Annotated in this window: 56 protein-coding genes and 2 tRNA genes (1 of these 58 only partly in view); 14 read left to right on the top strand and 44 right to left on the bottom strand. The window is 65.2% G+C overall.

The features are described from left to right. Window positions 1-285: 285 nt before the first annotated feature. A complete protein-coding gene (locus tag L0976_RS18315) occupies window positions 286-1,230 on the top strand; it encodes a phosphoribosylaminoimidazolesuccinocarboxamide synthase (protein WP_234188871.1) in 945 nt (314 codons plus the stop codon). Here L0976_RS18315 and L0976_RS18320 read toward each other — a convergent pair. The 8 genes from L0976_RS18320 to L0976_RS18355 form a co-directional block, all read right to left on the bottom strand. Further along, window positions 1,218-2,045 (bottom strand): MBL fold metallo-hydrolase, encoded by an 828-nt coding sequence (locus L0976_RS18320; protein WP_234188708.1) that lies wholly within the window; start codon window positions 2,043-2,045, stop codon window positions 1,218-1,220. The genes L0976_RS18315 and L0976_RS18320 overlap by 13 nt on opposite strands. 2 nt (window positions 2,046-2,047) lie before the next feature. Next, window positions 2,048-2,827 carry a TatD family hydrolase gene (locus L0976_RS18325; RefSeq protein WP_234188710.1) on the bottom strand — a complete coding sequence of 260 codons (780 nt, stop codon included), beginning with the start codon at window positions 2,825-2,827 and terminating at the stop codon, window positions 2,048-2,050. A 7-nt stretch (window positions 2,828-2,834) separates the two neighbouring features. After that, window positions 2,835-4,385: a methionine--tRNA ligase gene (gene metG / locus L0976_RS18330; RefSeq protein WP_234188711.1), complete on the bottom strand. Its 1,551-nt coding sequence runs from the start codon at window positions 4,383-4,385 to the stop codon at window positions 2,835-2,837. Between the two features lie 88 nt (window positions 4,386-4,473). After that, a complete protein-coding gene (locus L0976_RS18335; RefSeq protein WP_234188713.1) occupies window positions 4,474-5,505 on the bottom strand; it encodes a DNA polymerase III subunit delta' in 1,032 nt (343 codons plus the stop codon). After that, window positions 5,502-6,185 carry a dTMP kinase gene (gene tmk / locus L0976_RS18340; protein ID WP_234188714.1) on the bottom strand — a complete coding sequence of 228 codons (684 nt, stop codon included), beginning with the start codon at window positions 6,183-6,185 and terminating at the stop codon, window positions 5,502-5,504. The genes L0976_RS18335 and tmk overlap by 4 nt, the downstream gene beginning before the upstream one ends. Before the next feature lie 125 nt (window positions 6,186-6,310). Then, on the bottom strand, window positions 6,311-7,474 hold the full coding sequence (locus tag L0976_RS18345) for a D-alanyl-D-alanine carboxypeptidase family protein (protein WP_234188715.1): 1,164 nt from the start codon (window positions 7,472-7,474) through the stop codon (window positions 6,311-6,313). An 82-nt stretch (window positions 7,475-7,556) separates the two neighbouring features. Beyond that, window positions 7,557-8,549, bottom strand: coding sequence for a septal ring lytic transglycosylase RlpA family protein (locus tag L0976_RS28705; RefSeq protein ID WP_304945037.1), 993 nt, complete (start codon window positions 8,547-8,549; stop codon window positions 7,557-7,559). Window positions 8,550-8,785: 236 nt separating this feature from the next. Next, complete coding sequence (locus L0976_RS18355) at window positions 8,786-9,001, bottom strand: hypothetical protein (RefSeq protein WP_234188716.1); 216 nt, start codon at window positions 8,999-9,001, stop codon at window positions 8,786-8,788. A gap of 292 nt (window positions 9,002-9,293) precedes the next feature. Here L0976_RS18355 and L0976_RS18360 point away from each other — a divergent pair, with 292 nt between their 5' ends. From L0976_RS18360 to L0976_RS18370, 3 genes are all read left to right on the top strand, one after another. After that, window positions 9,294-9,581 carry a hypothetical protein gene (locus L0976_RS18360; RefSeq protein ID WP_203318868.1) on the top strand — a complete coding sequence of 96 codons (288 nt, stop codon included), beginning with the start codon at window positions 9,294-9,296 and terminating at the stop codon, window positions 9,579-9,581. A 129-nt stretch (window positions 9,582-9,710) separates the two neighbouring features. Beyond that, window positions 9,711-9,860 carry a hypothetical protein gene (locus tag L0976_RS18365; protein WP_203318867.1) on the top strand — a complete coding sequence of 50 codons (150 nt, stop codon included), beginning with the start codon at window positions 9,711-9,713 and terminating at the stop codon, window positions 9,858-9,860. A gap of 37 nt (window positions 9,861-9,897) precedes the next feature. After that, on the top strand, window positions 9,898-10,428 hold the full coding sequence (locus tag L0976_RS18370; protein ID WP_234188717.1) for a dihydrofolate reductase family protein: 531 nt from the start codon (window positions 9,898-9,900) through the stop codon (window positions 10,426-10,428). Between the two features lie 405 nt (window positions 10,429-10,833). Here the strand turns inward: L0976_RS18370 and L0976_RS18375 are convergent, their stop codons facing one another. The 4 genes from L0976_RS18375 to L0976_RS18390 all read right to left on the bottom strand — a co-directional run bounded on the left by L0976_RS18375 (window position 10,834) and on the right by L0976_RS18390 (window position 13,425). Beyond that, a complete protein-coding gene (locus L0976_RS18375) occupies window positions 10,834-11,316 on the bottom strand; it encodes a PIN domain-containing protein (protein ID WP_234188718.1) in 483 nt (160 codons plus the stop codon). Then, window positions 11,313-12,677 (bottom strand): DUF3696 domain-containing protein, encoded by a 1,365-nt coding sequence (locus L0976_RS18380; protein WP_234188719.1) that lies wholly within the window; start codon window positions 12,675-12,677, stop codon window positions 11,313-11,315. Before L0976_RS18380 ends, L0976_RS18375 begins: the two co-directional genes overlap by 4 nt. A 290-nt stretch (window positions 12,678-12,967) precedes the next feature. Continuing rightward, a tRNA-Ser gene (locus L0976_RS18385) sits at window positions 12,968-13,057 on the bottom strand. An 80-nt stretch (window positions 13,058-13,137) separates the two neighbouring features. Continuing rightward, window positions 13,138-13,425: a hypothetical protein gene (locus L0976_RS18390; protein ID WP_234188720.1), complete on the bottom strand. Its 288-nt coding sequence runs from the start codon at window positions 13,423-13,425 to the stop codon at window positions 13,138-13,140. On the opposite strand from L0976_RS18390, the gene L0976_RS18395 reads away from it, so the two are divergent. From L0976_RS18395 to ybaL, 5 genes are all read left to right on the top strand, one after another. Further along, window positions 13,424-13,636 (top strand): hypothetical protein, encoded by a 213-nt coding sequence (locus L0976_RS18395; RefSeq protein ID WP_203318860.1) that lies wholly within the window; start codon window positions 13,424-13,426, stop codon window positions 13,634-13,636. The two genes, L0976_RS18390 and L0976_RS18395, sit on opposite strands and share 2 nt — an antisense overlap. 146 nt (window positions 13,637-13,782) lie before the next feature. Then, window positions 13,783-14,307, top strand: a complete 525-nt coding sequence (locus tag L0976_RS18400; protein WP_203318859.1) for a DUF992 domain-containing protein — start codon at window positions 13,783-13,785, stop codon at window positions 14,305-14,307. A 56-nt stretch (window positions 14,308-14,363) separates the two neighbouring features. Further along, entirely contained in the window at window positions 14,364-14,645 is a 282-nt protein-coding gene (locus L0976_RS18405; RefSeq protein WP_370577045.1) for a hypothetical protein, read from the top strand. A gap of 29 nt (window positions 14,646-14,674) precedes the next feature. After that, window positions 14,675-15,022 carry a hypothetical protein gene (locus L0976_RS18410; protein ID WP_234188721.1) on the top strand — a complete coding sequence of 116 codons (348 nt, stop codon included), beginning with the start codon at window positions 14,675-14,677 and terminating at the stop codon, window positions 15,020-15,022. Window positions 15,023-15,100: 78 nt separating this feature from the next. Then, window positions 15,101-16,879, top strand: coding sequence for a YbaL family putative K(+) efflux transporter (ybaL, locus tag L0976_RS18415; protein ID WP_234188722.1), 1,779 nt, complete (start codon window positions 15,101-15,103; stop codon window positions 16,877-16,879). On the opposite strand, the gene L0976_RS18420 is transcribed toward ybaL, so the two are convergent. The 7 genes from L0976_RS18420 to pcsA form a co-directional block, all read right to left on the bottom strand. Continuing rightward, complete coding sequence (locus L0976_RS18420) at window positions 16,868-17,587, bottom strand: FadR/GntR family transcriptional regulator (RefSeq protein ID WP_203319726.1); 720 nt, start codon at window positions 17,585-17,587, stop codon at window positions 16,868-16,870. The two genes, ybaL and L0976_RS18420, sit on opposite strands and share 12 nt — an antisense overlap. A 225-nt stretch (window positions 17,588-17,812) precedes the next feature. Further along, on the bottom strand, window positions 17,813-18,883 hold the full coding sequence (locus tag L0976_RS18425; RefSeq protein ID WP_203318855.1) for a BMP family ABC transporter substrate-binding protein: 1,071 nt from the start codon (window positions 18,881-18,883) through the stop codon (window positions 17,813-17,815). A 47-nt stretch (window positions 18,884-18,930) separates the two neighbouring features. Continuing rightward, window positions 18,931-19,851, bottom strand: a complete 921-nt coding sequence (locus tag L0976_RS18430; RefSeq protein WP_234188725.1) for an ABC transporter permease — start codon at window positions 19,849-19,851, stop codon at window positions 18,931-18,933. Further along, window positions 19,851-20,942 (bottom strand): ABC transporter permease, encoded by a 1,092-nt coding sequence (locus L0976_RS18435; RefSeq protein WP_234188726.1) that lies wholly within the window; start codon window positions 20,940-20,942, stop codon window positions 19,851-19,853. The genes L0976_RS18430 and L0976_RS18435 overlap by 1 nt, the downstream gene beginning before the upstream one ends. Then, entirely contained in the window at window positions 20,932-22,506 is a 1,575-nt protein-coding gene (locus L0976_RS18440) for an ABC transporter ATP-binding protein (protein WP_234188728.1), read from the bottom strand. Before L0976_RS18440 ends, L0976_RS18435 begins: the two co-directional genes overlap by 11 nt. Window positions 22,507-22,556: 50 nt before the next feature. Beyond that, window positions 22,557-23,528: a quinone oxidoreductase gene (locus L0976_RS18445; RefSeq protein WP_203318851.1), complete on the bottom strand. Its 972-nt coding sequence runs from the start codon at window positions 23,526-23,528 to the stop codon at window positions 22,557-22,559. A gap of 9 nt (window positions 23,529-23,537) precedes the next feature. Next, on the bottom strand, window positions 23,538-24,272 hold the full coding sequence (gene pcsA, locus L0976_RS18450; protein WP_203318850.1) for a phosphatidylcholine synthase: 735 nt from the start codon (window positions 24,270-24,272) through the stop codon (window positions 23,538-23,540). Window positions 24,273-24,514: 242 nt separating this feature from the next. Here pcsA and L0976_RS18455 point away from each other — a divergent pair, with 242 nt between their 5' ends. Further along, the gene (locus L0976_RS18455) at window positions 24,515-25,723 is read left to right on the top strand and encodes a UbiH/UbiF family hydroxylase (RefSeq protein ID WP_234188730.1); all 1,209 of its coding nucleotides are present in this window, start codon (window positions 24,515-24,517) and stop codon (window positions 25,721-25,723) included. Window positions 25,724-25,765: 42 nt separating this feature from the next. Here the strand turns inward: L0976_RS18455 and L0976_RS18460 are convergent, their stop codons facing one another. Further along, the gene (locus L0976_RS18460) at window positions 25,766-26,515 is read right to left on the bottom strand and encodes a cytochrome c biogenesis CcdA family protein (protein ID WP_234188732.1); all 750 of its coding nucleotides are present in this window, start codon (window positions 26,513-26,515) and stop codon (window positions 25,766-25,768) included. Between the two features lie 154 nt (window positions 26,516-26,669). After that, window positions 26,670-26,745: transfer RNA gene (locus L0976_RS18465), tRNA-Lys, on the bottom strand. A 475-nt stretch (window positions 26,746-27,220) separates the two neighbouring features. Here L0976_RS18465 and L0976_RS18470 point away from each other — a divergent pair. After that, the gene (locus L0976_RS18470; protein WP_234188734.1) at window positions 27,221-27,841 is read left to right on the top strand and encodes a GntR family transcriptional regulator; all 621 of its coding nucleotides are present in this window, start codon (window positions 27,221-27,223) and stop codon (window positions 27,839-27,841) included. 58 nt (window positions 27,842-27,899) lie between these two features. Here the strand turns inward: L0976_RS18470 and L0976_RS18475 are convergent, their stop codons facing one another. The 5 genes from L0976_RS18475 to cysG all read right to left on the bottom strand — a co-directional run bounded on the left by L0976_RS18475 (window position 27,900) and on the right by cysG (window position 32,888). Beyond that, complete coding sequence (locus L0976_RS18475) at window positions 27,900-28,712, bottom strand: ferredoxin--NADP reductase (RefSeq protein ID WP_234188736.1); 813 nt, start codon at window positions 28,710-28,712, stop codon at window positions 27,900-27,902. Window positions 28,713-28,934: 222 nt separating this feature from the next. Beyond that, window positions 28,935-29,435, bottom strand: coding sequence for a DUF934 domain-containing protein (locus L0976_RS18480; protein WP_234188737.1), 501 nt, complete (start codon window positions 29,433-29,435; stop codon window positions 28,935-28,937). A gap of 11 nt (window positions 29,436-29,446) precedes the next feature. Next, complete coding sequence (locus L0976_RS18485; protein WP_234188739.1) at window positions 29,447-31,120, bottom strand: nitrite/sulfite reductase; 1,674 nt, start codon at window positions 31,118-31,120, stop codon at window positions 29,447-29,449. A gap of 9 nt (window positions 31,121-31,129) precedes the next feature. After that, complete coding sequence (locus L0976_RS18490) at window positions 31,130-31,447, bottom strand: DUF2849 domain-containing protein (RefSeq protein WP_234188741.1); 318 nt, start codon at window positions 31,445-31,447, stop codon at window positions 31,130-31,132. Between the two features lies 1 nt (window position 31,448). Continuing rightward, complete coding sequence (gene cysG, locus L0976_RS18495) at window positions 31,449-32,888, bottom strand: siroheme synthase CysG (RefSeq protein WP_234188742.1); 1,440 nt, start codon at window positions 32,886-32,888, stop codon at window positions 31,449-31,451. 218 nt (window positions 32,889-33,106) lie between these two features. Between cysG and mazG the strand changes: the two genes are divergently transcribed. Then, the gene (gene mazG, locus L0976_RS18500; protein WP_234188743.1) at window positions 33,107-33,943 is read left to right on the top strand and encodes a nucleoside triphosphate pyrophosphohydrolase; all 837 of its coding nucleotides are present in this window, start codon (window positions 33,107-33,109) and stop codon (window positions 33,941-33,943) included. 174 nt (window positions 33,944-34,117) lie between these two features. On the opposite strand, the gene hflX is transcribed toward mazG, so the two are convergent. The 9 genes from hflX to dusB all read right to left on the bottom strand — a co-directional run bounded on the left by hflX (window position 34,118) and on the right by dusB (window position 45,591). Beyond that, window positions 34,118-35,443, bottom strand: coding sequence for a GTPase HflX (gene hflX / locus L0976_RS18505; protein WP_234188745.1), 1,326 nt, complete (start codon window positions 35,441-35,443; stop codon window positions 34,118-34,120). A 77-nt stretch (window positions 35,444-35,520) separates the two neighbouring features. Next, window positions 35,521-35,763, bottom strand: a complete 243-nt coding sequence (hfq, locus tag L0976_RS18510; protein ID WP_023514954.1) for an RNA chaperone Hfq — start codon at window positions 35,761-35,763, stop codon at window positions 35,521-35,523. Window positions 35,764-35,860: 97 nt separating this feature from the next. Beyond that, window positions 35,861-36,724 (bottom strand): D-amino-acid transaminase, encoded by an 864-nt coding sequence (locus L0976_RS18515; RefSeq protein ID WP_234188747.1) that lies wholly within the window; start codon window positions 36,722-36,724, stop codon window positions 35,861-35,863. A gap of 9 nt (window positions 36,725-36,733) precedes the next feature. Then, window positions 36,734-38,110 carry a Trk system potassium transporter TrkA gene (trkA, locus tag L0976_RS18520; protein ID WP_234188748.1) on the bottom strand — a complete coding sequence of 459 codons (1,377 nt, stop codon included), beginning with the start codon at window positions 38,108-38,110 and terminating at the stop codon, window positions 36,734-36,736. Between the two features lie 30 nt (window positions 38,111-38,140). After that, window positions 38,141-39,505 carry a sigma-54 dependent transcriptional regulator gene (locus tag L0976_RS18525; RefSeq protein WP_234188749.1) on the bottom strand — a complete coding sequence of 455 codons (1,365 nt, stop codon included), beginning with the start codon at window positions 39,503-39,505 and terminating at the stop codon, window positions 38,141-38,143. Next, a complete protein-coding gene (locus L0976_RS18530) occupies window positions 39,495-41,765 on the bottom strand; it encodes a PAS domain-containing sensor histidine kinase (protein ID WP_203318837.1) in 2,271 nt (756 codons plus the stop codon). Before L0976_RS18530 ends, L0976_RS18525 begins: the two co-directional genes overlap by 11 nt. A gap of 201 nt (window positions 41,766-41,966) precedes the next feature. Further along, entirely contained in the window at window positions 41,967-43,421 is a 1,455-nt protein-coding gene (gene ntrC / locus L0976_RS18535; RefSeq protein WP_234188750.1) for a nitrogen regulation protein NR(I), read from the bottom strand. Continuing rightward, entirely contained in the window at window positions 43,421-44,569 is a 1,149-nt protein-coding gene (locus L0976_RS18540; protein ID WP_234188751.1) for a nitrogen regulation protein NR(II), read from the bottom strand. The genes ntrC and L0976_RS18540 overlap by 1 nt, the downstream gene beginning before the upstream one ends. Further along, window positions 44,566-45,591: a tRNA dihydrouridine synthase DusB gene (gene dusB, locus L0976_RS18545; protein ID WP_234188752.1), complete on the bottom strand. Its 1,026-nt coding sequence runs from the start codon at window positions 45,589-45,591 to the stop codon at window positions 44,566-44,568. Before dusB ends, L0976_RS18540 begins: the two co-directional genes overlap by 4 nt. A gap of 145 nt (window positions 45,592-45,736) precedes the next feature. Here dusB and L0976_RS18550 point away from each other — a divergent pair, with 145 nt between their 5' ends. Together L0976_RS18550 and L0976_RS18555 are read left to right on the top strand one after the other, a co-directional pair. Continuing rightward, entirely contained in the window at window positions 45,737-46,948 is a 1,212-nt protein-coding gene (locus tag L0976_RS18550) for a bifunctional 2-C-methyl-D-erythritol 4-phosphate cytidylyltransferase/2-C-methyl-D-erythritol 2,4-cyclodiphosphate synthase (RefSeq protein ID WP_234188753.1), read from the top strand. Next, a complete protein-coding gene (locus tag L0976_RS18555; protein ID WP_234188754.1) occupies window positions 46,945-47,445 on the top strand; it encodes a CinA family protein in 501 nt (166 codons plus the stop codon). The genes L0976_RS18550 and L0976_RS18555 overlap by 4 nt, the downstream gene beginning before the upstream one ends. Here the strand turns inward: L0976_RS18555 and L0976_RS18560 are convergent. The 9 genes from L0976_RS18560 to pdhA form a co-directional block, all read right to left on the bottom strand. Beyond that, window positions 47,434-47,895: a type II toxin-antitoxin system RatA family toxin gene (locus L0976_RS18560; RefSeq protein WP_203318831.1), complete on the bottom strand. Its 462-nt coding sequence runs from the start codon at window positions 47,893-47,895 to the stop codon at window positions 47,434-47,436. The genes L0976_RS18555 and L0976_RS18560 overlap by 12 nt on opposite strands. 9 nt (window positions 47,896-47,904) lie before the next feature. Continuing rightward, window positions 47,905-48,465, bottom strand: a complete 561-nt coding sequence (locus L0976_RS18565) for an AAA family ATPase (RefSeq protein WP_234188755.1) — start codon at window positions 48,463-48,465, stop codon at window positions 47,905-47,907. 70 nt (window positions 48,466-48,535) lie between these two features. Beyond that, window positions 48,536-49,513, bottom strand: coding sequence for a lipoyl synthase (gene lipA / locus L0976_RS18570; RefSeq protein WP_234188756.1), 978 nt, complete (start codon window positions 49,511-49,513; stop codon window positions 48,536-48,538). 226 nt (window positions 49,514-49,739) lie between these two features. Continuing rightward, window positions 49,740-51,185 (bottom strand): dihydrolipoyl dehydrogenase, encoded by a 1,446-nt coding sequence (gene lpdA / locus L0976_RS18575; RefSeq protein WP_234188758.1) that lies wholly within the window; start codon window positions 51,183-51,185, stop codon window positions 49,740-49,742. Between the two features lie 89 nt (window positions 51,186-51,274). Next, the gene (locus L0976_RS18580; RefSeq protein WP_234188759.1) at window positions 51,275-51,535 is read right to left on the bottom strand and encodes a YdcH family protein; all 261 of its coding nucleotides are present in this window, start codon (window positions 51,533-51,535) and stop codon (window positions 51,275-51,277) included. 67 nt (window positions 51,536-51,602) lie between these two features. Beyond that, on the bottom strand, window positions 51,603-52,244 hold the full coding sequence (locus tag L0976_RS18585) for an SGNH/GDSL hydrolase family protein (protein WP_234188760.1): 642 nt from the start codon (window positions 52,242-52,244) through the stop codon (window positions 51,603-51,605). 15 nt (window positions 52,245-52,259) lie between these two features. Then, window positions 52,260-53,588 (bottom strand): pyruvate dehydrogenase complex dihydrolipoamide acetyltransferase, encoded by a 1,329-nt coding sequence (locus L0976_RS18590; protein WP_234188761.1) that lies wholly within the window; start codon window positions 53,586-53,588, stop codon window positions 52,260-52,262. A gap of 15 nt (window positions 53,589-53,603) precedes the next feature. Beyond that, window positions 53,604-55,001, bottom strand: a complete 1,398-nt coding sequence (locus tag L0976_RS18595) for a pyruvate dehydrogenase complex E1 component subunit beta (protein ID WP_234188762.1) — start codon at window positions 54,999-55,001, stop codon at window positions 53,604-53,606. A gap of 18 nt (window positions 55,002-55,019) precedes the next feature. Then, a protein-coding gene (gene pdhA, locus L0976_RS18600) for a pyruvate dehydrogenase (acetyl-transferring) E1 component subunit alpha (protein WP_203318823.1) crosses the window boundary here: on the bottom strand, window positions 55,020-55,689 show its 3' portion. It continues 377 nt past the right edge of the window; only the last 670 of its 1,047 coding nucleotides appear in the window; its start codon lies off the right edge, out of view — the gene reads right to left on this strand; its stop codon occupies window positions 55,020-55,022.

Genomic DNA, 55,689 nt, shown 5'->3' on the forward strand with positions numbered 1-55,689 from the left:
GCGCTATCCTGCGGCGTTCATTCAGGTCCAGGTGGGAGTAGGTGTGTTTCATTGCAGCGTCCTTGCGACTGATAAACCATTGGCATCATTCGCAAGTCGCACTTCATCCTTGAACCCACCCACCCTTGAACAAAGATCACATAAGATAGATTATGGAACATAACGATGCGCCCAACAGTGCCTAAGGCTCTGGAAATCCGGTTTCTGCCTTGACCCGGAACCACCCGGAGCCTTAAGCGGAACGACAGACCGAACCAACAACGGAAGCCTCGCACGATGAGCGATCTGCGCACTCTCTCCGACGCCCATATCCCGGAACTGCCGAACCGCTACAAGGGCAAGGTCCGCGAGAACTACGACCTGCCGGATGGCCGCCGCATCATCATCGCGACGGACCGGCTCAGCGCCTTCGACGTCATCCTGACGTCCATTCCCTTCAAGGGCCAGGTGCTGACGCAGACGGCGCGCTACTGGTTCGAGGAAACGGCCGACATCTGCCCGAACCACGTCCTGGCCTATCCCGACCCAAACGTCGTCATCGGCACGCGGCTCGACATCCTTCCGGTCGAGGTCGTGGTGCGCGGCTATCTCGCCGGCACGACCAGCACCTCGATCCTGACGAAGTACCGCAAGGGCGAGCGCGACATGTACGGCATAACGCTGCCGGACGGCCTCCGGGACAACGAGAGGCTTCCCCAGCCGATCATCACGCCGACCAGCAAGGCCTTCGACGGCGGCCATGACGAACCGCTCTCCGGCGCGGAAATCCTTGCCCAGGGCCTGCTGACGGCCGAACAATGGGAAACCGTCTCGCGCTATGCGCTTTCGCTCTTCGCACGCGGACAGGCGAGCGCGGCCGAGCGCGGCCTGATCCTCGTCGACACGAAATACGAATTCGGCACGGACAAGGACGGCCGCATCGTGCTGGCGGACGAGATCCACACGCCGGATTCGAGCCGCTACTGGATCGCCGACAGCTACGAGCAGAGTTTTGCGGCCGGCGGCCGGCCGGCGAGCTTCGACAAGGATTTCGTGCGCGCCTGGGTTACCGAACGCTGCGATCCCTACAAGGATCCGATCCCGGAAATCCCGCGCGACCTCGTCGAGCAGACCTCGAAGGTCTACATCCAGGCCTTTGAACAGATTACCGGAAAGACATTCGTGCCCGATCTTTCCGGCGAGACGGTTCTGGACCGCATCCGCAAGAATCTGGCGCCCTATTTCGCCTGATCTGCGGTAAGCGCCACCTCGAAGCGGAGGCCATCATAGGCCGGCTCCACATGGGCCGGCGTTTCCTTCTGCACGGTGTCGTAGTCGAGCGGCACATGCATGTGGGTCAGGATCGCCCGCGCCGGCTTCAGCCGCTCGATCCATTCCAGTGCCTGGCCGAGCGACAGGTGGCTTGAATGGAAACGGTATTGCAGTGCGTCGATCACCAGAATGTCGAGGCCCCGCAGGCGCGGGACGGTCTTTTCGGGGAAGTCGCTGATGTCGCTGCAATAGGCCACGTCGCCGATGCGGAAGCCGAGCGAATGGATCGAGCCGTGCACCTGGAGCAGGGGTTGGAACGTTATCGCCCCCCCTCTCCCGTCGATCGTCACCGGCGCGTCCATCGGGTCGATCAGGTTCTCCGTGACGATCGGCGGATACATGCTGCCGACCGGCGTCCTCAGGCAATAGCCGAAGCCTTCGCGGATGCGCTCCATCGTCGCCGCATCGGCCCAGATCGGCACCTGCCGGTGGGTCTGCAGCACGAAGCCCCTGATGTCGTCGATGCCGTGGATATGGTCGGCATGGGCATGCGTATAGAGCACCGCGTCGATGCTCTCGACACCGGCGGCGATCATCTGCGTGCGAAAATCCGGGCCGGTGTCGATAACGACCGTCGTCTTGCCCTCGGGACCGAACTGCTCGACGAGGAAGGCGGCGCGGGTGCGGCGGTTCTTCGGATTGGCGCGATCGCAGGCGCCCCAGTCACCGGTGATGCGGGGCACGCCGGGAGACGAGCCGCAGCCGAGGATGGTGAAGCGACGCGTATAGGCCACGGCTACACCCGCGGCATCTTCGAGAAGATGCGGAAAGCGTTCTCGGTGGTGATGCGGGCGATCTCCTCGACGCCGACACCGACGGTCTGCGCGAGAACGGCCGCCGTGTGCGCCACATAGGCCGGCTCGTTACGCTTGCCGCGGAAGGGTTTGGGCGCGAGATAGGGCGCGTCCGTCTCCACCAGCATGCGCTCCAGCGGCACGGTCTTCGCGATCTCGCGCAGCTCTTCCGATTTCGGGAAGGTCAGGATGCCGGAGAAGGAGACGTAGCCGCCGAGCGCGACGCCGACGCGCGCCAGTTCCGGCCCGGAGGAGAAGCAGTGCAGCAGGAAGGGAAACGCCCCCTTCCCCGTTTCCTCGGTCAGGATCGCGGCCATGTCCTCGTCGGCCGCGCGGCTGTGGATGACGAGCGGCAGGCCCGTCTCGCGCGCGGCGGCGATATGGTTGACGAGGCCGATGGCCTGCGCGTCGCGCGGCGCGTTGTCATAGAAGTAGTCGAGCCCCGCCTCGCCGATCGCCACCACGCGCGGGTGCTGCGACAGTTCGACCAGCTCAGAGACCGGAATGTCGATCTCCTCGTCCGCATTGTGCGGATGCGTGCCGACCGAGCAGAAGACCGAGGGATACGTTTCGGCGATCGCCAGGATCTCCGGAAACTTCCGGACCCGCGTCGAGATGGTGATCATCTGCTTCACGCCGGCCGCGTGCGCCCGCGCGACGATATCGTCGCGCTCGGCCGAAAAGTCGGGAAAATCCAGATGGCAATGGGTATCGATCAGCATTGCAGGCTCACCCTTCGGGCGCCACGTAACGCGGGAAGACCGGGCTTGGTGCTTCCAGCGGCGTGCCGCTGACGAGACGGCCCGCCTCGCCGAGCGCGCCGAAGTCGCGCTTGTCGGCGGGTGCGGCGACGAGATCGAGCAGCTTGCCGGCGGACTGCGGCATGAAGGGCTGAAGCAGGATTGCGATCTGGCGCACCACTTCCGCCGTGACATAGAGCACCGTGCCCATGCGAACCGGATCCGTCTTCTTCAGCGCCCAGGGCGCCTCGCCGGCAAAGTAGCGGTCGGCTTCCGAGACGACGGCGATGATCGCGGCCAGCGCCCTGTGGATCTGCTGCCTGCCCATCTCTTCGCGGGTGATCGCGTGAAGGGCATCGACGGAGGCGAGCATCGCGCGGTCCGCGTCGTTGAGTTCGCCGCATTCCGGAACCTTGCCGTCGCAGTTCTTGACGATCATCGACAGCGAGCGGCTGGCGAGGTTGCCGATGCCGTTGGCAAGGTCGGAGTTGATGCGGGTCGCGATCCCCTCCTCGCTATAGCTGCCGTCCTGGCCGAAGGAGACTTCGCGCAGGAAGAAATAGCGGATCTGGTCGAGGCCGAAATGGTTCACGAGGTTGACCGGGTCCACCACGTTGCCGAGGGACTTCGACATCTTCTCGCCCTTGTTGAGCAGGAAGCCGTGGGCGAAGACGCGGCCCGGCAGCGGCACGCCGGCCGACATCAGGAAGGCGGGCCAATAGACCGCATGGAAGCGGATGATGTCCTTGCCGATGATATGGATATTCGCCGGCCAGTACTTTGCCCGGGCGCCTTCCGGATCGGTGAGATAGCCGGTCGCGGTGATGTAGTTCGTCAGCGCATCGACCCAGACATACATGACATGCGCCGGGTCGCCGGGAACCGGAATGCCCCAGTCGAAGGTGGTGCGCGAGACCGACAGATCCTTGAGGCCGGATTTCACGAAGGAGATCACCTCGTTGCGCCGCTCGGCCGGACCGATGAAGTCCGGGTTGTCCTCGTGGTGCTTCAGGAGCTTTTCCTGATAGGCGGACAGGCGGAAGAAATAGCTTTCCTCCTCCACCCATTCGACGGGCGTGCCCTGCGGACCGTAGCGCACGCCGTCGGCGCGCAGCTCCGTCTCGCTCTCCTGGTAATAGGCCTCGTCGCGCACCGAGTACCAGCCGGCATAGCCGCCCTTGTAGATGTCGCCATTGTCCGCCATGCGGCGCCAGATCTCGGCGCAGGTCTCGTAGTGGCGCGCCTCGGTCGTGCGAATGAAATCATCGTTCGACGCATTAAGAAGAACAGCCATATCCCTGAATTCTTTCGAATTCCTGTCGGCGAGTTCGCGTGCGGAAATGCCTTCCCTGCGTGCCGTCTGCTGCATCTTCTGGCCGTGTTCGTCCGTCCCGGTCAGGAAGAAGACATCGCGCCCGTCGAGCCGCTGGTAGCGCGCCATGGCATCCGTGGCGATCAGCTCGTAGGCATGGCCGATATGCGGCTTGCCGTTCGGATAGGAAATGGCGGTCGTGATGTAGAAGCGGGACGTATCGGTCATCGGGGGTGCGTTCTGTCTTCGGTTGTGCAATGCCGCAAGGTATTAGACCATGCGGGCGCAGAGGGAAACAGCAAGTTTCGGCTTTGACCTAGAGCGCGGCCCGGATGTCGTCGAGCACGCTGATGATCGTCTGCTTGCGGTCGAGATTGTAGGCCTGGGCGATGGCCATTCGCTCGCCGAGCTGCGAGGAAAGCTGCGCGAGACGGTCGGCGCGGGCGATGTCGCCTGAAAGCGCGGCCTTGCGCGCGGCGTCCGTCACGAAGTCGGCGGCGTGCTGGCAGAAGAACGAGAAGACGGTGTCGCTGTCCTTTGCCGACAGCACGTCGGCGAGCTTGTGCACGTCGCGGCGCGGCGGTTCCGCCTGGCCCGCGACAATGGCACGGAAGGCCTCGACGATGTCGAAGCCGCCATAGTTCACGAGCTTCAGCGCCTCCGAGACGCTGCCATGGGCGGCCGCCAAAACGTCCCCTGCCCGCCCGCCGGTCAGCGTGGTGCCGAGGCTGTCCAGCGCGGCGGCGAGATCGTTTTCCGACAGCGGCGAGAGCGGGAGCGGCAGGCAGCGCGAGCGGATGGTCGGCAGCAGCTTGCCGGGCGCGTGGGTCAGGACGAGGAAGAGCGAGCGCTTCGGCGGCTCCTCGAGGATCTTCAGGATGGCGTTGGCGGCGTTGCGGTTGAGGTCGTCGGCCGGATCGATGATGACGATGCGCCAGTTGCCGGTGCCCGAGGTCTGCGCCAGGAACTTGCCGGCCCTGCGCACCTCGTCCACGGTGATCGCCGATTTCACCTTGCCGGTCTTCTCGTCGACCGGCCGGGTGAGATGCAGCAGGTTGTGCGAGGCGCCGGAGGCGAGCTGGCGGGTGACGGGCGATGCGGGCGACGGGTCGGCGATCGCCTCGGGCGCCTCCGCGGGCTCGGGATGGTGCAGCACATGGTTGGCGAAGCGGAAGGCGAGCGTCGCCTTGCCGATGCCTTCCGGCCCTTCGATGAGGATCGCGTGATGGCCCTTGCCGGAGCGATAGGAGCGCGCCAGGAAATCTTCCGCCGCGGCATGGCCGAAGAGCTTCGTCTGCTCGCCGGGATGCACCGCGCCGTCGAGGATGCCGGGACGTTCGTCGCTCACGAGACTCGCTCCGGGTCCTGCCGGCCATGCGCGGTGATCGGGAGAAGCGGCTCGACGATGGCGAGCACCTCGGCGGCGATCTCCTCCTGCGTCCTGGTGGCGTCGATCACGCGGCAGCGCAGCGGCTCGCGCTCGGCGATGTCGAGGAAGGCCTCGCGGCGCTTCTCGTGCGTTTCCAGCTCTTCCTTCTCGAACCGGTCGGGCTGCTCGTCCGGCCCTGCGGCGCGGCGGCGGGCGCGTTCGAGGCCGATGGCGGCGGGAAGGTCGAAGATGATGGTGCAATCGGGCACGACGCCGTTGACCGCCACGCGCTCCAGCGCCTCGACGAAGGCCTGCTCAAGATTGCCGGTGATGCCCTGGTAGACGCGCGAGGAATCCATGAAGCGGTCGCAGAGCACGACGGTGCCCGCGGCAAGCGCCGGGCGGATGACCTGCTCGACATGGTCGATGCGCGCGGCGGCGAAAAGGATCGCCTCCATGCGGATGCCGTAGGCCTCGGCCGCGCCGGAAAGAAGGACGTGGCGCACCGCTTCGGCGCCCTTGGAGCCGCCCGGTTCGCGCGTCACCAGCACCGTCAGGCCGCGTGCGCGCAGGGCGTTTGCCAGAAGCCGGATCTGCGTCGACTTTCCGGCGCCTTCGCCGCCTTCGAACGTGACAAACAAACCGGGTGCGGCAGACAAATCCTATTTCCGTTCCAGCGGCCGCCGCGGCGGCCATTTGACGATTTCCGGCGAGGCGGAGGCGAGTCGGACACTACTAACCCATGTTCCCGGCGGACGAAACGCTTTTCCCCCGCCCCGCCCCGTCAAATCCAGAAGAAGAACAGCTCGATCAGCGCATCCAGCGCCCGCGTTCGTAGCGGGCCGACACCCACCTTGCCGGCGGTCTTCACCGGCACCTCGCGCAGGAGCTGCTTGTCGTTCCAGATCTTCAGCGTACCCACCGCCGCGTCGGGCTCGACGGGCGCGCGGACCGGCCAGGTGTAGACGACGCGGGCGACGAGGCGCTGCGAATTGTCCTTCGGCAGGAACACGTCCACCTCGTCGCCGGCGACCAGCGGCACGGTGGAGGCGTCGCCGCCATAGACGCTCGCCTCCGCGATCATCTCGCCCTGCTTGAAGAGCGTGCGCCGCTCAAAGGAGGACAGCGCCCATTCGACGATGCGGCGGGTCTCCTCCGTACGCATCTTGTCGCTCTCCATGCCGCCCATGGCCAGCAGCATGTGCTTGCCGTCGCGGTTGACCGCCGCGACGATGGAATAGCCGCCCTCCTCCGAAAAGCCGGTGACGAAGCCGGTCACGCCGATATTGAGGGCAAGAAGCGGATTGCGGTTGCGCTGCCTGATCTTGTTCCACTCGAATTCGGGTTCGAGATAATAGTGCATGTAGCCCGGATAGGTCGTCTCCAGATGGCGGGCGAGCGTCACCATCTCGCGCATCGTCACCTTGTTGCCGGGGTCCGGCAGGCCGGTGGCATTGGCGAAGGTGGATTTCTCCAGCCCCAGCGCCCGCGCCTCCTTCACCATCCTTTCGACGAAGGCCTCTTCCGAACCGGCGATGCCCTCGGCAAGAATGATGCAGGCGTCGTTGGCGAACTGGACGGTGACGCCGCGGATGAGGTCCTCGACGCGCACGTTCGATTTCAGCGCGGCGAACATGGTGGAGGTGCGCGATGGCGCGCCGCCCGTCCGCCAGGCGTGTTCGGTGACGGGATACTGCGTCTCCAGGGTGATCTCGCCGCCGGAAAGCGCCTTGAACACCGTTGCGGCGGTCATCAGCTTGGCGAGGGAGGCGGCAGGCACCACCTCGTCCTCCGCGCGGGCGAAAAGCACCGTGCCGGTCTGTGCCTCGATCATGTAGACCTGCCTGGCCTTCACGTCGAAACCGGCCTGCGGCGCCGGCGACTGGGCGCGCGCAACCGCCGTCAGGGACAGGAAGAGAACAAGGCAGGCAATAAGGCGGCGATGCATGGCGACTCCGGATGTCGTCACACTCACACAGCCGTGCGCATTGCGCAAACGGCTTTGCGGCGGCGGGTTATCGGCCCGCCTCTCAGCCGGCGTTGCCGGCCAGTTCGGAAAGCGGGGTCAACCGGCCGTCGAGGTTCAGGATGGCATCGAAGGCGCCCGAGGCATCCCGCACGCGCTCGTCCGCATAGGCGGCGGCATAGCTGACGCCGGAGGGCTCGGCGCCGAAATTCGGCCGCTCCGTCGGCATCGGGCCGATTTCCGGCAGGAGGACGAACTGGTCCATGACCTGGAAGGCGCCGCTTTCGGGCGCGGTCTTGGCGAGCGCCGTCATCGTGCTCGTCTGCGGCAGGGAGAGCGTGCCCTCGCCCGTGCCTGGCAGCGCGCGCGGATCGGCGGAAGCCACCATGACACCGGTGGCGATCTGGCCGCCCGGATCGACCGCCGGAATGCGCGATCCCTTCGGCACGTAGGACGCCATCAGATAGGGCATGTCGTTGCCCTCGAGCGGCGCCTTGCCGACATATTGCACGCGCACCTTGGCGGTGCCGGTGCGCTTCATGTCGAGCAGATCGGCCGTCTTGGAGGAAACGTCGATCACGCGGTTCTCGTGGAACGGGCCGCGGTCGTTGACGCGCACGACGACGGACGTACCATTCTCCAGATTGGTGACGCGGGCATAGCTCGGCAACGGGAAGGTCGGATGAGCGGCGGAAAGGTGATAGCTGTCGTAGACCTCGCCGTTCGCCGTCTTGCGCCCGTGGAAGGCGGAGCCGTACCAGGAGGCAAGGCCGGTCTTGCTGTAGCCCGGTTCTTCCTTCGGCTCGTACCACTTGCCGCGAACCTGATAGGCCTTGCCGAGCTGGTAGCGCCCGCCGCCCTTCGGCACGGGCTGGCCGTCCTGAACGACGCGCGGGCTCGCCTTCACGCCATATTCGGATTCGGCGAAGAATTCCTTGCCGCGGACCTTCTTCTTGGGGGCGGCCGTCGTCGTCGCACAGGCAGCGAGCCCTGCGCAGACCAGCGGAATTGCGATGAACCGGAGGCTCGTGCCAAGACGGTTCGCATTCTTCTTCAAGTTATGATGTCCCACGCCGCTATTGTCCCCGACGGTTTACCAGCCGACTGCCTTGCCCCTGCAAGTCGACGGTGAATGCCACTCAGTAAATAACAGTGCGTTAATCATGCCAACAAGATGGCAAAATTGCGAGCGTGTGCGGCGCCGGGCATAAAGATCAATGCGTTATGGTTTCCGCATGGTTAATACGCCCGCCGGGTGAAGGCAGGCGCTCGATCTACCATCATGTTTGTCAATCAGGATGCGTCGTCCTGCAGGACGTCGAAGAGCTGGTTGGGGTCGCGCACGCCGTGCCGGTAAAGCGTTATGATCGACCGGGCGAGCGAGCGAGCCCGGGCTTCATCGAAGGCCGGAGGCCCGGCGGTCGTCAGACGCGTGAACACGCCTTTCAGGATATCGAGGTCCTGAGGTTCGAACATGCCGATATGCGCAGGGTCTCGAAGCACATCCATTGCTGCCTCCCCTTGATCCACATCCAGCCGGCAACATTGCTTTCGGGTGTGGCTGAAGCTTAGGACCACATTGCGTCTGGAACAAGTCCGGAAAAGTTGCCCCGGGGGTTTGCCAAAGCGCCCTCACCTGTGTCGTAAGGAGACAGCCGAGCCCCGCATCGCGCCTGATCCTGCTTGACGCGCAAGATCACCGGCCCCTGCCGTCCGTCCACAGATGGCCAGCCCCTCGTGCTTGCCTCCGCCCGATTGCCTGCCTATTTTGCGCGCCTCGAAATATGCAGGAAAATCAAGGATGTCCAACATGCGCAACCTCATTGCTTCCGCCGCTGTCGCCGTGATCGTCGGCGGGGGCGCCATGGCCTACGACAAGTGGAAGGGAGCCGAATGGGTGGTCTCCCCGGAGCAGATCGCCGAGGCGAAGGCCGGTGGGGATGCGGGCTACCAATCCGCGCCGGGCACGGTTGCAGTCCGGCCGATCCGCAGCGAGATCGCCGACGTCCTGCCCTTCAAGTGGGTGCTGTACGGTGTCGCTGCCGGCGCGCTCACCTTCATCTCGCTGCGCAGGAAGAAGGCCGCCTGATCGGCACAGGCGACGCCGCTCCCGGCGTCCACCGAGTGGCCGCGCGGCGTTCCCAGGATCGGTCCGGGGCGGTGCGAAGGCAGCGCGCCCGTGCCTCGATTTCATCGCATTGCGTGCTACAGTCGTCCTATGGACAAATCGGGCCTGCTTTTTCTGATCCTGCTCGGCCTCCTGGCCGCTCTCGTCGTCAGCGTGCTGTTCATCGAGGCCGAGCAGCCGGCAGTGCCCAAGAGTGACGGATCTTTGATCCCGCCCGAAATGTCGGACCGCCTGCCTTGAAGGCGGCAAGCCCGAGAAACATGCCGGAGACCAGCATATGGCGCGGATCGTCTTTGCAATGAACCTGTCGCTGGACGGCTATGTCGACCATGAGGAGTTCGCGCCGGATCCCCCGCTCTTTCACCACTGGACGGAACAGGTGCGCGGCCTCGCGGCCAGCGTTTACGGCCGCCGCATGTACGAGGTCATGCGCTACCGGGACGACGACCATCCGGAATGGACCGCGCAGGAACAGGAATTCGCGGCGGCGTGGCGGGGCCATGCGAAATGGGTCGTATCGCGCTCGTTGCAAGCGGTCGGCCCCAACGCCACCCTTGTCGAGGGTGACCTTGCGACGGTCATGGGCGAATTGAAGGCCCGCCTCTCCGGGGAGATTTCAGTTTCCGGCCCGGATCTGGCCCGGAGCCTCACCGACCTCGGCCTTGTCGACGAGTATCGCCTCTACATCCACCCCGTCGTGCTCGGCCGCGGCAAGCCTTTCTTCGCCGCCCCCCGCCCGCCCCTCCGCCTCGTGGCCAGCGAGCGGATCGGCGCGGACGTGATCAGGTTGACCTATGTTCCTGCCTGATCACGCAACTCACCGCTTCGCCCAACGGCAATCGGCGGCATTTGGCGGGCAGCGCCCAACGAAGCTGAGCACTATGAAATGGTGATAAGCCTTTGACAATTATGCAGATATTTAACGCTATGCGGCGGTCGGCGGTTTTCGGCGGCGCTTGCGTACAAAAACGGCGGCGATATCGTGCATTTGGCGGCAGGTTTGCGCCGCAAGTCCGCCTTTTGCTGTCGCCATTGGTCAGCCGCTGCGAATGACCGAGTCGGGGTGGTTTTCTGCCCGACCACTTCAGAGCAGTGGAGTATGGAAAACGGCCATTCCGGTCGAAGTCAATTTCCAAAGAGGTATGTAATATCAATTAGAAATCACTTATAGACGCGCCAATTTTCGGCATCAAAGACATTGGAATAAGTCGCGTCAGGCCTTCCAAATAGCGGGGTCGCAACCGCAAAGGAATACGACCTTGATGCCGGTGGCTTCTATGATCTCTCGGTGCTCGATCCAGTCTGAATCGGTCGCATTGTAGACCGGGGAGTTCGACTTCTTTGCCGCCGCCGCAAACTTCCTGTCGCTCGGATCGAAACCGGCATCGATGATCGCTTGAGGCAAATCTTTGAATTCACCATCCTCTCGCTTCGGCAGGTCGACTTGGGCGGTTCGATCTGGGTGGCAATTTATGACCTCGAAATAGAACCGGTCACCAACGCCCGGCTGGCCGTGAGGGTTCAGGTGGCGTCGGTACTCATCTCGAATTTCGCCCGCGGCATCGACAACGATAACGCCGCTATTGACCGCTTTGGTCAACGTCTCGACAGCAGCCAATTGGCATTCTATTGCGACATCCTCTTTACCGTTCGCGACGATAGCTACGTTTGTGTCGATCACGTACCGAGCCATCATTTAGCTCTCATGCGCTTCAGACGTGCGAGTTCTGCATGGGCCGCCTCGTTGAATGCGTCACCCATGAACTTTTCGGGCCAGTTCCGTATGTTGCCGTAGAGGTCCACCTCGAGCTGCGTGATCGTGCTTTCTCCACTTGCAGCGTCGCAGAAGTAGAGTCGGACATCGTCGTTCGGAAGAACGCCTTCGGCGATGCGACGCTGCAGGCGTAGAAGCAGGTGCTCAGAGTGACTTTCGAGGATGACCTGTACTTTGCGATGGGTTGATGCCTGGATGATCACGTCGGCGAGCGCCGCCTGTGCTAGCGGGTGTAGATGGATCTCGGGTTGCTCGAGGATAACGGTCGATCCGTCCGGGACGTACTGCAGCAAAGTGATTACCGGCAGCACCTGCGAGATACCAAATCCGACGTCCGTCAGAAGAACCTCGCTTGCACCCTTCCGTGTCTTCACTCGAGCCTGCCAGCGATTCGAGTTCTTAGCGATCTCCCCGACCTTAAATTCTTGGATGAGGCTCATCTCTCTCAGCCAATAAGCAACCATCTCCTGGAAGCTCATGTGCTTCGACTTCCATTTGAGATTTCGGGTCAAACCATCCTGCGTAGCAGCTAGAATCGCATCGATAGCCTTCTCACCTTGGGCACCGACATCTGTCGGTCTGGATCGCGTCCAGAGATAATCGCGTTGTGGGTAATGCCTGAGCGGACCGAGATAGTAGATATTGTCGAGTTGCTGCTCGTAGGAGGCCTCTAAGTCAGCAAGAAATGCAGCGTTTTGAAAGTACGTCCGCGCCTGGTCCGGAAATGCATATGATTTTATCGGTCCAGGCAATCGCCAGGCACGTCCGAGTGTTCGAATAAAGTGAAAATCAGCCGCCCCTCCATCGGCTCGAAGGCATTGAAGTTCGAACTGCGACGTCTGTTCAGATTTTGGGGCCAATCGGAAGATCAGGTCCCCCAATTCATAGGAGAGCCTCGTTGCCCTCGGCGCGCCAGCCTGAACCACATTAGCCGAAGCGATACGAAAACGATCGCTTCGTGATATAATAGTCGGTGGGACTTTACTCGCATCCGCGATCGCAAGCTCGGAATTGAGCACAAATTCCAAATCCCACGAAAGCGTCAGGCTCTCATCATGCTGATGTATCGCGTCGGTGATCGTTCCGAGTTGTACCAGATCGCCGTTGAGGTCGAGGGAAATCGCTTTATCCGTGCCGTCCTTTGTCTGCTTGAGCATCAGAAGGAATTGCAGAAGGCTGGTCTTGCCGGATGAGTTCGTTCCGAAAAAGCCCGTAATCGGCGCGCACTCCACCCTTGCGTCTTTCCATGACTTGAAGTTTTGAAAGTGCAACGTTCTCAGCATTTAGCTCTCTTCTTACAGTTCACGCTAAAGTCGTATGTATGTTGGCGACGCATGTAAACGTCCATTCCCCGTTTCGGCCCCGAAACTGCCGCCCAATGCAAGGTCAATGAATGGCAGCTTTTGGAGATTAACGAACGCTCGGGGAATGGCAACAATGGGGTCGGAAGCGGCCGGTGCTGAACTTCAAGATATATCGGGCTGCAGCGTCGAATCGGCGGTTTTCGCCGTCGCTTGGTGATGATGCGGTGACCGACGGCAATATCGCGCCATAGAGGGCAATCGGCAGTGTTTGGCGGAAGAGGTGGGATTCGAACCCACGGTAGACTCTCGCCTACGCCGGTTTTCAAGACCGGTGCCTTAAACCGCTCGGCCACTCTTCCACGGGGCAAGGAGCAGCACCGGCTCGGGGCCGGGCTCGCCCCTTGAGCGATGCGGCTTTTTAGCAGCTTTGCCCGGCGCGTCAACGCCGGGTGCGGCGGCGGGGTTTGCGATTTTCGGCATTGCCCTTGTTTTGGACACAATGGCCTCCTATATCACGTCCATCGGCATTGCTGATGAGCGCTGGAAGCTTTCTGCCGCTCGCAATCGCCGTCATCGCCTGCTGCTCTTGACCACGGATGTACTGGCACTGGTGATAGGACGATGATGAGGAAGGTCGGTGCGTTTTCGCCCCGGCCTTTTTTGTTGCGCGGAACAATCCCTGAGGCTTGTCGGTTTCCGGCCCAGTCATCCAGAGGAGGTCGGCCATGACACAGACACCCGCTGCAAAGCTTGCCGCCGAATATCTCCGCCTCGGTGGCGGACGGCTTGCAAAGATCGACGACAATCTCATGAGCACCCGGAAATGGGAGCACGAAAGCCGCCTCGCCGAAGCGTTCTGGAACGAGCACATCGCCACGCTCGACGAGAGGAGCCGCGACGAGGTGATCTCGCACCTTCCCACCATCAACCATGTCTGACCGGAAAACCGGTGTTCGCGCCCGCCGCCTGACGGCGGGCGGTTGCGTGCCCACACTCCGCCATGTTCTTGGCCATGAGATCGGTTGCGACCGGGAACCAATGCGCCGGATTCGCCATTATCGTGCCAGCTAGAAGGAGTGCACAGATGAACAAGAAGCTTGGAACCATCCTCGCGTTGACCCTTGCGCAGGCTTTTGCGACGACCGCTGGTGCCGCAGACATGGTGATCCGCGAGGAGGCGCCGGTCTATATCGACCGCGGCGCGCGCGATGGCGTGAAGATCGGCATGCTGACCTGCGACGTGGGCGGCGGCGTCGGCTACGTGATCGGTTCGGCAAAGAGCGTCGACTGCGTCTTCAAGGCGTCCAACGGCGAGCGGGATTCCTATAGCGGCGTGATCCGCAAGATGGGCGTCGATCTCGGCTTCACCACCCAGGGCCGCATCGTCTGGGCGGTCTTCGCGCCGACGGCCGGCTACCATCAGGGCTCGCTCGGCGGCCTCTACCAGGGGGCGACCGCGGAAGCGAGCGTCGGCGTCGGTGTCGGCACGAACATACTCATCGGCGGCACCTCCGGCTCGATCCACCTGCAGACGATCAGCGTCAGCGGCCAGATCGGGCTCAACCTGGCGGCCACCGGCACATCGGTGACGCTGACGCCCCAGGGCTGAAGCTTCATGACGGGCGGCTTCGGTCGCCCGTTTCCCGTTGCGCGCGATCTGCTAGACTGCGCCGGAAGGAGCCTGCCATGATCCGAATCCTCGTGCCCCTGCTTGCCGCCCTCGCCCTTGCCGCCTGCACCGCGCAGGCCGGGCGTCTCGAACCCATTCCAGGCAGCATCACCTATGGCGGCCAGCCTCGAACGAAGCTCACCAAGGCCCCGATCGGCAGCACGCTCGGCCACACATTCTACGACACGATGGGCAGGCAGGTGGACGAAACGTACATCATCCAGCCGGATCGCTCGCTGCTTTTGATCCGCCGCCATGTGCGGCTCGACTACTATTGATACGAAGAGGCAACGGAGGGGCGACGACCATGCTGGAAAGCAGCGACATCGAACTCGAGGACGAACGGCTGAGACAGCTCGACATCCTGGCGGGAGAGCATGCCATGACGCCGCCGGAACTGCTTGCGCAGTACGCTTCCGGTTCCTTCGGCTTCCATGAGGCGGTGCACACGACCTCCATCGTGCTCGACCTCGTCGACGACCAGTTGCTCCATCACCCCGCCATCGCCGGCAACAGCGATTGGTTCCGGCTGGCCGCGCGCGCAAGCGAGGCGCTGTTCAACCTCTACCAGGCGATGGGGGCGGCCCAGCTCGCCACGCATGCGCACGACGAAGGCACGCGGCCGGAGGACCTCAACGCCAGCAACGACGGCTGAACGGATTTTCGTCTTGCGCGAACCGGGCGGCCGCCCTACCCTATCCTCTTGAATTCCCAAGCAATAGGATAGACACGTTTGCCCCATGCGACACCGCTGATCGCGACCCTCGTCGCCGGTATCTGTCTCGCCTTCTTGGCGGGGCTGGTCGCACACCGCTTTCGCCTGCCGCCGATCGCCGGTTATCTGCTGGCCGGCGTCTGCATCGGGCCGTTCACGCCCGGTTTCGTCGCCGATCAGAAACTGGCGAACGAACTGGCCGAGATCGGCGTCATCCTGCTGATGTTCGGGGTCGGCCTGCATTTTTCCCTGAAAGACCTCCTGTCCGTTCGCACGATCGCCATTCCCGGCGCGATCGGCCAGATCCTCGTCGCCACCTTCTTCGGGCTGCTTCTCGGGCTTGCCATGGGCTGGTCGGCCGGCAGCGGCTTCGTCTTCGGCCTGTCGCTTTCCGTCGCCAGCACGGTCGTCCTGTTGCGCGCCCTGCAGGAGCGCCGCATGGTGGAGACGGAGAAGGGGCGCATCGCGGTCGGGTGGCTGATCGTCGAGGATCTCGTGATGGTCCTGACCCTGGTGCTCCTGCCACCGCTTGCCGGCGTGCTCGGCGGCATGGCGCAGACCGCCGACGTGGATCCCGACCTCACCCGCGCGCTCGGCATCGGTGCGGTATGGACCGCCGTCGGCGTCACCGCCGTCAAGGTCTCGGCCTTCATCGCGCTGATGCTCGTCGTGGGCCGCAAGGTCATCCCGCTCATCCTGCATTACGTCGCGCATACGGGCTCGCGCGAGCTGTTCCGCCTGTCGGTGCTCGCCATCGCGCTCGGGGTGGCTTACGGCTCGGCGAAGCTCTTCGGCGTGTCCTTCGCGCTCGGCGCCTTCTTCGCCGGCATGGTCCTGGCCGAATCGCAGCTCAGCCAGCAGGCCGCGCGGGAGACCCTGCCGCTGCGCGACGCCTTCGCGGTTCTCTTCTTCGTATCGGTCGGCATGCTGTTCGATCCGGTCAATCTTCTCGAACGGCCGCTGGCGATCCTCGCCACCGTCGTCACCATCATCTTCATCAAGTCGGCCGCGGCCTATCTCATCGTCAAGGCCTTCGGCTATCCGCGCACGATCGCGCTGACGATCGCCGCAAGCCTCGCCCAGATCGGCGAGTTCTCCTTCATCCTCGTGGTGCTCGGCGTCGGCCTCAAGCTGCTTCCGCCGGTTGCGCAGGACCTCGTCGTCGCCGGCGCCCTGTTCTCGATCCTCGTCAATCCGCTGCTCTTCATGGCCGTCGACCATTATGGGGCAAGGCTGGACGGGGCACAGGAGCCGCCAGGCGGAGAGGAGACGGCGCCGAAGGCCGAGGAGGCCGCGAGCGTGGAAGACGTGCCCGAGCCGACGACGCTCGCGGACCACGCGGTGGTGGTGGGCTACGGCCGCGTCGGCCGGCGCGTCGTCGAACGGCTGAGGGCGGCGGGCATTCCCCTCCTCGTCATCGAGGAGCGCGCGGGCGTTGCCGAAGTGCTGCGCGAAAGCGGCATCGAGGCCATCGGCGAGCCCGCCGGCAACCGCGGCGTGCTGGCGCAGGCCAACATTGCCGGCGCACGCTGGTTTGTCACGGCGATACCCGATGCCTTCGCCGCGGGCACCCTGATCGAGCAGGCACGCGCGGCAAACGGCGCCCTTGCCATCGTCGCGCGGGCCACCTCGCAGGCGGAATCCGACCATCTGCGCCAGTTCGGCGCCAACCATATCGTGATCGCCAAGGATGAGCTCGCTTCGGCCATGGCCGAGCAGCTCCTGAAAGCCGACGGGCTTCGCCGGGACGCCGGCGCGCAGGGCGAACTGGACCTTGCCGCGCCGTTACCGGCCTGACTGCTTTTCCGCGCGCAGCGCCTGCACGACGCGCTCGCGGCCGACCTTGATGACGTTTTCCATGGCGCGGCGCGCGCCCTCCTCGTCCCGCCTGTCGATCTCCTCGACGATGCGGATATGGGTGGCGGCGACGTCGCCCCGCTTGCCGCGGTCGGCGGCGGGGGAGCTGAGCTTGAAGGCGCCGACCAGGGCCGCCTCGATCAGGCTGCCCACGGTGCGCAGGAACGGATTGCGCGATGCTTCCAGAACCGAGAGGTGGAATTTCAGGTCGGCCATGGCGAGCGTCTCGGCGGTGTGTTCCGAATCGCCCATGGCAACGGCGAGCCGCATCATCTGGCTGATGTCGGCCTCCGTCGCATGGCGGGCGGCGAGCACCGCGGCATGCGGCTCGAAGGCGAGGCGCACTTCGGAAAGGTGCAGCAGGAAATCCTCGTTGATGCCGACGGCGAAATACCAGGTGAGGATGTCGCTGTCGAAGAGGTTCCATTGCGTGTTCGGTGTCACGCGCGTGCCGATGCGCGCGCGCGGCACGACAAGGCCCTTGGCGGCCAGCGTCTTCATCGCCTCGCGCAGCACCGTGCGGGAAACCTTGAAGCGGGCCGCGAGCTCCGCGTCGCCCGGCAATGTCGCACCGACGGGGTATTCGCCCGCGATGATGGCCCGGCCCAGCGCGTTGACGACCTGCGCATGGCTGGTGCGCGTGTTCATCCCGCTGATGACCGTCTCAAGCAAACCCTTGCGCAAGAACCTTCCCCTCCTCCGTTCCGGGGCACCCCGTCCGTCCCGAAACCATCCGGCAGGTATAGAGCAATTCCAGCGAAAGTGCGAAACGGTTTGTGTGTGGAGTTGCGCATAAACAGGGGGATAGAGTGCCGCACGAACGAAAAAGGCGTCCCTTTGGGGGACGCCTTCCACGTTCCTTGCCGTTCCTGCTTACTGCGGCAGCTTGTCGTCCACGCCGGCGACGTAGAAGTTCATGCCGAGCAGCGTGCCGTCGTCCGAGACCTTGCCGGCGGCCAGCCAGTCGGAGCCGTCCTGCTTCTTGACCGGGCCGGTGAAGGGGTGCAGCTCGCCGGAGCGGATCTTCGCCTCGACGTCCTCGGCGGCCTTCTTCACGTCGTCGGGCATGTTGGTATAGGGCGCCATGGTCAGGATGCCGTCCTTCAGGCCGTCCCAGATCTGCTCGGACTTCCAGGTGCCGTCGAGAACAGCCTGCGTGCGCTTGATGTAGTAGGCGCCCCAGGTATCGACGATCGCGGTGAGCTGCGTGTTCGGGCCGGCGGAGATCATGTCGGACGCCTGACCGAAGGCGTGGATGCCGCGTTCGGCGGCAACCTGCATCGGCGCTGTGGAGTCGGTGTGCTGGGTCAGGATGTCGACGCCCTGGTCGGCGAGCGCCTTGGCGGCATCGGCTTCCTTGCCCGGGTCGGCCCAGGTGTTGGCCCAGACGATCTTGACCTTGAAGTCCGGGTTGACGGACTGCGCGCCGAGCATGAAGGCGTTGATGCCCATCACGACTTCCGGGATCGGGAAGGAGGCGATGTAGCCGGCGACGCCCTTCTTCGACATCTTGGCCGCGATCACGCCCTGGATGTAGCGGCCTTCATAGAAGCGGGCGTTGTAGGTGCCGACGTTTTCCGCGCTCTTGAAGCCGGTTGCGTGCTCGAACTTCACGTCCGGGAACTTCTGCGCGACCTTGATCGTCGCATCCATGAAGCCGAAGGACGTGGTGAAGACGAGCGCGCAGCCCGAGCGGGCCATGCGCTCGACGGCGCGTTCGGCATCCGGGCCTTCCGGCACGTTTTCGAGGAAGGCGGTCTCGATCTTGTCGCCCATCGCCTTTTCAAGCTCCTGGCGGCCGCGGTCGTGGCCTTCCGAATAACCGCCGTCCGTCTTGGAGCCGACATAGATGAAGCAGATCTTCGTCTTGTCCTGGGCGCTGGCGGCGACGGCGAAGCCGAGAACGGCGGCCGAGGTTGCGAGAGCGAGAATGATTTTCTTCATTTTATCCTCTGAGGTTGGAGTGGTTGTTTCCCGTCTTCTTGTTCTCGTCACCGATCCGGCACGAACGGCTTGCCGAGCGAGGCCGGCGTGTTGATCAGCGTCATGCGCCGGTTGTGCGATATCAGGATTAGTACGATAACAGTGGCGGCATAGGGAAGAGCCGACAGGAACTGGGACGGAATGCCGAGGCCGAAGGCCTGCGCATGCAGCTGGCTGATCGAGACCGCGCCGAAGAGATAGCCGCCGAGCAGCACGCGCCAGGGCCTCCACGAGGCGAAGACGACCAGCGCCAGCGCGATCCAGCCGCGCCCGGCCGACATGTTCTCCACCCATTGCGGCGTATAGACCAGCGAGAGCTGCGCGCCGGCAAGGCCCGCGCAGGCGCCGCCGAACATCACGGCGAGATAGCGCGTGCGGATGACATGGATACCGAGCGCGTGGGCGGAGGCATGGTTGTCGCCGATCGCCCGGACCTTCAGGCCCGCGCGGCTTTTGAACAGGAACCAGTTGACGCCGATGACGATGGCGATCGACAGGTAGAAGATGATGTCCTGCCGGAAGAGCAGCGGACCGATGAAGGGAATGTCGGCGAGCAGCGGGATCGCGATCGGCTCGAGCTTGGCGCCCGACATGCCGACATAGGGCTCGCCGATCTGGCCGGAAACGCCGAGGCCGAGGATGGTGAGCGCAAGGCCGGTTGCCACCTGGTTGGCGACGAGCGTCAGCGTCAGGAAGCCGAACAGCAGCGAGAACAGCGCCCCGCCGGCAATGCCGGCGAGAATGCCGATATAGGGCGAGCCGGTGACCTGCGTGGCGGCGAAGGCGATGGCCGCCCCCATCACCATCATGCCCTCGACGCCGAGGTTGAGCACGCCGGTGCGCTCCGTGACGAGTTCGCCGATGGAGGCGAGCACCAGCGGCGTCGCCGCGGTGATCACGGTCAGGAGGATGGCCTCGATCATGCCCATCAGAGCGCTCCCTCGTTTCCACCGCTAAGGCGGGAGAAGACCAGCCGGATCTTGTACTGGATGAGCGTATCGCAGGAGAGCACGAAGAAGAGCAGCAGCCCCTGGAAGACGCGCGTGACCTTGTCGGAGACGGTGAGCGTCAGTTGCACCGCCTCGCCGCCGACATAGGTGAGCGCGAGGAACAGGCCGGCGGCGATGATGCCGAGCGGATTGAGGCGCCCGAGGAAGGCGACGATGATCGCGGTGAAGCCGTAGCCGGGCGAGATGATCGGCTGCAGTTTGCCGATCGTGCCGCTGACCTCGGAAATGCCGGCAAGGCCGGCGAGCGCGCCGGACAAAAGCATGGAGAACCAGATCATGCGCTTGGAGGAGAAGCCGGCAAAGCGCCCTGCCCGCTCCGACTGGCCGAGCACGGTGATCTCGAAGCCCTTCAGCGTGTAGCGCATCATCACCCACAGCGCGACGGCCGCGATGATGGCGAAGGCGAAGCCGAGATTGGCCCGTCCCGAGGAAACGAGCTCGGGAAGGATCGCCTCCGGCGCGAAATCGCGCGTCACCGGGAAATTGTAGGCGTCGGGGCTGCGCCAGGGGCCGCGCACGAGCCAGTCGAGGAAGAGCTGGGCGATATAGACCAGCATCAGGCTCGTCAGGATCTCGTTGGTGTTCATATGCGCCTTGAGGAAGGCGGGCACGGTGGCATAGAGCGCGCCGCCGATCATGCCGAAGATCAGCATCAGCGGCAGGACGAGCGGGGAATGCCAGTCGTGGAAGACGACCGGCACGATGGAGCCGGCAATCGCCCCGGCGATGAACTGCCCCTCGGCGCCGATGTTCCAGTTGTTCGAGCGGTAGCAGACGGAAAGGCCGACGCCGATCAGGATCAGCGGCGCGGCCTTGATGGCGATCTCGTGCAGCGACCAGACGTCGAGCAGCGGCTCGATGAAGAAGCTGTAGAGCGCCGTGCCCGGGTTCTTGCCGAGCAGCGCGAACATGATGCCGCCGGCGATGACCGTCAGGCCGAGCGCGAGGAAAGGCGAGAGGATGGAATAGAACGTCGAGGGATTGGCGCGCTTTTCGAGTTCAATGCGCATGGACCGCCTCCCCGCCTTCCGTCTTGCCGTACATGCCGCCCATGAGGAGACCGATCTTTTCCCGTGTCATCTCGTGCGCGGGATAGGCATCGGAAAGCCGCCCCTCGCTGATGACGGCGATCTCCGTCGCCACCTCGAAGATCTCGTCGAGGTCCTGGCTGATCACCAGCACGGCCGAGCCCGATTTCGCAAGGTCCACGAGCGCCTGCCGGATACGGCTCGCCGCCCCCGCATCGACGCCCCAGGTCGGCTGGTTGACGATCAGCACGGCCGGCTGGCGGTCGAGCTCGCGGCCGACGATATATTTCTGCAGGTTGCCGCCGGAAAGCGAGCCGGCGGCCGGGTCCTCGCCGCTCTTGCGCACATCCATCGTCTCGGAAATGCGCCGCGAGGCGATGTGCACGACCGCGCGGCGGATGATGCCGAGGACGCCGCCGGAAAGGAACGTCCTTCGGTCCGACTGGTTGCGCGCCAGAACGAGGTTGTCGGAAAGCGGCAGGCCCGGCACGGCGGCATGGCCATGGCGCTCCTCGGGCACGAAGCCGGCGCCCATCAGGCGGCGGGCGGTGATGCCGAGATTGCCGGCGGCCCTGCCGCGGATGGAGAGGGCGGCGGCGTCCGCCACCGGATATTCGCCGGACAGCGCGTCGAAAAGCTCGCCCTGCCCGTTGCCTGCGACGCCGGCGATGGCCAGCACCTCGCCGCCCCGCACCTTGAGACAGACGTTCTTCAGCGACACGGCAAAGGGCGTGCGCGCCGGCACGCTGAGATGTCGCGCCTCCAGCAGCACGTCGCCCCTGGTGTTCGTGCCTGCCGTGCTCACGGAGGCGACGTCGCTGCCGACCATCATGCGGGCGAGCGAAGACGGCGTCTCCTGGCGCGGATCGCAGGCGCCGGTGACCTTGCCGTGGCGCAGAACGGTGGCGCGGTCGCAAATGCGCTGCACCTCCTCCAGCCGGTGGCTGATATAGAGGACGGAACGGCCCTCGGCTTTCAATTTGGCGAGCGTTTCGAAAAGGCGGTCGGCTTCCTGCGGCGTCAGCACCGAGGTCGGCTCGTCGAGGATGATGAGTTCCGGGTTCTGCAACAGCGCGCGCACGATCTCGATACGCTGGCGCTCGCCGACCGAGAGGTCCGCGACATGGGCCTTCGGATCGAGCGGCAGGCCGTAGAGGTGGGAGAGGCGCGAGGCCTCCTCGGCCACCTTCGAGAGCGAAATGCCGGGGTTCAGCGACAGGGCGATGTTTTCGGCGACCGTCAGCGCCTCGAACAGCGAGAAATGCTGGAACACCATGCCGATGCCGAGGCGGCGCGCTGCGCCGGGGCTCGGGATGCGGACGGGCTCGCCCTTCCACAGAATCTCGCCGCCGGTCGGCGCCAGGACGCCGAACAGCATCTTCACGAGGGTGGATTTCCCCGCTCCGTTCTCGCCCAGGAGGGCGTGGATTTCGCCGGGCTGGATATCGAGGTCGATGCCGTTACAGGCGGCAAACGAACCGAATAGCTTTGTCAGGCTGCGGACCGCCAGCAACGGTCGGTCCCCAGACGCTCCAACGGCTGACACTATGCCCCTCTTTCCTGCAATCCCGTTCCCCTGCGCCCTTCGGGTCGTTGTCAGGGAATGAGCAACGTCGTTCCACTCGTTTTTCTTGTTTCCAGATCCGTGTGCGCGCGCCCGGCATCCGCCAACGGATAAGTCTGATGAATATTGATACGCACTTTGTTGCCTTGCACAACATCAAAGAGCGAGTTTGCACATGCATCGAGCGCCTCGCGCGTCGCGATGTAATGGAAGAGCGTCGGACGGGTGGCGAAGAGCGAGCCCTTCTGCGCCAGAAGGCCGAGATTGAAGGCATCGACCGGGCCGGAGGAGTTGCCGAAGCTGACGAAGAGGCCGCGCGGCTTGAGGCAGTCCAGCGATTTCGGGAAGGTATCCTTGCCGACGGAATCATAGACGACGTCGACGCCCGCCCCGTTCGTCAGCTCGCGGACCCGCGCGGCGAAGTCCTCCTTGCCGTAGTCGATGACGTGATCGTAGCCGTGCGCCAGCGCCAGATCGATCTTCGCCTGCGAGCCCGCGGTGCCGATCACCGTGGCGCCCAGCGCCTTCGCCCACTGGCCGGCGATGAGGCCGACGCCGCCCGCGGCCGCGTGGAACAGGATCACGCTGCCGGGCTTCACCCGGTAGGTCTGCAGCAAGAGGTATTGCGCCGTCATGCCCTTCAGCATCATCGCCGCCGCCGTCTCCAGCGAAATGCCCTCCGGCACCTTCACCAGGTGCTTTGTCGGCACGTTGTTCTCGGCCGCATAGGCACCATCCGCCGACGCGTAGGCGACGCGGTCGCCGACCGCGAAATCCGTGACGCCCTCGCCCAGCGCCGTGATCGTTCCCGCCCCTTCCTTGCCCGGAACGAAGGGCAGTTCGGTCTTGTAAAGGCCGGTGCGGAAATAGACGTCGATGAAATTGAGGCCGACGGCCGCCTGCGCGATCCGGACCTCGCCCGGGGCCGGCGGGCCGAGCGGCATTTCCTCGAGCTTCAGGACTTCCGGTCCGCCGAGGCTGCGGACGACGATCGCCTTGGTCATGTCATGCTCCTATCGGTTGTCGCGCCGGCCGAGGCCGGGAAAGGCCTGCATCACGGCGCCGATGACATAGAGATAGAGCCCGGTGCCCACCACGCCCCACACGACCCAGGCCGGCGTTTGGAAATGCAGGAGCAGCGCATAGATGCCGAGAAGCGCCCAGAGGAAGAAGATGGCAAGATTGACGAGGCGCAACCGCTCGACGCGCACCGGATGCAGGAAGTTGATCGGCATGAAGGTGAGGAGAACGGAGACGAAGACGATGATCGACGCCGTCAGCTCGCTCGCCTGGATGACGAAGAGCGTGAAGACCACCATGTTCCAGACGACCGGAAAGCCGGAGAAGAAATTCTCGTCCGTCTTCATGCCCATGTCGGCATAATAGATGGCGCTCGACACCACGATGGCGCCCGCCGCCACGAAGGACCACGGCTCGCCGATCATGCCGCTCTGGTAGAGCGCGAAGGCCGGCAGCAGCACGTAGGTCACGTAGTCGATGACGTTGTCCAGCGTATCGCCGGACCAGTTGGGCAGCACTTCCTTGACGCGGACCTTGCGGGCGATCGGCCCGTCGATGCCGTCGACGAGCAGCGCCAGGCCCAGCCACCAGAACATGTCGACGAAGCGGTGCTCGCCCGCGGCCACCACGCCGAGGAAGGCGAGGAACGAGCCGGATGCCGTCAGGATATGGACGGAAAAGGCACGGATTTCCGCGTAGGGTACGCGTTTGTAGTTGAAGAACTTCATTGCGGTTCGCCGTCCATCCCTTGGGGCTTTTTCGGCCGCGATCCGCCGGACGCGCCCTCTTCGTATCTTGCCGTAATATGCATTGATTGCCCGCCCTCGCCAGTGAAAAACCGCGATCGGCCGGCACGCATCCGGCCCTGTGCGGATTCATCCCATGGAAATTGCCTCTTTGCGGCCCTACTCTTGGCCGCTAGAAGCATCGCAAAACTGTGGGAAACGCTTTCCCCTCCCGGAGGTCGGTCATGAGACAATTCGATATCGCGATCGTCGGCGCCGGCCTCGCCGGCAGCCTTGCAGCCCTTGCGCTTGCCGATTCGGGCCGCAGCGTGGCCTTGATCGCCCCGCCGACCCGCGCCGCCGACGGCCGCACGACGGCGCTCATGGACCAGTCCATCGCCTTCCTGAAGACGCTTGGCCTCTGGGAAGCGATCGCACCGCATGCGGCCGCGCTGGAGACCATGCAGATCATCGACGGCACGACCCGGCTCCTGCGCGCCCCGCCGGTCGCCTTCCGCTCCGGCGAAGTGGGCCTCGACGCCTTCGGCTACAACATCCCGAACACGCCGTTCCTTGCGATGCTGGACGAACGGATCGCGGCGCAGGGCAATATCGCGCGGCTGGAAAACGGCGTGACGGCCGCCAATGCCTTCGAGAACGGGATCGAGCTGGTGCTCGACGACGGGGAACGCGTCCTCGCTGGGCTCGTCGTCGGCGCGGACGGGAAGAAATCGCGCATCCGCGACGGCGCCGGCATCGGCGTTCGCGCCTGGTCCTATCCGCAGTCCGCGCTCGTGCTCAACTTCGCGCATGAGCGGCCGCACGGCAACGTCTCGACGGAGTTCCACACGGAAAGCGGCCCGTTCACGCAGGTTCCCCTGCCCGGCCAGCGCTCGAGCCTCGTCTGGGTGCTGCCGCCGAAGGAGGCGGCGCGGCTGCGCGAGCTGCCGGCCGCCGATCTCGGCCAGGCCGTCGAGGCGCGCATGCAGTCCATGCTCGGCAAGGTGTCCGTCGAGGACGGCGCGCAGAGCTTCCCGCTTTCCGGCATGACGGCCGACCATTTCGGCAAGGGCCGCTTCGTGCTTGTGGGCGAGGCCGCGCATGCGTTTCCACCGATCGGCGCGCAGGGGCTCAACCTGAGCCTGCGCGACATCATGGCGCTCAAAGAGCTGATCGGCGATAGCGAACCGGCCGCCTATGCGGCCATCGGCGCGCGGTTCGACCGCAAGCGCCAGGCCGACATCCGCTCGCGCACCCTCAGCGTCGACCTCCTCAACCGCTCGCTGCTCTCCGATTTCCTGCCGGTGCAGTTCCTGCGGTCTGCCGGGCTGCACCTGCTCTCGGCGCTCGGGCCGCTGCGCAGCATCGTGATGCGCGAGGGCATCGAGCCGCTCGGCTCGCTGAGAGCCCTTCGCGAGGGCCTGAAGGATCGGGTCGCCCGGAAGCAGGCCTGACCTTTCGGAGCACCACGTATCTCCGGTCGCTTCTTCGGAGGGCTAGCCGATCTGCGAGAGAATGGGAAACGTCTGCTGGAACCAGATGGCGACGGCGCTGATATAGCCGAAGATGAAGGCGAGGCCCGTGAGGATCAGGAGCACGCCCATGACTTTTTCCACGGTGCCGAGATGGCGGCGGAAGCGCACGAGGAAGCGCATGAAGGCACCGGAAAAGCCGGCCGCGATCCAGAACGGGACGGCAAGGCCGAGCGAATAGACGGCCAGCAGCGCCGCGCCGTCGCCGACCGTTTCACGCGCGGCCGCGACACCGAGGATCGCCCCGAGGACCGGACCGATGCAGGGCGTCCAGCCGAAGGCGAAGGCAAGGCCCATGATATAGGCGCCCGAGGCCGTCGCCGGCTTGCCGCCGCCCTGGAACCGCGCCTCGCGGGCAAAGAGGCCGATGCGCAGCACGCCGAGGAAATGCAGCCCCATCAGGATGATAATGACGCCGCCGACCTGCGCGAGAATGTCGAGATGCTTGCGCAGCACCATGCCAATCGTCGACGCCCCGGCGCCGAGCGCCACGAACACCGTCGCAAAGCCGAGGGTGAAGAAGAAGGCCGCCAGCAGCACCGCCCCGCGCGCATCGCGCCGCACCGCCACCGCCTCGTTGCCGCGGAACTGGTCCACCGAGATGCCGGCCATATAGCACAGATAGGGCGGCACGAGCGGCAGGACGCAGGGCGACAGGAACGACAGCGCCCCGGCCAGAAGCGCGCTCAGAAGGGAAATATCGGCAATCGACAAGGGGCTACTCCGCAAGGGTCGGAGGAAGCGGTCCGAGGCCCCAAACCGGCCCGCCCGCGCCTCCGCCCTCTGATAGCCGCCGCACCCCGCTCCTGCCAATCACCTTTTGGGGAACGCGGCGAAATGTCATGCATCCGGCTTGACGTAAGGAAGGTGGTGAGCGCGCAGGGATTCGAACCCTGGACCTACTGATTAAAAGTCAGTTGCTCTACCGGCTGAGCTACGCGCTCCCGAGCGTGGCGAAGGCGCCCCGCGGAAGTGCGCGGAACATATGCAGGAGGTTCTGCCGGGTCAACCCGGAAAATGCACCGGAAACAGCTTTTGCAACCGGCCTCGGCGGCGGTCCGGAGCGCCCGGATCTGGCGGTCGCAAGGCGCGACAGGTCACGTATTTCAGGACCCGCGACCAGTTCACGCTGCGGTTCTCCGTGTCGCCCGTCCATATCTCATCCGGTGTTCCTGCACTGCCGGCGATGGCGGTGCGGGCGCCAAGGTTACTTGCCAGGTTCGCAGTCGCTGGGCGTCCTTCGAGGCCGCCTGCGCACGCGCCTTCATTAAAGAGCGCGATACTCGTTACGCCGGAGGGAGGGTAGCCGGCAAGCGCTTGAAGGACTCCAACAACGCACGCACCGCGCCTGATATATCACTGACCTTGTCATCCGTTTTGCGACATGCCACGATGTGATATATCAACCGGGACATCGCAATGACGGAAACCGCGGCGTCGCAAGCGCACCTCGCCTATCTTGTGCTCGAAAGGCTCATCGTCACGCTCAGGCTGAAGCCCGGCTCCCTTGTCACGGAGAAGCAGCTCATCGATCTTGCCGGCCATGGCCGCACGCCGGTGCGCGAGGCGATCCAGAAGCTGGAATGGCAGGGCCTCGTCGCGGTGCGCCCGCGCGCCGGACTGCAGATCAGCGCGATCCGTCCGGAAGACCATGCCGACGTCATGGCGACGCGCCGGCAGCTCGAACCCCTCGCCGCCGATCTCGTCGCCCGCCACGCGGATGACGGGCATCGCGAGCGGCTCGTCGCCTGCGCGCAGGAAATGACCGCCTGCTCCATCCGGTCCGACCTGGAGGGCTTCCTGGCCGCCGACAAGGCTTTCGACGAGATCATGGAGGAGGCTTGCCCGAACCGGTTCCTCACCGCGGCCCTCGCCCCCTTGCAGACTCATTCGCGCCGCCTGTGGTTTTCCCGCGCCGACCACAGGCATATGGATCGCTCGGTGGACCTGCATGTGAAGGTGATCCGCGCCATTCGCAACGGCGATGGTCCCGACGCCGCAGCCGCGATGGCGGACCTTCTGGACCACCTGTCCGACTGAGGGAGAACACCCACAAAAAAGGCGCCCGCGGGCGCCTTTTCCATGAATGTCCGTTCGCTCAGTCGACGAAGGCGCGCTCGATGACGAACTCGGCGGGCTTGCTGTTGGCACCCTCGGTGAGGCCGGCCTGTTCCAGCAACGCCTTGGTTTCCTTCAGCATCGCCGCGGAGCCGCAGATCATGCCGCGGTCGATCGCCGGGTCGAAATGCGGTACGCCGAGATCGGCGAACATCTTGCCGTTGGAGATGAGGTCGGTGATGCGGCCCTGGAACGGATAGTCCTCGCGGGTCACCGTCGCATAGTGGCGCAGCTTGTTGCCGACGACTTCGGCCAGGAATTCGTGATTGCGGATTTCCTCGACGAGGTCGAAGCCGTATTTCAGCTCGGCGACCTCGCGGCAGGTATGCGTCAGGATGACCTCGTCGAACTTCTCGTAGGTCTCCGGGTCGCGGATGAGGCTGGCGAAGGGCGCGATGCCGGTGCCGGTGGAGAACATGTAGAGACGCTTGCCGGGCGTCAGCGCGTCGAGGACGAGCGTGCCGGTCGGCTTCTTGCGCATCAGCACGGTGTCGCCGGGCTTGATCTGCTGGAGATGCGAGGTCAGCGGGCCGTCCGGCACCTTGATCGAGAAGAATTCCAGCTCCTCGTCCCAGGATGGGCTTGCGATGGAATAGGCGCGGTAGATCGGCTTGTCGCCGACCATCAGGCCGATCATCGCGAACTCGCCGGAGCGGAAGCGGAAGCTTTCCGGCCGCGTCATGCGGAAGCGGAACAGGCGATCCGTATAGTGCTGCACGCTCGTCACCGTCTCGGCGAAAACGCCGGCCGGTACGGTTGCCACAAAGTCTTCGGTCTTGGCAGGTGCGTTCATTTCGGGATCGATCCTGGCTTGCGTCGGAAAAACTTGACGATAGGCAGATATTACATGTTGAGCGACAAAGGAAGGTATTCCGTTCCAATGCGCCGATTGGCCGCGCAATAGTTTGCCGCCCGCCTCTTTTCGCGCGGCGCGCGGCCTTTGTCCTTGATCTTGCTCAAGACTACGCCGCGATTGCGGCCATTCGCCGGTCGATTGCCGGAAACGGGCCCGAAATCAGGCCCGCCGGCGCCAGCTATAGGAACCGACGTCCTGCGCGGGGCGCGCGGCCGGCTGGTAGTGGTTGTCGATGCCCGGCAGGCGGTTTTCCGCAAGCCGCTTCAATGCCGTCGCGTTGCTGACGGCGAAGCTGTCGATGCCGCAGCGCAGCATCAGCGGAATCTGGTCGATCAGCACGTCGCCGACCGCCCGCACCTCGCCCCCGTAACCGAGCCGCGAACGCAGCAGTGAGGCATGGCTGAAAGCGCGGCCGTCGTTGAAGACCGGGAACGCGACCGCGACCAGCGCCAGCCGGTCGAGATGGCCTTCCAGCCTGCGCACGTCATCGGCCGGGTTGATCAGCACGCCGAGGCCCGTCTCGTCACTTTCAGCGACTTTGGCGAGGAAGGCATCAAGGCCGAGGATCGCCTTCTCGTTCGAGCCGGCCTGGAGATCCTCGGTCTCGATGATCCAGGGATCGTCGGACACGAAGCCGGATTCGTTCCAGATTTTCGTCATGACCGTTCTCCTCAGGCCGCTTCGGCCGTCTTGTCGCCGTAGAGCGCATCCTTGAAGGGCTGCGGCCCGACGCGGCGATAGGCGGTCAGGAAGGTCTCGGACGGGTCGAGGCGAAGGCCGAGATAGGTATCGACGATCACCTCGATGGCATCCGTCACCTTCTCCGGCTCGAAGCCGCGGCCGATGATCTCGCCGATCGACGTGTTCTCGTCGCCCGAGCCGCCCAGCGTGATCTGGTAGAGTTCCTCGCCCTTCTTCTCGACGCCCAGAAGGCCGATATGGCCGACATGATGGTGGCCGCAGGCATTGATGCAGCCGGAAATCTTGATCTTCAGCTCGCCGATTTCGGCCTGGCGCTCCGGCGCGCCGAAGCGTGTGGAAATCTCCTGCGCGACGGGGATCGAGCGGGCGTTGGCCAGCGCGCAGTAGTCCAGCCCCGGACAGGCGATGATGTCGGTGATGAGGCCGGCATTGGCGGTCGCGAGGCCCGCCGCGACGAGGCCGCGATAGACCGCTTCGAGATCGGCCAGCGCCACATGCGGCAGGATGAGGTTCTGCTCGTGGCTGACGCGGATCTCGTCGAAGGCGTATTCCGCGGCGATGTCGGCGACGGCCTCCATCTGCGCATCGGTCGCATCGCCCGGAATGCCGCCGATGGGCTTCAGGGAGATCGTCACCATGCCGTAGTCGGGATGCTTGTGCGGTTGCACGTTCTGGTGCACCCAGCGGGCGAAGTCCGGGTCGGCCTTCTTCCACTGGGCAAGGCTTGCCCAGCCTTCGGCGCGCGGTGCAAGTTCCGGCGGCGCGAAATAGGCGGAGATCGCGGCGACGTCGCTTTCCGGCAGCTTCAGTTCGGTGTCCCTGAGCGCGGCGAACTCGACTTCGACCTGCCGCGCCAGTTCTTCCGCGCCCGTCTCGTGCACCAGGATCTTGATGCGCGCCTTGTACTTGTTGTCGCGTCGGCCGTGGAGGTTGTACACGCGCATGACCGCGGTCGTGTAGGACAGGAGGTCCTCTTCCGGCAGGAAGTCGCGGATCTTCTTGGCGATCATGGGCGTGCGGCCCTGTCCGCCGCCGACATAGACGGCAAAGCCGATCTCGCCCTTCTCGTTCTTCTTCAGGTGCAGGCCGATGTCATGCACCTGGATGGCCGCGCGGTCGCGCTCGGCGCCGGTGACGGCGATCTTGAACTTGCGCGGCAGGAAAGAGAATTCCGGGTGGACGGAGGACCATTGGCGCAGGATCTCGGCATAGGGCCTGGGATCGGCGACCTCGTCGGCCGCAGCACCGGCGAAATGGTCGGCCGTGACGTTGCGAATGCAGTTGCCGGAGGTCTGGAGGGCGTGCATCTCGACGGTCGCGAGCTCGGCCAGCGCATCGGGCAGCTCGGAGAGCTTCGGCCAGTTGTACTGGATGTTCTGGCGCGTGGTGAAGTGGCCGTAGCCGCGGTCGTACTTGCGGGCGATATGCGCCAGCATGCGCATCTGGCGCGCATTCAGCGTGCCGTAGGGAATGGCGACGCGCAGCATGTAGGCGTGAAGCTGGAGATAGACGCCGTTCATCAGGCGCAGCGGCTTGAACGCATCCTCCGCCAGCTCGCCGGAAAGACGGCGGGCGACCTGGTCGCGGAACTGCTCAACGCGGCCGGAGACAAAGGCGTGGTCGAATTCGTCGTAGCGATACATGCAAAATCCTCAGGCGGCCGGCACGGCCGTCGCGGTCAGGCCGGCGTAACCGGCGGCGTAGGCGATGGTCGGGCCGAAGGCCCGGATGCGCTCGCGCATGCGCAGCGGACGCAGCACGCCGTCCACCTCTTCGACATCGACGACGTTCACGTCAACCACCTTGTTGTCGGCGAAAGCCTGCTTGCCGGTGGCTTCCAGGGCGTCGACGGCCTCCTTGTGGCGCGCGACGAAGGCGGCCTGGAGCTGCTCGTTCCAGTTGCCGGCGGCATCCAGCCAGACGGAGATGCCGTCGGAAAGGCGATTGGCTGTCAGAACCTTGTCTGCCATGTCATGCTCCCAATGCTGCTGTGACGCGAACCTGATCGCGCGCGGCGAGCGGTTCGGAATGTTCGAAATTGGCGCCGGCGACGGCTTCGCCGATGATCACCATGACCGGGCCGGAAAGCTCGTCGCGATATTCGAGGCCCGGAAGGTCCTTGAGCGTGCCGTGCATCAGCCGCTTTTCGCGGCGGCTGGCGTTTTCCACCACCGCGACGGTCGTCTCTGCCGGAAGGCCGGCATCCATCAACCGGGCGGCGACGGAGGCGGCGACCGTGCGGCCCATATAGACGGCGACGGTGGCGCCGGAAATGGCAAGCCGCGCCCAGTCCGGCAGGACGGCACCCGTCAGGTCGTGGCCCGTCGTGAAGACGAGCGAGGAGGCGACGCCGCGCAGCGTCAGCGGCAACTCGAAATCGGCGGCCGCGGCGAAGGCCGAGGTGATGCCGGGCACGATTTCGTAGGTGATGCCGGCCTGGCGGAGCGCGGCCATTTCTTCGCCCGCGCGGCCGTAGACGAGCGGATCGCCGGATTTCAGGCGCACGACGCGTTTTCCCGCCTTGCCGAGCGCCACCAGCAGGTCGTTGATCTCTTCCTGCGACTTGGAATGGCAGCCCTTGCGCTTGCCGACGGACAGGCGCTCGGCATCGCGCCGGCCCATGTCGACGATGGCCTGCGGCACGAGCGCGTCGAAGACGATGACATCGGCTTCCATCATCACGCGCTGGGCGCGCAGCGTCAGCAGGTCCTCCGCACCGGGACCCGCGCCGACGAGCCAGACATGGCCGGCGGCCCTGCCCTGCGAATTCAGCAGCGTATTGGCGGAGCGGCGCGCCAGTTCCATGTCGCCATTGTCGACGGCGTCGGCGACCGCGCCGTGGAAGAAACGGCGCCAGAAGACTCGGCGGGTGACACCACGCGGCAGGATGCGGTCGACGGCCTCGCGGTAGCCGCTGGCAAGGTTCGCGAGACGACCGAGCGACGGCGAGAGGATCTGGTCGACCTGAGCGCGGATCATCTGCGCGAGCACCGGCCCTGCGCCTTCCGTACCGATGGCGACGGCGACCGGCGCGCGGTTGACGAGCGCCGGCGTGAAGAAATCGCAATAGTCGGGCTGATCCACGGCATTGACCGGGATGCGCAGTGCGCGGGCGGCCGTGGAAATGGCGCGGTCGGCGGCTGCGTCGCCCGTGGCGGCAAACACGAGCGTCGCGTCCGCGATGGCGTCCTTCGAGAAGGGCACGCGGACGAGCACGAGGCCCTTCTCGGCGATGAAGCGGGCGAAATCGGCTTCCGGCGCCTCGGCCAGGACGACGATCCGGGCATCCGTGTTGAAGAGCAGGCGCGCCTTGGCGAAAGCCTCTTCGCCCTCGCCCACGACAACGACCATCCTGCCGCTGACGCGGAAGAACGCCGGGAATGTCGAAAGCTTCTGTTGCGCTTCGGTCATGGCCTGGTCCGGTTGAAGTGTGCGCACTATCGCGAAAATCGGCCAGGAACAAAAGAAACAGAAATTCCAATGGCCTTGGAGGGGCGTATTGTTTTGCTCCTGCCTCCCGCATTTTGAGCATAAGTCACCGGCCGCCCTTGCCTGCCTGCCGCGCCGGCAGCTAAGGATGCCGGACGAAGCCGCACGCGCTTCCGAAAGCCACCAATCCGAGAGCCACCATGCAGCCGAGCCGCGACATCGAACGCCTGATCGAAATCATGGCCGCCCTGCGCCAGCCCGAGACCGGCTGCCCGTGGGACATCGTCCAGACCTTCGAGACGATCAAGCCCTATACGATCGAGGAGGCCTACGAGGTCGCCGACGCGATCGAGCGGAACGACATGGACGATCTTTGCGAGGAACTGGGCGATCTCCTGCTGCAGGTGGTTTTCCATGCCCGCATGGCGGAGGAGCGTGGCACGTTCGATTTCGGCAGCGTCGTCGAGGCCGTGACACGCAAGATGATCCGGCGCCACCCGCATGTCTTCGCCCGCTCGGGCGCGGACACGCCAGAGGCGGTGAAGCTGCAATGGGATGCGATCAAGCAGGCGGAAAAGCAGGAGCGCAAGGAGCGCCGCGCGAGGCGCGGACTGCCGGAGGACCCGCTGCACGGCCATCTCGGTTCGGTACAGCGCTCGTTTCCGGCGCTCGTCGAGGCGCTCAAGCTTCAGGAGCGCGCAGCGAAGGTCGGCTTCGACTGGTCGGAGCCTGCACCGATCCTCGACAAGATCGAGGAGGAGATCGGCGAATTGCGCGAAGCGCTGCACAACGACGACAAGGCGGCGGTTGCGGACGAACTCGGCGACCTGATCTTCGCGCTGGTCAATATCGGCCGTCATGTCGGTGCCGACCCGGAAATGGCGCTGCGCGGCACGAACACCAAGTTCCGCAACCGGTTCTCGCACATCGAGGACAGCCTTGCGGCCAATGGCGAAAGCCTCGAAGAAGCGACGCTGGAGCGGATGGAAGGGCTGTGGCAGGCGGCGAAGGGGATCGAACGGCAGTTGGCGAAGTAAGCCTGGCTGCCCCTCATCCGCCTGCCGGCACCTTCTCCCAAGAGGGGCGAAGGCCTATACCGATCCGGTTTCCTGAACTATCGCCGCCAACGAGCAAATCGGACATTGCCATATCTGCCTTCTCCCCGCCTGCGGGGAGAAGGTCGCGGCAGCGGGATGAGGGGCTTTTTCCCCTCAGCGCTCCCACTCCTCGCGCGCCGGCCTGCCGCCGAGGCCGAGACGGCGGTCGAGTTCGGCGGCTTCCGTTTCCGTCAGCCGCAGTTCCAGCCGCACGTTGCCGTCCTCGAGGTCCTCGCGGGCGTCGACGATCGAATGGTCGTAGATCCACGGCAGAAGCTGCAACTGCATGACAGGCACGACGACGTCGCGGTCGACAAGCACGCCGGAGAGCCGCTGGTTGATCTCGGCCAGCAGCGTATCGACCCCCTCGCCCGAAATGGCGGACACGGCAATCACGTTCGGCTGGCTACCCGCCTTCTGCACCAGCGCTTCGCGCGCCTCGGGCTCCAGCCGGTCGATCTTGTTCCAGACTTCGAGGATACGTTCCGCGCCGTCCTTCTCGTCGATGCCGAGATCGGCGAGGATGCGCAGCACGTCGGACGATTGCGCGCCGTTGTCCGGGTCGGACATGTCGCGCACATGCAGGATCAGGTCCGCCTCCAGCACCTCTTCCAGCGTCGCGCGGAAGGCGGCGACGAGGTGGGTCGGCAGGTTGGAGATGAAGCCCACCGTATCGGAGAGGATGACGGTGCGGCCCTGCGGCAGCTTCATGCGGCGCAGCGTCGGGTCGAGCGTGGCGAAGAGCATGTCCTCGGCGAGCACCCCTGCGCCGGTGATGCGGTTGAACAGCGTCGACTTGCCGGCATTCGTATAGCCGACAAGCGCGACGATGGGATGCGGCACCTTCTTGCGCTTGGAACGGTGAAGCTGGCGGGTGCGGCGCACCTGCTCCAGTTCGCGCTCCAGCTTGACGATCTTGTCCTGCAGCAGCCGGCGGTCGGCCTCGATCTGCGTTTCGCCCGGACCGCCCATGAAGCCGGCGCCGCCGCGCTGGCGCTCAAGGTGGGTCCAGCTGCGCACGAGGCGGCCGCGCTGGTAGTTGAGATGGGCGAGCTCGACCTGCAGCGTGCCTTCCTTGGTGGAGGCACGGCGGCCGAAGATTTCGAGAATGAGGCCGGTGCGGTCGATGACCTTGGCGTTCCATTCCTTCTCGAGATTGCGCTGCTGCACGGGCGTCAGGGGATGGTCGACGATGACGAGGCCGGCATCGTGCTCGTCGAGCGCAGCCTTGAACTCCTCGATCTTGCCGGTGCCGAGAAGCGTGCCGGGCTTGGGCTGCGCCACCGGAACGATGGCCGAGTAGGCCACCGTGAGGTCGATGGCCCGGGCGAGGCCCACGGCCTCCTCCAGGCGCGCCTCGTCGGACCGCGGGGCCGGCGCCGCCGGATCGGGCTTGGCGCGCGCAGCCTTCAATACAGGGACGATGACGACGGCGCGCATGTCGTCCCGGTGCTTTTCGGCGTCCGGGACGATGGAGTCCTTGCGGGAATCGGTTTTGCTAATTTTCGTGGGTCCTGTCAGGAGCCGCTTTCCTCGGTCTCGAACATCTGCAGCGGCTGGCCGGGCATGATGGTGGAGATCGCGTGCTTGTACACGAGCTGCGAGTGACCGTCGCGACGCAGGAGCACACAGAAGTTGTCGAAAGAGGTGACAACCCCGGTCAGCTTGACCCCGTTGATGAGGAAGATCGTCAGGGAAATCTTTTGCTTGCGAACGGTATTAAGAAAAAGATCCTGCAGGTTCTGAGAACGTTCCGCCATGGCGCCGCTTCTTTCTGATTGCCGGCCCTTGAGACCGGTTGACTGAAAATAAATGTCCCCACGCCGGGCACAAACTCCCGGACCGCCGAGTTTGGTATCAAATCGCGGTCTTCTCCGCAACGACGAAAAAAGCGTCGCGAATTTTCTGCGCGGTCATGCCGGGGTGCCCGTTGGCGATCGTCTTGCCGTCGATGGAAACGACCGGCAGGCATATCGTCGTCGCGCCGGTGACGAAGACTTCCCGTGCTTCCAGCATTTCCGCGGTGGAAAAGCACCGCTCCTCCACCAAAATGCCGAGCTTGGCGGCAACGTCCATCAGCGTCGTGCGGGTGATGCCGCGCAGGATCGCATGGTCGGCGGGCCGCGTGACGAGCGTTCCGGCGCGGTCGACGATCCACAGGTTCGTTGCCCCGCCCTCCGTCACATTGCCCTCGGCATCGACGAAGATCGCTTCCTGTGCGCCCGCCTCCTTCGCCTGCTGGCGCGCCAGCACGTTCGGCAGGAGGCCGACGGTCTTGATGTCCACCCGCCCCCAGCGGTTGTCGGGAACCGTGACCGCCCTGATGCCGGCGGCGTATTTCGCGGCGCTCACCGCGGGGTCCAGCGATTTTGCCGTGACGACGAGCGACGCGCGCACCTCTGGCGACGGGAACACATGGTCGCGGCGGGCGACGCCGCGCGTCACCTGGAGATAGACCATGCCGTCGACCACCCGGTTGCGGCGAAGCACCTCGCGCATGATTCCCACGAGCGCCGCGCGCGGCATCGGCGGGCGGATGCGGATTTCGCCAAGCGAGCGGTCGAGCCGGTCGAGATGGCGGGAAAGGTCGACGATGCACCGTTCCCGTACCTGGCAGACCTCGTAGACCGCATCGGCGAACACGAAGCCGCGGTCCTCGATATGCACCGCGGCGTCGGCATGGCGGACGTAACGGCCGTTGACATAGGCGAAACGGGGCATGGAGGGATCCTAGAAATACTGGATGCTGACGCGGAAGAGCTGCTCGACATGACGCACGGCCGCGGCGGCGGCAAAGAGCACCACCCGGTCCTTCGCCTTGATCTTCGTGCTGCCGTCCGGGCGGACGACCGTTTGGTCGCGGTAGATCGCGCCGATGCGGATGCCCGGCGGCAGCTCGATCTCGCGCAAGGGGCGGCCGACGAGCGGCGAGGTCTCCAGCGCCTCGGCCTCGATCACCTCGGCGGAGCCCTTCTGCACGGCATAGACCGCGCGGATGCGGCCCTTGCGGACGTGCTGCAGGATGCCGGAGATGGTGACGGCGCGCGGGTTGATATGCGCGTCGATGCCGAGGCTCTTGGTGAAGTCCTCATAGGTCGGATCGTTGATCAGCACCAGGTTCTGCTTGCAGCCGAGGCGCTTGGCCATGACGGAGCCGAGGATGTTGATCTGGTCGTTGTTGGTGAGCGCGACGATGAGGTCGGCATCCTGAATGTCGGCCTGGAGCAGCATCTTCTGGTCGAGCGCGGAGCCATGCAGGACGACGGCGTTGCGCAGCTTGTCGGCGATGGCGACGGCGCGCTCGCGATCGCTCTCGATGATCTTCAGCCGCGTCTTCGGCTGGTAGTCCTCGATGGCCTTGGCGACGAAATAGCCGATATTGCCGCCGCCGGCGATGACGATGCGGGCCGCCTCCTGCTCCTCGTGGCCGAAGAGCGCGAGCGTGCGCCGCACATGGCCCTTGTCGCAGACGACATAGGCGAGATCGCCGGAATGGAGCTGGTCGGACGAGTTCGGCACGAACAGCCTGCCGTTGGAGTAGATGCCGGTGACGGTGGCGTTGAGGTCCGGGAAGAGCTCGCTGAGCTGCTTCAGCGGCGTCTCCACGACCGGGCAATCCTCCATGCATTCGATCGCGATCATGACGATGCGGTCGTCGGCAAAGCGCACCACATCCGTCGCGCCGGGGAAGGAGATGCGCCGCAGGACCATCTTGCCCACCTCCACCTCCGGCGAGATGGTGACGTCGATGGGCAGGTTCTCGCGCGAGAAGAGGTCCGAATATTCCGGCGCCAGGTAGCTCTGCGAGCGGATGCGGGCGATCTTGGTCGGCACGTTGAAGAGCGAATGCGCCACCTGGCAGGCGACCATGTTGATCTCGTCGAACAGGGTGACGGCGATGAGCATGTCCGCCTGGTCGGCGCCGGCCTTGGCCAGCACTTCCGGATGCGCGCCGTGGCCGACGACGCCGCTGACGTCGAGCGTCTCGGTGATGGCCGATATGAGCGAGGGCTGCATGTCGATGACCGACACGTCGTTGCCCTCCTGCGAGAGACGCTCTGCGATACCGTAGCCGACGCGTCCGGCGCCGCAGATGATGACCTTCATAGCGTCGAATCCCTCAAGTCCCCGAGGGCCTTATACGCCAAGCGACTTCAGTTTGCGATGGAGCGCGGAGCGTTCCATGCCGACGAACTCGGCCGTGCGGGAGATGTTGCCGCCGAAACGGTTGATCTGGGCGATCAGGTAGTCCCGCTCGAACATCTCGCGTGCCTCGCGCAGCGGCAGCGTCATGATGTGCTGGTCGCCCTGGGTGGAGATCTTCGGCAGCATGTCGCCGACTTCCGTCGGCAGCATGTCGGCCGTGATCGCCGTATCGGGACCGTCGCTGCGGGCAAGGATCATCAGGCGCTCGATATTGTTGCGGAGCTGGCGGATATTGCCCGGCCAGTCGTGCGCCTGGAGCACGGCGAGCGCATCGTCGCCGATCTTGCGCGCCCGGATGCCGGCCTGCTCGCTGATCTGGCGCATGAACATGTCGACGAGGAAGGGAATGTCCTCGCGCCGCTCGGCAAGCGGCGGCACGCGCACCGGCACCACGGCGAGGCGATGGTAGAGGTCCTCGCGAAAACCGCCCTCGGCGATCAGGCTTTCGAGGTTGTAGGCGGTGGAGGAGATGATGCGCACATCCACCCTCACCCGCTTCGAGCCGCCGACGCGCTCGAACTGCTGGTCGACAAGCACGCGCAGGATCTTGTTCTGCGTCTCGCGCGGCATCTCGCCGATCTCGTCGAGATAGAGGATGCCGCCATGGGCCTCTTCCAGCGCGCCCGTCCGGCGCGTCTGGCCGGGCGTGCCCTCCGTGCCGAACAGCGCGATCTCCATGCGCTCCGGCGTGATGGCCGCCGCGTTCAGCACGACGAACGGTCCGCCCGCACGGCTCGACTTGCGGTGGATCATCCGCGCCACCAGTTCCTTGCCGGAACCGGAGGGGCCGAGGATCATGATTCGGCTGTTGGTCGGGGACACCTTCTCGATGTTCTGGCGAAGCTGCGAGACGGCCACTGAAGTGCCGATGAGCTCGGCCGGATCGCCCGAGCGCTTCTTCAGCTCCGTCACCTCGCGCCGCAGCTTGGAATTCTCCAGCGCCCGCTCGGCGATCAGGATCAGCCGGTCGGCCTTGAAGGGCTTCTCGATGAAGTCGTAGGCGCCGCGGCGGATCGCCGAGACGGCCGTCTCGATATTGCCGTGGCCGGAGATCATCACCACCGGCAGGTCCGGGTGGCGGCTCTTGATCTCGTCGAGCAGCGCGAGGCCGTCGAGCTTGCTGCCCTGCATCCAGATGTCGAGGAAGACGAGGCGCGGCACGCGGTCGCTGATGGCGGCAAGCGCGCTGTCGCTGTCATAGGCGGTGCGCGTCTCGTGCCCCTCGTCCGAGAGAATGCCGGAGACGATCTCGCGGATGTCCTCCTCGTCGTCCACTACGAGAATATCAGACGCCATGGCTCATTTCCTTGCTCTTATTATCCGCATCGGTGGCCACCGTTTCCTCGTAGGGCAGGATCACGCGGATCATCGCCCCGTGGCCGTGGTCGAAGTCCGCAGGCGCATCGTGCAGCTCGAGCTGCCCGCCATGGTCTTCGATGATCTTCTTGACGATTGCGAGGCCGAGCCCCGTGCCCTTCTCGCGCATCGTCATATAGGGTTCGAGAATGCGGTGCCGGTTCTCGGTCGGGAGGCCCTTGCCGTTGTCGACGACGTCGACGACGAAGCGGCGGCCCGCATCGTCGGCCATCGCCCGCACGAGAACCTTGCGTTCCTCGCGCGAAACATCCGGCGGCAGCGCCTCGATGGCCTCGACCGCGTTCTTGATGAGATTGCCGAAGGCCTGGCCGAGCATGCGCGCGTCGAAGAGCCCCGTCAGCGGCACCTCGCCGAGGTCCTTGTGGAAGGCGACGTGGCTGTTGCCCATCTCGCGCAGGAACACCGCATCCTTCAGGATGCCGCGCAGGTCCGAGCGTTCCTTCGTCGGCTTCGGCATGCGCGCGAAGGCGGAGAACTCGTCCACCATGCGGCCGATGTCCTCGACCTGCCGCACGATGGTGTCCGTACACTGGTCGAAGACGGCGCGGTCCTCCTGGTCGATCTGCTTGCCGTAGCGGCGGCGGATGCGTTCGGCGGAAAGCTGGATCGGCGTCAGCGGGTTCTTGATCTCGTGCGCGATGCGGCGCGCCACGTCCGCCCAGGCGGTCGAGCGCTGTGCGATGACGAGGTCCGTGATGTCGTCGATGGTGACGACGTAGGATTCCTGCGCATCCTTCGCCTCCTCGCGCGTCACCTGCACGTTCAGCGTCCGCTCCTTGCCGCCATGCATGATGTTGACCTGCCGGCGATAGTCGTGGCGGTGGCGGGTCGAGCCTTCCGCCAGCACGGCGGCGATTTCCGGCGCGACCTCGGCGAGCGGCTGGCCGATGAGATCGTCGACCTCCCGTCCGAGCAGGATTTCCGCCGAGAGATTGGCGATGGTCACGCGGCCGTCGCCCTCCACGCCGATGACGGCGGCGGTCACGCCCGACAGCACCGCCTCGATGAAGCGGCGGCGGTGGTCGACCTCGTCCTTGGCGTCGAGGATCTGGTCCTGCTGGGCGCGGATCTCGGCGATCATCTTGTTGAAGGTGCGCGAGAGGTTGCCGACGTCGCCGTCGGCGATGCGCACGGGCACGCTGACGTCGAGATTGCCCGAGGCCACGCTGTCGGCCGCGCCGATCAACTGGCGGATCGGCCGCACGATACGGTCGGCCACCGCGATCGCGGTCCAGATCGCGGCAAGGAGCACGATCAGCGCGAAGCCGAGATAGAGAACGCCGAAGGCGATCTGCAGCGTCGTGCGCCCGGCTTCGAGCGCGCGGTATTCGGCGGTGTTCTCCTCCATCAGGCGCATCGAGCGCATCACCTCGGGATCGACGGTGCGGATGGTGTAGAGGAAGGCGTCCGGTATGTTCTCCAGCTTGATGATGGCGCCGACGAGGTTCGTCGTGCCCGGCGGAATGAGCGTCGGCTGGCCGCTGGCGGATGCCCTGAGGGCGCTTTCCGGGATCGGCGGCAGCGGGTTTTCCGTGGGGATGCTCGCCTGCAGGATCGTCGATCCGTCCGCCCGCAGCAGGAAGGCGCCGAGCATGCCGCGCCCGCGCGCCTGCCGCGTCATCAGCTCGATGAAGCCGGTCCGGTCGAGGCTGTAGAGCTGGCGGTTCCGGTCGAGGTCGTTGGCCATCGAGGCCGTCTGCCCCTGCAGGTAGCTCGCATTTTCCAGCACATAGGCCTGCGCCACGTTGAGCGACGAGCTGACGATCGACTGGGTGCGGATGGAGAACCAGCGGTCGAGGCCGACATCGAGCGTGATGGAGGCGAAGATGGCGACGAGCACGGCCGGCGTGATCGCGACGATCGAGAACAGCGCGACGATGCGCACATGCAGCCTTGCGGCGGCACGGCCGCGGCTGCGGGCGCGCAGCAGCCGCAGGATCTCGCGGCCGATCAGGAACATCAGGCCGACGACGAAGAGCGCGTTGATCGTCGCCGATGCGATCACGACGTTGGCTTCCGGCTTGATCGGCGTCAGGCCAAGCAGGATGAACAGCGACATGGTCGCGGCAACCAGCGCGCCGCCGGCCAGCAGCAGGCCCGGCAGGGCAAAGGAGGCGCGCCGATCGGCAACCGCCCCGCCATCCTGTCCGTTCGAAAGCAGGCTCACGCCTTCCGTCATCTGCCGCACCGCTCCCCGGCCGTCTACCCATGGGCCGCCGGCATCACATCGCATTTTCCGGGGTGGCGCCGGCCGCGTGGAACCGGGTGCCACGCGCCCGTGTTTCCGACGGCCGGGCACGCGGGCCTATTCGGCCGCAAACCCCTCTGTTACCCTCAAGCAACAGATTGTGGCCAAAATGCAACGCCCCTTGCCGGCAAGTCAAGCGGAACGGGAACTTCTATACACAGATACACCCAGCTCGCGAATTTTCTTGCGCAGCGTGTTGCGGTTGAGACCGAGGAGGTCGGCGGCCTTGATCTGGTTGCCGCGGGTGGCCGTGAGCGCGGCGAGAATCAGCGGATATTCCATCTCGGCGAGCACGCGCTCGTAGAGGCCGGGAGGCGGCAGGCCGTCGCCGAAGCTTGCGAAATACTGCCGCATGTTCTCTTCCACGGCCTGCGAGATCGACAGCGAGCCGGACCGCGTGACGGCCTTTTCGATGGGGCTGTCGGGAATGTCGGCGCGCAGCTCCGCCTCGATGATCTCGCGGGTGATGATGTCCTGCGGATAGAGGGCGGTGAGCCGGCGCACGACGTTTTCCAGTTCGCGCACGTTGCCCGGCCAGGGATGCGCCTTCATCAGCTCCAGCGCCTCCTGGTCGAAGCGCTTGGCGTCAAGCCCCTCCTTCTCCGCCTGCTGCACGAAATGGCGCACGAGATCGGGAATGTCCTCCGCCCGGTCGCGCAGCGGCGGCAGGCGCAGCGGCACGACATTGAGGCGGTAGTAGAGGTCCTCGCGGAAAAGGCCCTGGTTGATCGACTGCTTCAGGTCCTTGTTGGTCGCGGCGACGATGCGGACATCGGTGCGGATCGGCGTGCGGCCGCCCACGGTGGTGTACTCGCCCTGCTGGAGCACGCGCAGAAGCCGGGTCTGCGCGTCCATTGGCATGTCGCCGATCTCGTCGAGGAAGAGCGTGCCGCCCTCGGCCTGCTCGAAACGGCCGGTGGAGCGGGTCTGCGCGCCGGTGAAGGCGCCCTTCTCGTGGCCGAAGAGTTCCGATTCGATGAGGTCGCGCGGGATCGCCGCCATGTTGATGGCGACGAAGGGGCCGTTGCGGCGCTTGCCGTAGTCGTGCAGCGCGCGGGCGACGAGCTCCTTGCCGGTGCCCGATTCGCCGGTGATCATCAGCGTCAGGTCCGTCTGCATCAGGCGGGCGAGCACGCGGTAGATTTCCTGCATGGCCGCCGAGCGGCCGACGAGCGGCATTCCGTCCTGCGTGTCGTCGTCGAGGCGCGCCGGCTTGCGCTTCGGCTCGGACAGCGCCCTGCCGATGATGGCGATCAGTTCGGTGAGGTCGAAGGGTTTCGGCAGGTAGTCGTAGGCGCCCTTCTCCGAGGCCTTGATCGCCGTCATGAAGGTGTTCTGCGCGCTCATGACGAGCACCGGCAGGTCGGGCCGCGCCTTCTTGATGCGCGGCAGCAGGTCGAAGGCGTTCTCGTCCGGCATGACGACGTCGGTCACGACGATGTCGCCCTCGCCGGCGGCGATCCAGCGCCACAGGGTCGCTGCATTGGAGGTGATCCGCACGTCATAACCCGCGCGGCTCAGGGCCTGGTTGAGCACGGTGCGGATCGCGGCATCGTCATCGGCAACGAGGACTGTGGCGCCTGTCATCAATTATGTCCTTTGGTCTTGGGATAGTCGTCGTCTTCACTGACGCCGCGGGAGGCCGGCATCAGCACGCGGAAGGTGGTCCGGGCGCCCTGGCTGTCGCATTCGACGATGCCGCCGTGGCCGCCGATGATCTTGGCGACCAGCGCAAGGCCGAGGCCGGAACCGTTGGTCTTGGTGGTGATGAAGGGATCGAAGAGATGCGGCAGCAGGTCCGCCGGAACGCCCGGGCCGTTGTCGTGCACGCAGAATTCCAGCGGCAGGGAAATCTTCTCCCGCGTGCCGGCGACCGAAAGCCGGATGCCGGGCCGGTATGCCGTGGTGAGCTGGATTTCGCCGTCCGGCCGGTCGCCGATCGCCTCCGCGGCATTCTTGACGAGGTTCAGGAACACCTGCACGAGCTGGTCCCTGTTGGCATAGACCGGCGGCAGCGAGGGGTCGTAGAGCTCGCTGATCTTGATATTGCGGGCAAAGCCCGCCTTCGCGACGGCCTTCACATGGTCGAGGACGGAATGGATGTTGACGGGCACGCGATCGACCGGCCGCTCGTCGGAGAACACCTCCATGCGGTCGACCAGCGAGACGATGCGGTCGGTCTCGTCGCAGATGAGGCGCGTCAGCGCCCGGTCCTCGTCGATGACGGAGGTTTCCAGAAGCTGCGCCGCGCCGCGGATGCCCGAGAGCGGGTTCTTGATCTCGTGTGCCAGCATGGAGGCGAGACCGGTCACGGAACGGGCGGCGGTGCGGTGGGTGAGCTGGCGGTCGATCTTGTCCGCCATCGAGCGCTCCTGGATCACCACGACCACGGAACCCGGGTCGGTGGTGACGGGCGCCACGTAGATGTCGACCAGCTTTTCGGCGCCGAGCCGCGGCGAGCTCAAATCCACGCGATACTCGCTGACGGGAGCCTTGCGCTCGCGCACCTGGTCGATCAGCGTCAGGAGCGGGCTGCCGAAGGGAATGAAGGTCGAGACGTCGTGGCGGGCGAGATGGCTTGCGCTCGCCCCGAAGAAGGATTCGGCCTCCCAGTTGGCGAAGGCGATCAGCCCGTTCACATCGACCAGGATCACCGGGTTCTGGATGGCGTTGAGCACGGCGAGCGCCAGTTCCGGCGCCCGCGCGGCGTTGGGGTCTGCCGGCCTGCCGGTCATGCGGCTTCTCCCAGCTTCGATGCCTCGCCCGAAAGGATCGCCTCCGCCAGGCGGCCGGCGACGAAATCGCTGTCGCGCGCCGTCATGATCTCGGCCTTCGCCGCGCCGGCAAGGCCGGTCGCAAAGCGCTCCAGATACCAGCCGACATGTTTGCGCGCATGGCGCAGGCCCGCCTCGATGCCGTAGAAATCGAGCATCATGCGGTAGTGCTCGACCGCTGTCGCCGCGACCTCTTCCACGGAGGGATGCGCGCATGCCCCCGCCAGCACGGCCGGGTGCCACGGCCTGCCCTGCGCGGAACGGCCGACCATCACGGCATCCGCTCCCGAGCGGCGGAGGATTTCCAGTGCGTCCTCTGCGGTATCGACATCGCCGTTGGCGATGAGCGGAATGGAGAGGACATCGCGCACGGCACGGATCGCGTCCCAATCCGCCCTGCCCTCGTAGAACTGCATGCGGGTGCGGCCGTGCACGGTGATCATCGCCGCGCCCGCCGCCTCGGCGCGGGCGGCGATATGCGGAGCATTCAGCGAATCATGGTCCCAGCCGAGCCGCATCTTCACCGTCACCGGCACCTTCACGGCGTTGACGGTCGCCTCGATCAGGCCGAGCGCGTGGTCGGGATCACGCATCAGCGCGGAGCCGGAATAGCCGCCGATCACCTTCTTGGCCGGGCAGCCCATGTTGATGTCGATGATGTCGGCACCCTCGCCTTCAGCGATGCGCGCCGCCTCCGCCATCCAGTGCGCCTCGCGCCCGGCGAGCTGCACCATATGCGGGCGGATGCCGCAATTGCGGATGCGCGACCAGCTTTCCCGCGCGTTCAGCGCCAGTTCGCGGCTCGCCACCATTTCCGTGACCACGAGGCCCGCGCCGAAACGCCAGGCGAGATCGCGGAACGGAAGGTCCGTGACGCCGGACATCGGCGCCAGCACCACCCGGTTTCGCAAGGTCTGTGAGCCGATCGCCAGCGGCGCCGACAGGTTGGGGATCGCCAATTGCTTATCTTTCAAGCACGTCATGTCTTTGCACTATTTTTAGCCATAGTTATCGTTCTTGCCAAGCCGCAATCATGCCGGCCCGCAATTTTCCGAAGAGCGCTGGAATTGCGTCATCCTTCCGGCTAAACCACCCCAAAACGCTTTGAAATGGAGATGTGGAACCGAGATGCTGGCGGAAAATGCGCTATCCTGCGGGGTTGTGATCGTTGCCGCCGGGCGCGGCGAGCGGGCAGGCAGCCATGCCGACGGCCCCAAGCAGTACCGCCGCATCGGCGGAAGGCCGGTGATCTCCCATACGCTCGATCTCTTTGTCAATTGGCCGCACGCCAAGTGTATCGTCGTCGTGATTCATCCCGATGACGAGGCGCTGCTGGAGGCCGCCCGCGCCGCCGCCCTGCCCGCCGGCGACCGCCTGATCGTCGTGCACGGCGGGCCGACGCGCCAGCAGTCCGTGCTCGCGGGGCTGGAAGCCCTTGCCGCAGACGAGATCAGCCATGTGCTCATCCAGGATGCCGTGCGCCCCTTCGTCGAGCCGGCCATCCTGGAGCGCACCCTCACCGCCTTCCACCACGGCGCGCGCGCGGTCCTGCCCGCCGTCGCCGTCGCGGACACGCTGAAACGGGCGGATGCCAACGGCAATGTCGCCGAAACGGTCTCCCGCTCCGGCCTTTTCGCGGCGCAGACGCCGCAGTCCTTCCACTTTCAGACCATCCTGGAGGCGCATCGCCGAGCAGCGGCCTCCGCCCGTACGGATTTCACCGACGACGCCGCGATCGCCGAATGGGCCGGGGTGCGCGTCCACCTCGTCGAAGGCGGCGCCGGCAACGTCAAGCTCACCCTGCAGAAGGATCTCGCCATGGCCGACCAGCGCCTTTCCCACGGGCTTCCCGACGTTCGCACCGGCAACGGCTACGACGTGCACCAGCTCATGGAGGGCGACGGCGTGACGCTCTGCGGCCTGTTCATCGCGCACGACCAGAAGCTGTCAGGCCATTCGGATGCCGACGTCGCCCTGCACGCCTTGACGGACGCCCTGCTCGCCACCTGCGGCGCGGGCGACATCGGCGACCATTTCCCGCCCTCCGATCCGCAATGGAAGGGCGCGGCCTCCCGCATCTTCCTCGAACATGCGGCAGCCATCGTGCGCGAAAGGGGCGGCACGATCATGAATGCCGACGTCTCGCTCATCGCCGAGGCGCCGAAGGTCGGGCCGCACCGCGAGGCCATGCGCCGCAATCTTGCGGAATTCCTCGGCATCGCCCTCGACCGCTGCTCGGTGAAGGCGACGACCAACGAGAAAATCGGCTTCATCGGGCGACGCGAGGGCATCGCCGCGATCGCCACGGCAACCGTAGTCTACAAGGGGAGCGAGGCATGAGCATCTGGCCCGAGGACATCGAGGACACGGCCCGGCGGATCGTCACCGACTTTTCCGCGCGCGGGCTGACGATCGCCACCGCCGAATCCTGTACGGCCGGCCTCATTGCCGGCGCCATCACCGAGATCGCCGGCTCCTCCAACGCCTTCGACCGCGGCTTCGTGACCTATTCCAACGCCGCGAAGCAGCAGATGATCGGCGTTTCGGGCGAGACGCTCGAGGCCCACGGCGCCGTCTCGCGCCCCACGGCGCTGGAGATGGCCGAAGGCGCCCTCCTTCATTCGAACGCTGACATTTCCGTCGCCGTCACCGGCATTGCCGGGCCGGGGGGCGGTTCCGGCGAGAAGCCGGTCGGCCTCGTGCACCTCGCTGCCGCGCGCAAGGGACGCGAAACGCTGCACCGGGAAATGCGCTACGGCGATATCGGCCGCAGCGCCGTGCGGCTTGCGACCGTGCGAACCGCGCTGGAAATGCTGGTCGAACTGTCAGCCGATTGACGCGCCGCCATAGATCGCCGCCGCGCGCTTCTCGAAGGCCTCGGTGAACATGCGGAAGGCGCGGTCGAACATCGAGCCCATCAGCGCGCCCAGGATGCGGCTCTTGAACTCGTAGTCGATGAAGAAATGCACGGAGCAGCCGCCGTCCGGCAACGGCTCGAAGCGCCAGCGGTTGTCGAGATAGCGGAACGGCCCGTCGATATACTTGACGTCGATCGCCCGCTCCGTCCGGCTCAGCAGCACCTGTGTGGTGAAGGTCTCGCGGATCGCCTTGTAGCCGACGGTCATGTCGGCGACGAGCAGCTCCTTGCCGTCCCGTTCCTTGCGCGAGCGCACCGCCAGCCCCTCGCAGAGCGGCAGGAACTCCGGGTAGCGCTCGACATCGGCGACGAGGGCGTACATCTGCTCGGGCGTATGAGGAACGGGTCTGCGGGTTTCGAACTGGGGCATGGCCGAGAGCTAATGAACCGCGGCAAATCTTGCAAGTAGCCGGTCGTTCTCACGCCGCGATTTCAACACGCAAACCGGCACGTCCGGTCCAAATGCCGCAAGATTCTCCTCGATCTCGGGGCTTTCCGTCTCCTCGAAATTCCAGATGTAGGCCAGGAATTCGCGGTCGATCTTCTCCGGGCAATCGTCGGCCATTTCCGGCCGCGAACGCCCGCGATAGCGCAGCCAGCGGGAAATCACACCGTAGAGCGACGTCAAGCGCGGCGGGCGAAGCCAGAGAACCAGATGGGTCCGCGGCAGGCGCAGCGCCAGGGTGCCGGGACTTGTGCCGTCGATGATCCAGCGCTCGCCCGCGACGATCTCCTCAAGACGCGCCAATGCTTCCGCGCGCGGCCGCGGCTGCCAGCCCGGCAGCCAGAAGATCTCGCGGTCCATCGAGACGTAAGGCAGGCCGAGCCGGCCGGCGAGCCTCAGCGCCAGCGTGCTCTTGCCGCTGCCCGAGCAGCCGATCACCAGCACGCGCTCCGCGGTCTTCAAACGCTGCGCCGCGTCCTCGATCGTCATCGTCATCGCCACCTCCGAAACGAAAACCCCGCCGTCGGGCAGGACTGCGGGGCTTAAAGGAGGCCGGCGGAAAAGTCTATTCCGCTGCGGCGAGAAGCTTGCGCTCGCGGGCGGCGCGCAGGCGGGCGAAGTCGTCGCCGGCATGGTGCGAGGAACGCGTCAGCGGGCTGGAGGAGACCATCAGGAAGCCCTTGGTGTAGGCAACGGTCTCGTAGGACTTGAACTCCTCCGGCGTCACGAAGCGGTCGACCTTGTGGTGCTTGCGGGTTGGCTGGAGATACTGGCCGATCGTCAGGAAGTCGACGTCGGCGGTCCTGAGGTCGTCCATGAGCTGGAGCACCTCGTTGCGCTCCTCGCCGAGGCCCACCATGATGCCCGACTTGGTGAACATGGTCGGGTCCAGTTCCTTCACGCGCTGCAACAGGCGGACAGAGTGGAAATAGCGTGCGCCGGGACGCACCGTCAGGTAATTGCCGGGCACGGTCTCCATGTTGTGGTTGAAGACGTCGGGCTTGGCGGCGACCACGCGCTCCAGCGCGCCCGGCTTCTTCAGGAAGTCCGGCGTCAGGATTTCGATGGTCGTTGCGGGGGACGCGGCGCGGATCGCGAAGATCACCTTCTCGAAATGCTCGGCGCCGCCGTCTTCCAGATCGTCACGGTCCACCGAGGTGATGACGACGTGCGACAGGCCCATCTGCCGGACGGCCTTGGCGACGTTTTCCGGCTCTTCCATGTCGAGTGCATTGGGCTTGCCCGTCGCCACGTTGCAGAAGGCGCAGGCGCGGGTACAGATCTCGCCCATGATCATGAAGGTGGCGTGCTTCTTGTCCCAGCACTCGCCGATATTCGGGCAGCCCGCCTCCTCGCAGACCGTGACCAGCTTGTGGGAGCGCACCAGATCGCGCGTCTCCTGGTAGCCTTTGGAGACCGGCGCCTTGACGCGGATCCATTCCGGCTTGCGCAGCACTTCCGTGTCCGGCCGGTTGGCCTTTTCCGGATGGCGCACCCGCTTGGCTTCGGGGTCGAGATTGGTGCGGTCGAGAATGGTGACCATGTCTATCCACTTTCCTGCGGACGCTGTCGCCCGTCTTGCGGACCCGAATTTCGAAACGTCCGCCTCATCTGGAGGCAGGGTCCCGCCTTTGTCAAACCGCCCTGCCCTCGACTATCGCCAGCGCTTATGGATGGTCGGGTCAAGCCCGACCATGACGAAAGAGAAGTTTGCGGCACTTTTCGCAGCAAGCCGGGCCCGCCTCATGTGGAGGCGGGCTCTAGCACGTTCAGGCGTTCAATGCACGCCCATAGGCATCCAGCACGCTTTCCTTCAGCGTCTCGGAGATCGTCGGGTGCGGGAAGATCGTGTGCATCAGCTCCTCCTCCGTCGTCTCCAGGTTCATGGCGATGACAAAGCCCTGGATGAGCTCGGTCACTTCCGCGCCGACGAGATGGGCGCCGAGCAGTTCGCCGGTCTTCCTGTCGAAGATCGTCTTGACGAGGCCCTGGTCCTCGCCCAGCGCAATGGCCTTGCCGTTGGCGACGAAGGGGAAGCGGCCGACGCGGATGTCGCGGCCCTGCTCCTTGGCCTTGGCTTCCGTCAGGCCCACCGAGGCGACCTGCGGGTGGCAATAGGTGCAGCCGGGGATCTTCGACTTGTCCATCGGGTGGACGTTCGGCAGGCCGGCGATCTTCTCGATGCAGATGACGGCCTCGTGCTCGGCCTTGTGGGCGAGCATCGGGGGACCGGCGACATCGCCGATGGCGTAAAGGCCCGGAACGTTCGTCCTGCCGTAGCCGTCGATGGCGATGAAGCCGCGGTCGGTCTTCACGCCGAGCGCTTCCAGGCCGATCGTCTCGATGTTCGCCTGCACGCCGACGGCGGAGATCATCCGGTCGGCGGTGATCTTCTCGACCTTGCCGTCCTTCATCTCGACATGGGCGGTGATGGAATTGGCGCCCTTCTCCACCCTGGCGACCTTGGCCTCCAGATGGATCTTCATGCCCTGCTTCTCGAACTGCTTCTTGGCGAGCGCCGAGATCTCCGCGTCCTCGACCGGCATCACCGTCTTCATCACCTCGACGACCGTCACCTCGACGCCGAGCGTGCGGTAGAAGGAGGCGAACTCGATGCCGATGGCGCCCGAGCCCATGACGAGCAGCGACTTCGGCAGCGCCTCAGGCTTCATCGCCTCGAAATAGGTCCAGATCAGCTTGCCATCAGGCTCGATGCCCGGCAGGGCGCGCGGGCGCGCGCCGGTGGCGATGACGATGTGCTTGGCCGTGTAGGTGCCCTCGGGCAGCACGGTCTTCGGCAGCGGCGCCTGCGGCTGCTGGATCGCCTTGGTCGTCCTGGACACCACGATCTCGCCGGGCTTCGTCAGCTTGGCCTCGCCCCAGATGATGTCGACCTTGTTCTTCTTCATCAGGAAGCCGACGCCCGCATTCATGCGCTGGGCGATGCCGCGCGAGCGGGCGACGATGGCGGCAAGGTCCGCCGTCACCGTGCCGTCGATCTTCACGCCGTAATCGCCCGGATGCCGGGCATAGTGGAAGATCTCCGCCGAGCGCAGCAGCGCCTTGGTCGGGATGCAGCCCCAGTTGGAGCAGATGCCGGCGAGGTGCTCGCGCTCGACGATGGCCGTCTTCAGGCCGAGCTGGGCGGCGCGGATCGCCGCGATATAGCCGCCGGGGCCGGAGCCGATGATGATGACGTCGTAGGCATTCGACATGAGCGCTTCCACTCCTCTGTTGTTCTCGTGCGCCGCAGCCGGAGGGCTGGCCTCCGGCGCGGCATGAAGAGGAGCGGAAAGCCCGGCCCTCAGGGAATGTCCTCGACCTTTTCCGGCCGCGTGAGCATCCCGTAGATTTCATCCTTGAGCCGCATCCGCTCCTTCCGCATGTTCGCCATGTGGAAGTCGTCGGCCGGCTCGATGTCCGTCTCGGCGCGGTGAATGGCGAGATTCACGGCCTGGTATTCCTCGGAAATCCGGTGGAAGTGGCCATCGACCTCGCGCAGGTGGCGAATCGTGGCGACGTGTTCCGGAAATTCCTCTGCCAGTTGGTGCGGGGTGTTCGGCATGTCCATCTCCTTCCTGGGGTTGATGATGACAGCCTAGCTCTCCCGCACCTTCACTCCTTGATCCCGGTCAAATCCCGAGCATCATGCGCACGACCGGCTCCAGCCCCTTGCCGACCGCCCGCGTGTTCCGTACGTCGAGATGCACGCCGTCGAGCGGCGTCGTCTCGGCAACCGAGCCCGCGTCGAAGAAACCGCAGCCGGTTTCGTCCGCAAGGTCCGCATAGAGCGTCGCCAGCATGGAAGACTGCTCGACGCCGCCGGCGAACATCGCCGCAAAGGCGGTGTTCGCGGTCTCGCAGAGCGGCGGCGGCGAGACGATCAGCACCTCCGGCCCCTCCTGGGCGTCGAACGGCCAGGCATGGTGGCGCACCAGCGAGACCAGCCGCTCCATGCCCTGCATCGCGCCGAACGCCGTCCCGCAGACCGCCGGCTTCATGTCGTTGGCGCCGAGCAGGAGGATGACGAGATCGATCGGGTCGTGGCTGTGCAGGATCGTCGGCAGGATGCGCGCGCCGTTGCGGTCGCAGTCCGCCAGATGGTCGTCATAGGCGGTGGTGCGGCCGTTGAGGCCTTCCGCGATCACGGTGACCTCGGGCCCGAGGGCCCTGGCGAGAACGCTCGGCCAGCGATCCTCGAAGGCATGCCGGTCGAGCGTTTCCGCGTTGTAACCCCAGGTCAGGCTGTCGCCGTAGCACAGAACCGTCTTCATGGCCGCACCCCGCGATCAGACGAGCATGCCCATCGGATTCTCGATGTAGCGCTTGAAGGCCCCGAGAAGCTCGGCGCCGAGCGCGCCATCGACGCAGCGATGGTCGGTGGAGAGCGTGACGGTCATCGCGTTGACGATCACCATTTCGCCCTTCTTGACGACGACCCGCTCCTCGCCCGCGCCGACCGCCAGGATCGTCGCATGCGGCGGGTTGACGACGGCGGCGAAGTTCTTGACCCCCATCATGCCCATGTTGGAGACGGCGGTCGTGCCGCCCTGGTATTCCTCGGGCTTCAGCTTGCGTTCCTTGGCGCGCTTGCCGAGGTCCTTCATCTCGTTGGAGATGGCCGACAGCGTCTTGGTCTCGGCCTTGCGGATGATCGGCGTGATCAGGCCGCCCGGAATGGAGACGGCGACGCCGACATCCGCATGCTTGTGCTTGACCATGTTCGTCTCGGTCCAGGAGACGTTGGCATCAGGCACGTCGCGCAGCGCGAGCGCCATGGCCTTGATCACCATGTCGTTGACCGAGAGCTTGTAGGCCGGCTTGTCTTCCTTGCGCGGGGCGCTGTCGTTGAGCTGGGCGCGCAGCGCCAGCAGCGCGTCGAGCTCCACGTCGACCGACACGTAGAAGTGCGGGATCGTCTGCTTGGATTCCTGCAGGCGCTTGGCGATGGTCTTGCGCATGCCGTCATGCGGCACGAGCTCGTAGGAGCCTTCGTCGAAGAGCTTGAGCACGGCGTCTTCCGACATGCCCTTCGGCGCGGCGGCGGGCGCTGCAGCAGCAGCCGGAGCGGCTGCGGCGGCGGGCTTGGCGCCGCCGGAAGCGACGGCCTTCTCGATGTCTCTCTTGATCACGCGGCCATTCGGCCCGGAACCCGAGATTGCCTTGATGTCGAGGCCCGCTTCCTTTGCGAGTCGGCGGGCAAGGGGCGAAGCATTGCCAACGAATCCGTTGTCACGCGCAACGGATACCGCCGGGGCGGCGGCAGGCGCAGCAGGCTTTTCCGCTTCCTTCGGCGCCTCGGCCTTGGCTTCCGGCGCCTTGGCCTCTGCCTTCGGGGCGGAACCGCCGCCGCTGGCCGCGGCCGCCACGTCCTCGCCGTCGGCGGCGAGGATGGCGATGAGGCTGTTGACCTTCACGCCTTCCGTGCCGGCCGGCACGACGATCTTGGCGACAACGCCTTCGTCGACGGCTTCGACTTCCATCGTCGCCTTGTCGGTCTCGATCTCGGCGATGACGTCACCGGATTTCACGGTGTCGCCTTCCTTGACGAGCCACTTGGCGAGATTGCCCTCTTCCATGGTGGGCGAAAGGGCGGGCATCGTAATGTTGATCGGCATATCCCAGCCCTCCCCTTACTTGTAGCAGACGGCCTTCACCGCCTGGACGACTTCGCCGACATTCGGCAGCGCGAGCTTTTCGAGATTCGCGGCATAGGGCATCGGGACGTCCTTGCCGGCGATCGTCAGGATCGGCGCGTCGAGATAGTCGAAGGCCTGCTGCATGACGCGGGTCGCAATCTCGGTGCCGACGGAAGACTGCGGGTAGCCCTCCTCCACGGTGACGAGGCGGCCGGTCTTCCTGACCGATTCGATGACGGTCGGCAGGTCCATCGGGCGGATGGTGCGAAGATCGATCAGTTCGACGTCGATGCCTTCCTTCTCCAGCTCGGCGACAGCCTTGACCGCGTAGGTCATGCCGATGCCGAAGGAGACGACCGTCGCGTCGTTGCCCTTCTTGTGGATGCGCGCCTTGCCGATCGGCAGCACGAAATCATCCAGCTTCGGCACTTCGAAGCTCTGGCCGTAGAGAATCTCGTTCTCGAGGAAGATGATCGGGTTCGGATCGCGGATGGCGGCCTTCAGGAGGCCCTTCGCGTCGGCCGCCGTATAGGGCATGACGACCTTGAGGCCCGGAATGTGGCTGTACCAGGCGGCATAGCACTGGGAATGCTGCGCGGCCACGCGCGCCGCCGCGCCGCTCGGGCCGCGGAAGACGATCGGCGCGCCCATCTGACCGCCCGACATGTAGAGGGTCTTGGCCGCCGAGTTGACGATCTGGTCGATCGCCTGCATGGCGAAGTTGAAGGTCATGAACTCGACGACCGGCTTGAGGCCGGTCATCGCCGCACCGACGCCGACGCCGCCGAAACCATGCTCGGTGATCGGTGTGTCGATGACGCGGCGGGGGCCGAATTCCTGGAGGAGACCCTGCGTGATCTTGTAGGCGCCCTGGTATTCGGCGACTTCCTCGCCCATGACGAAGACGTCGTCGTCGCGCCGCATTTCCTCGGCCATGGCGTCGCGCAGCGCCTCGCGCACGGTCGTCGCGACCATTTCGGTGCCGGCCGGAATGTCCGGGTCGGCGGCGACTTCGGTCTTCGGCGCGGCCGGAACCGGCGCGGAAGCGGACCCCTGCTGGGTCGGCTTTTCAGCCTCCTCGACCTTCGGGCCGGCGGCTTCGGCCGGCTTTTCGGCAGCCTTCGGCGCGGCCATGGCATCGGCGCTCTCGCCGTCCTGAAGCAGCACGGCGATCGCCGTGTTGACCTTGACGCCCTCGGTGCCGGCCGGGATCAGGATCTTGCCGATCACGCCCTCGTCGACGGCCTCGACTTCCATCGTGGCCTTGTCGGTTTCGATCTCGGCGATGACGTCGCCGGACTTCACGGTGTCGCCCTCGTTCTTGACCCATTTGGAAAGCGTGCCCTCTTCCATGGTCGGAGACAGGGCGGGCATGAGAATTTCTACTGGCATTTTTCGTCCCTCCCCGGATTACAGCAGGATGTCGGTGTAGAGTTCGGATACATCCGGCTCCGGATCGGACTGCGCGAAATCGGCGCTGTCGGCGACGATGTCACGGACGTCCTTGTCGATCTGCTTGAGATCGTCTTCGCTCGCCCACTTTCTTTCGAGAAGACGCGCGCGGACCTGCTCGATCGGGTCGTGCTCCGAGCGCATCTTCTGCACTTCGTCCTTCGAGCGATACTTGGCGGGGTCCGACATGGAGTGGCCGCGGTAGCGGTAGGTCAGCATTTCGAGGATGATCGGGCCCTTGCCGGAGCGGCAGTGCTCGACGGCCTCGTCCGCGGCGGCCTTCACCGCGCGCACGTCCATGCCGTCGACCTGGTAGCCCGGAATGCCGAAGGAGGCGCCGCGCTGGGAGAAGTCCGTCTGGGCCGAGGCGCGCGAGACGGCGGTGCCCATGGCGTAGCGGTTGTTCTCGATGATGTAGATGACCGGCAGCTTCCAGAGGGCCGCCATGTTGAAGCTTTCGTAGACCTGGCCCTGGTTGGCCGCGCCGTCGCCGAAATAGGCGAGCGAGACGTTGTCGTTGCCGCGGTAGCGGTTGGCGAAGGCGAGGCCCGTTCCGAGCGAGACCTGCGCGCCGACGATGCCGTGGCCGCCGTAGAAGTTCTTCTCCTTGGAGAACATGTGCATGGAG

It is taken from the genome of Shinella sp. NM-101 (assembly GCF_021401195.1).
GTDB lineage: Bacteria > Pseudomonadota > Alphaproteobacteria > Rhizobiales > Rhizobiaceae > Shinella.

Bases quoted from the DNA above. Each gene is read 5' to 3' on its own strand.
- L0976_RS18355 (WP_234188716.1), bottom strand. From the start codon at position 9,001: ATGGATGTGCTTCGAGACCCTGCGCATATCGGCATGTTCGAACCTCAG.
- L0976_RS18325 (WP_234188710.1), bottom strand. From the start codon at position 2,827: ATGCTGATCGATACCCATTGCCATCTGGATTTTCCCGACTTTTCGGCC.
- L0976_RS18540 (WP_234188751.1), bottom strand. From the start codon at position 44,569: ATGACCGGCAGGCCGGCAGACCCCAACGCCGCGCGGGCGCCGGAACTG.
- hfq (WP_023514954.1), bottom strand. From the start codon at position 35,763: ATGGCGGAACGTTCTCAGAACCTGCAGGATCTTTTTCTTAATACCGTT.
- ntrC (WP_234188750.1), bottom strand. From the start codon at position 43,421: ATGACAGGCGCCACAGTCCTCGTTGCCGATGACGATGCCGCGATCCGC.
- L0976_RS18565 (WP_234188755.1), bottom strand. From the start codon at position 48,465: ATGACGATGACGATCGAGGACGCGGCGCAGCGTTTGAAGACCGCGGAG.
- L0976_RS18430 (WP_234188725.1), bottom strand. From the start codon at position 19,851: ATGGGCATGATCGAGGCCATCCTCCTGACCGTGATCACCGCGGCGACG.
- pcsA (WP_203318850.1), bottom strand. From the start codon at position 24,272: ATGAAGTTCTTCAACTACAAACGCGTACCCTACGCGGAAATCCGTGCC.
- lipA (WP_234188756.1), bottom strand. From the start codon at position 49,513: ATGGTCACCATTCTCGACCGCACCAATCTCGACCCCGAAGCCAAGCGG.
- L0976_RS18475 (WP_234188736.1), bottom strand. From the start codon at position 28,712: ATGAACGCACCTGCCAAGACCGAAGACTTTGTGGCAACCGTACCGGCC.
- cysG (WP_234188742.1), bottom strand. From the start codon at position 32,888: ATGACCGAAGCGCAACAGAAGCTTTCGACATTCCCGGCGTTCTTCCGC.
- L0976_RS18585 (WP_234188760.1), bottom strand. From the start codon at position 52,244: ATGAAGACGGTTCTGTGCTACGGCGACAGCCTGACCTGGGGTTACAAC.
- L0976_RS18470 (WP_234188734.1), top strand. From the start codon at position 27,221: ATGACGGAAACCGCGGCGTCGCAAGCGCACCTCGCCTATCTTGTGCTC.
- L0976_RS18550 (WP_234188753.1), top strand. From the start codon at position 45,737: ATGCTGGCGGAAAATGCGCTATCCTGCGGGGTTGTGATCGTTGCCGCC.
- L0976_RS18370 (WP_234188717.1), top strand. From the start codon at position 9,898: ATGGCGCGGATCGTCTTTGCAATGAACCTGTCGCTGGACGGCTATGTC.
- L0976_RS18410 (WP_234188721.1), top strand. From the start codon at position 14,675: ATGCTGGAAAGCAGCGACATCGAACTCGAGGACGAACGGCTGAGACAG.
- dusB (WP_234188752.1), bottom strand. From the start codon at position 45,591: ATGACGTGCTTGAAAGATAAGCAATTGGCGATCCCCAACCTGTCGGCG.
- metG (WP_234188711.1), bottom strand. From the start codon at position 4,385: ATGACCGATACGTCCCGCTTCTACATCACGACCGCCATTTCCTATCCG.
- L0976_RS18560 (WP_203318831.1), bottom strand. From the start codon at position 47,895: ATGCCCCAGTTCGAAACCCGCAGACCCGTTCCTCATACGCCCGAGCAG.
- hflX (WP_234188745.1), bottom strand. From the start codon at position 35,443: ATGCGCGCCGTCGTCATCGTCCCTGTATTGAAGGCTGCGCGCGCCAAG.
- L0976_RS18400 (WP_203318859.1), top strand. From the start codon at position 13,783: ATGAACAAGAAGCTTGGAACCATCCTCGCGTTGACCCTTGCGCAGGCT.
- mazG (WP_234188743.1), top strand. From the start codon at position 33,107: ATGCAGCCGAGCCGCGACATCGAACGCCTGATCGAAATCATGGCCGCC.
- trkA (WP_234188748.1), bottom strand. From the start codon at position 38,110: ATGAAGGTCATCATCTGCGGCGCCGGACGCGTCGGCTACGGTATCGCA.
- L0976_RS18480 (WP_234188737.1), bottom strand. From the start codon at position 29,435: ATGACGAAAATCTGGAACGAATCCGGCTTCGTGTCCGACGATCCCTGG.
- L0976_RS18380 (WP_234188719.1), bottom strand. From the start codon at position 12,677: ATGCTGAGAACGTTGCACTTTCAAAACTTCAAGTCATGGAAAGACGCA.
- L0976_RS18555 (WP_234188754.1), top strand. From the start codon at position 46,945: ATGAGCATCTGGCCCGAGGACATCGAGGACACGGCCCGGCGGATCGTC.
- L0976_RS18445 (WP_203318851.1), bottom strand. From the start codon at position 23,528: ATGACCAAGGCGATCGTCGTCCGCAGCCTCGGCGGACCGGAAGTCCTG.
- L0976_RS18485 (WP_234188739.1), bottom strand. From the start codon at position 31,120: ATGTATCGCTACGACGAATTCGACCACGCCTTTGTCTCCGGCCGCGTT.
- lpdA (WP_234188758.1), bottom strand. From the start codon at position 51,185: ATGTCGAATGCCTACGACGTCATCATCATCGGCTCCGGCCCCGGCGGC.
- L0976_RS18365 (WP_203318867.1), top strand. From the start codon at position 9,711: ATGGACAAATCGGGCCTGCTTTTTCTGATCCTGCTCGGCCTCCTGGCC.
- L0976_RS18515 (WP_234188747.1), bottom strand. From the start codon at position 36,724: ATGCCCCGTTTCGCCTATGTCAACGGCCGTTACGTCCGCCATGCCGAC.
- L0976_RS18425 (WP_203318855.1), bottom strand. From the start codon at position 18,883: ATGAAGAAAATCATTCTCGCTCTCGCAACCTCGGCCGCCGTTCTCGGC.
- L0976_RS18455 (WP_234188730.1), top strand. From the start codon at position 24,515: ATGAGACAATTCGATATCGCGATCGTCGGCGCCGGCCTCGCCGGCAGC.
- L0976_RS18525 (WP_234188749.1), bottom strand. From the start codon at position 39,505: ATGGCGTCTGATATTCTCGTAGTGGACGACGAGGAGGACATCCGCGAG.
- L0976_RS18390 (WP_234188720.1), bottom strand. From the start codon at position 13,425: ATGGCCGACCTCCTCTGGATGACTGGGCCGGAAACCGACAAGCCTCAG.
- L0976_RS18530 (WP_203318837.1), bottom strand. From the start codon at position 41,765: ATGACGGAAGGCGTGAGCCTGCTTTCGAACGGACAGGATGGCGGGGCG.
- L0976_RS18345 (WP_234188715.1), bottom strand. From the start codon at position 7,474: ATGCATCGCCGCCTTATTGCCTGCCTTGTTCTCTTCCTGTCCCTGACG.
- L0976_RS18360 (WP_203318868.1), top strand. From the start codon at position 9,294: ATGTCCAACATGCGCAACCTCATTGCTTCCGCCGCTGTCGCCGTGATC.
- L0976_RS18580 (WP_234188759.1), bottom strand. From the start codon at position 51,535: ATGCCGAACACCCCGCACCAACTGGCAGAGGAATTTCCGGAACACGTC.
- L0976_RS18395 (WP_203318860.1), top strand. From the start codon at position 13,424: ATGACACAGACACCCGCTGCAAAGCTTGCCGCCGAATATCTCCGCCTC.
- L0976_RS18420 (WP_203319726.1), bottom strand. From the start codon at position 17,587: ATGAACACGCGCACCAGCCATGCGCAGGTCGTCAACGCGCTGGGCCGG.
- L0976_RS18595 (WP_234188762.1), bottom strand. From the start codon at position 55,001: ATGCCAGTAGAAATTCTCATGCCCGCCCTGTCTCCGACCATGGAAGAG.
- L0976_RS18490 (WP_234188741.1), bottom strand. From the start codon at position 31,447: ATGGCAGACAAGGTTCTGACAGCCAATCGCCTTTCCGACGGCATCTCC.
- L0976_RS18435 (WP_234188726.1), bottom strand. From the start codon at position 20,942: ATGCGCATTGAACTCGAAAAGCGCGCCAATCCCTCGACGTTCTATTCC.
- L0976_RS18590 (WP_234188761.1), bottom strand. From the start codon at position 53,588: ATGCCGATCAACATTACGATGCCCGCCCTTTCGCCCACCATGGAAGAG.
- L0976_RS18375 (WP_234188718.1), bottom strand. From the start codon at position 11,316: ATGATGGCTCGGTACGTGATCGACACAAACGTAGCTATCGTCGCGAAC.